Below are 57,671 nucleotides of genomic sequence, written 5' to 3'. Positions count from 1 at the left end.
TTTTAATCTGAAGTCCATATTTCTTTATCAACCCTACTTAGGATCCAATTATTATTTACTCTGTCAAAGAAGTAATAATTCTTTTCTCCGGAGCCAGATGTAATATCCAGGTCTATTCGTAAAAATGCTCTGTTATGTTGCTTATTGAAGCCGACCCTTGATAATGTAATAATACCGTATGATTTTGGGTGACTTGAATAAAACTATTCCCAGAAATTATCTTTCATTTTCTTTAAACTATCGCTACTGAGGACATGATAGTATTTCTGGTTTCCTTCCAGATCCTTAATAAAGCTGCTAGAAGAGTTCTTATTCAGAAAATCTCTGTAAATATCATTGCTGATTTTATTTCTTTCTCCGAAACTGGATTTAACCAAGTTTGAATCGGTGTAACCGATGGTATATTCCTTAATAATTACCGGCCATTTATCTCTTCCGTAGCGTGCAGCCCACGTTGGAAAGAGACTATCAACGGCAGGTGGCTTTAATAGTATTCTGTATATCATATACTCTTCCTCCAGGATCCCGGATAATCCCGGAGATCTGTCATCGGAACAAGAAAACATGACAATGCAGAAAACGAATAGAATCCAAAGTAGTGATTTCAATGAAAATGCTCCGCTAATATTGTATTGATTATTTAACATTCTTCATCGTTTTCATTCAAGTCAGCAAACTCCTCCTGAATAAAGTTCAACAGGTCTTCACTTATAGTGTTTCTTTTTAGATCAATATCTACCCACTTGGAATGTTTACTGCCGCTTTCACTGTTAGGAATGAGTGACAAAGTTATTTCTGGTTTGCTAAAGTTAATAATACGTGAGGATTCAGTAATGCAGTATCCTAAAATATTCTGATATAGCACCGTGCGGGTCTTGAAGACTCCTATTTGTACAACTTTATTTTTGTCAAATAGAAATTTTGCCTTAAATGCAGAGACCAATGAGTAATTAAAACTCAGTACGAGTAAAAATCCCAGCGAAGAGAAAGTTATAATCCCCCTTGCATTAATTTCACCATAGAACAGAACAGGAGATAGCATCATAATTGCAGATACAGTTATCAGAGGTATCAGCAAAAGGCATTGAAGTACTTTTGACTTTGTTGAAAGTTCTACTATTTCGTTATTAGGATAACTATGATGCTTCATGTTTCTAATTATGTTTTATTCTATAATCACCAGACCGGAATGGAAGTCTTTTATTTATTTTTCTCATTGCCTTTACCCGCTCCCGCCATCGATTATGTATGTCCTATTTTACTTTTCATAATATCCATCCTGCAGGATTACTTTCACTCCACACTCCTTCAGTCCATCAACAATTTTATTAAGTAAATCCAGATCTTTGGATAAAAACCAGATTGTACCATGGTATGAAAATACAATTAAGAGGTCACACTTCTTTGCAAAGACTAAAATATCCTGATAACTGAATTTATTCGGATAATCTAAGAACAGACCCATAAATTCCTTGAGATCAGGTATTTTGATCTTTCCCACATACTTCTTTTTCCACTCAAATCTTTCAAGATACTTCCTTATTGAATCATCCTCCAGTTCTTCTTCAATAAATGATGGGAGCCAGGAAAATCTCGAATACTCCAGCCTTGCAACGAATTCCCCTTTGACATATTTGGAAATAACGGTATTAATAAATTCAGAAAACGAATTTTTATCTGTCATGGGACTGTCTAGGTCAAAAGATGTATTGTCTTTATACTGTTCTATTTCAAGCCCATACCATGTAAATATCGCCTTTAGAGAAGACACTTCCTCTGGATCATTCCAGGTTCGGTATTCAGTTATAGTTAACATTGTATTCTCTGATAATTTGCGATTTGTTCTTCCGCTCCCGCCGTCAGTAACGGGACCAGGCGAAAGAAAATCATTTAAGTTTTGTGCTAATTTATGGCCGGTGCAGTATATATCTGTCATTAGGCTCTTCACCTTCAAAGTAGGCTAACTTATTGTCAATACATATGAGAATTGCAGCCATACCTCTTCCTATTATTTGATTCAATGCTTCAGATAATGACAGCACATGACCGTCTATTTCACTCAACTCAGAAATAACGTAGCATTCTTTTCCTGCACCTTTCGACTTAAGCTTCTCATAAATATCTTTAGAACTGCCATTTACTCCTTTAACATACTTTGGATCCAGTTCATTGGAAATACTATGAGGAAGATCCTGGAGAAACTTGTTTCTTCCCTTCTTAGATGTTACGAGTGAAAGATACCGCTCCTGCCGGTCTTTAATTATGAACGTTTTTATAAACAATTCTTCTCTGTTAAACATGTTTTCATATATAATAAAAAATGAGTGAGTATTTTGATATTTTCTTCCGCTTCCGCAATCCGAATGGAGTATGCAAAATATTAGATGTACTAGTCCTGAAGATAGCCCAGAAATATTTCCTTTACTTTTCCTTTCTCAGTAGTAATCCTGATTACGTGTTGATCCTCATTTTCGTCCATGTAGTCATAATGGCCAAGATAGGAATTATTATTCTCACCATACAATTTAATCATTTTGGAGACAGGATCCCCAATGGTTAAACTCCGTTTTGTAGAATACTTGTTGCTTTTGATAAAAAAACCCAGGCAGGTTGAATCATCATAGAATGAAAAATCGATATCTTTATAGTGCCATGTGCTGATTTTGATTTCAGTATCAATTGGGTGTTCCGAAATGGAAATTGAGTCTGGTTTACCCAAACGCGTCATTAAAGTTTTTTCATTTATTTCTGTAGAAAAACCGTTAACAATGAAATCAGTGGAATCTAAAGGCTGGTCTTTGCCTTTGTAAATTATGAGCTCTACTTTATTATTCCATTGCCCAACAATAGATCTAGCTTGAGATCTAGCTTGGCTAAACTTTTCTTTGTCGGAATTTGGACAGGTGTTATCAAGAGATAAAATGATGAGCAGCAATAAAAGTGAAAATTTCATTTTCTAATTCCCTGTAACTATTTAAAAGGATCTATTATGTAGATAATTAACTATTACTAAACTAAATTAATATTCCATCCCTTCCGCTCCCGCCATCGGGAACATAACAAAAGGACTACAAAACTTCGAATATTTCCTTTGTCACATTATCCAGATCAAGCGAATGCTCCGGGATATCATCCATAAAAGTGAGACCCATTTGATCCACTATTATTCTTTTCAGTTCAGATCTTATTCTATTGAAATCCTTCCCCTGAGAAACAATTCCTTGAACATAATCCTTGTACTCATCACTGGCAATAAAGTGTGGGACATCAAGCGGGTTCCATCGGGTTAGTATATTGTTGATTTTATTAAACAAGTTTTTACTCATATTTAACTCTTGCTTGGAAATGTGATCACTTATAGATGGGCCAACTAAAGAAAGTTATTTTGCTTTAATATTAAAGGTAGATATTCCTTTTGTAAAATTAGCTCTTGAATTAATAAGCTTTCTGTTTATTGGAAATGAGATAAAATTAATTTTTAATAAAGAATGCATAAAGAAAATAAAGTGTTAATAGAAAAATACTAATAGAATATACTATGTCTCCTCTATGCTTTGCACCTTTTTGCCCATGCTTTTGGTTAAATCTAAAGTGAATAAACAGATTGATCCAAATCATTATTAAGACGAGTATTATTATTGCCTTATTCAATTTATATATCTCCAGAATTTTAGAAATCAGTTAAAAATATGATACAGTATGTTAATCCTTTCTTCCGCTCAGGCCATCGGAATAAGGTTCTAATAATCTTTGGTTGCGAAATTGAAATAGTTCATTATCCCTTTGAGGTAATAAATCTGCGTTTTGGAAGGAATATTTCATCCTCTAATTATCTAACTAATCACTATTATTCCTTAAAGCAACTAATTTGGGAAAGGGGATTTCTGCCAAAATTTGTTAGTCACCAAAAGTCCCATAATAATTGTACATGTAAAGAAAAATAGCACATTGAAAATTGTATCTTGCCAGATTCCTTTTTCCCAATGCTCATCCAAAAAGTATCTTTAGGTTCCCGATTAAATGCTTTCTTAAACAATCCTCTTGCTATTCTATAAAATAGCAGCGTTATAATGGGGAGCTTAAATACATTCACGGGTGTGTTTTGGAATGCTTCGAATTGTGGTAGTATATAAGCCAATACCAAGGTTATCAGGCTTGATATGAGAAAAATCCTGAAAGTTTTCGGTTTGATAAATAGTTCACGGTTAAACATGAATATAAGCATCCCAAATATTCCTATAGCAACAACTGTATAACCTAAAAACATATTCTTTACTCTTCAGTATTACTTTTAATGATTTCTATTATACATCCCCTTAAATTGTAGGCCATGCAGGGAAATAATAATACCAGTGAAAATTGTCAAAATCAGCATTATTGTCAAGCATTTATTCTCTTATGTATATATATGGTGACGAGGGGCGTTTTCGGAAAAATTGCTGAAGAATTTTCATTTTTTTGTAACATCTATGGTGTATTTGGATTTTTCATCAAATTCACGTATACGAAAACGTGGCGCGGCTGACCGCGGCGCGGGGGGATTTTGGGGGATTTCCGGTTCCCGGGGTTCTCGCATTCGCCGCGGCGAATTTGGTCACCCTGGGCTATCAATACCATGCCGCTGACCGCGGCATTTGAAGAGAATTATAAAAGATTATTTTATGTTGTCCCCAAGAGCTCAGGCGGAAATTCTATTCTGCTTCGGAGATCAGGGCGGGAATTTCCCCGGGTTCCTCTGGCTTGGCGTTTCCTGTGATATTATTTATTAATCTGTGGAAGGCATCTTTGTATTTGTCCGAGAGGGTCCGGTCCCCTGATTTCAGCTTTTCATGCAGACGCTCTGCCTGAAGCATAAATATTTCAATTTTTGACTGAATTATCTGCGGGAATATGTTGCCGTCGGTTTCAATTGCAAGGAAGGGCAGGTCGTCGTTTTCATCTGTCCGGACTTTTCTTTTCTCCGCTGCCAGTTTTCCTATGGTGTTCATTTCAACGTTCAGTATCGATTCGGCCAGGCGCGAAGGCATGCACCCGAAAGGTCCTAATGATATTACGCCCGATACGTGATCCATTATCTCACGCATTGCCGAGCCGATCGTAAGAATTGCCTCTCCTGCAAGCTCGGGACTCACCAGGTGCTCCGCTTTTTTTAGAACGTCTTTAACGTCCGGCATATCGAACTCTATGAAGCCCGACTTTTCAAGTATCTTCCTGATCTTACGCTCAACATGCTTCTGCACGTAATCGCGTATTGTAAACTTCAGCCTGTCTCCGACCGGGCTCTTTCCGCCATTGTCTTCCTTTGCCGCAAGGTAATTGGAGTAGTAAACATATTCCCCTATCGGCACAATCCTTACAACAAAACCTTTTTCAATTAGCCTGTCCAGCAGGTCCATCCTTGAGAATTCCTCGTGGCGGACAAATATCTCACCTACTATTACAACTTTCTTTGCTTCGTGAATGGATTCTTTTTTTTCAATTGCGTTAAGTTTGAGGGCCGAAAGTTCAATCTGGCGGTAAAGATCATCGAAGGCGCCATGCTCAAGCGTATCTAATATTTTATCATATTCCTGACGGAAAATTTTTGAGGCTGCCTTCCTGTCGGCCGCAAGCGCCTGGATGGAGTTATAGACTTCCGTCATCAGGTTGCCGATTGTTATGGCCGCCCAGCCCCTTAAAACAAACCTGTTTCCAAGTCCCTCGTAGGAGTTCTCATCTGAAAGCGTGTAAACCCCGATGTTACGCATTTTCCTTTTCTTTATTATGTCTTCAAGGTAAACGTGGTACTGCCCCAGGCGGCAGGGGCCGTCGCCTTTAGCCATAAATAAAAGTGTCTTCTCGTCCTTATTTTTACGCGAGTTATAGTATTCAATCAATGAGCCCGCGTTAAGTATCAGGGGCAGGCACTCCTTGCATGTCGTGCTGCCGCGTCCTGTTGTAAGCGTATCCATGTTGTATTCCGGGAGGGGAAAAGAATTTATGCCCTCATGGCGGAATGCCGCGGCAAAGGCCTCGGTTGCAAGCCTTCCCATGTTAGGGACACCGACATTAACGGATGGATCTGTAATTGACAGCTCACGGCCGTCGGAATCCACAATTTTTGTCTCGCTTAATACTTTAAGAGGCATGAAGCCGTTTGACTTTTCCGCAGAAATTTTCTCGTGGCGGTTGAGCTCGCGGAAGCTTTTAATGATGTCGAGCGCGGCTTCAATTCTTGTATTAACCCCGGCATCAGCCGAATGGCTGTCGAGCTCCAGTGTCAGGGAAGGCTTACGTCCCATTATATTCCTGAAGTACGGGATAATAAAAGAATCGGGTCCGCAGCTGAAGTTTGTAATGTAGGAAGCAAAAAGCTGCGGGTGGCCGTAGACATAGCGCGCGCCTCTTAAGATCTGCTGCCCCAGGCCCCAGTACATGTGCTTGTAGCTTTCAAGGCCGTCGTAAGGCAGGAAGTCGTGAGGAATTACAGTAATTCCACGCGAGGAGAATTTCTGCGGGACGCCCAGGTTGGCATTTCGGGCAAAAGCGTTATAGCTTCTTCCAAAAATTACAACCGCAAACTTCTCAGGGTCTTCTTCAAGAGACTTCAGCACTTCATTTCCAGTCTTTTTGAACTCACTGAACATTTTATTCAGTTCTCCGCATGCAAAGCGGTAGGCATCCGAAGCCTCTTTTTTGTTTTTACCCAGTCCCAGGGCAAGCTTTACAAACTCTTTTTCCGCCTTCTCATAGCCATCCGAGAAATCAAGCACCGGATCCAGGAGACGGGTGTTTTTAAGTTCATCCTTAAAGGCAGCTTTAAGGTAGTAGTTTTCAGACTGCATTAAGACGCACGTTTTCTTTGGAAGGTTATCCTCTCCGGGGTTATATATCTCTTTTATGTGGGGGAGGAATACATAGTCCGGATTTTTATCCAGCAGGTCCTGCAGAAATCCGTGAGCGAGTTCAACGGGATAGCAGAAGGCCGCCTCCCTTTTATCCACGCCCGCGGTTTTGGATTCCTGAGCCAGTATTACCCTGAAGCCCATGCGCGTGAAGAAATTATAGTAAAGCGGGTAAAGAGTATTTGTAAGGAAAGATCTGGAGATGCCGACGGCAGGGGCATTCACGTCCAGCACAGGCGCGCAGAGGTATTTTTCAAATACCAGCTTTTCCCTCAGCTTTACAAGGTCCAATCCCCTGTCCGATTCCTTAATATTCATCTGTACGTTATAGTACTTATTGCACGCGCCTCCGAAGGGGTACTTTTTGCCGTCAATGCTGATCATGGATATGGGGCATTTCCTGTCGCACTTTTCGGCTCCTCCGGCACAGATAAAAGTCCTGCCGTATTCGACTGTCCTTTGTATGAGCTCATCGAGGGAAAACTCTTCTTCCTTTAGGAGTCCCAGCTCCAGGCGGTGCTTAATTTCAAGCGCCACGCCGAAGGCACCCATAAGTCCCGGCTCCGGGGGCACAATAATCTCTTTTCCTGTAAGGGCCGCCATGGCAACGGGTACGGCCTTATTATAGCAGACGCCCCCCTGCATAAAGACTTTTTTACCCACCGGGCGGTTGCCCTTAACGCGGTTATTGTAGTTCATGCAGATGGAGTATACGAGTCCCGTTACAATATCCTCTTTAGAAAGCCCCTCGTGGAGGGCGTTCTTAACGTCGCTGCTGATGAAGGCGGCGCACTGGTCGTTGAAGTTTGGGGGATTCTGGGCTTTAAGGGCAATTTCGCCGATTTCCTTATAATCTATATCGAGCGATTCCTTTGCGGCCTCCTCGAGGAAAGAACCCGTTCCGGCCGAGCAGGCCTCGTTCATCGCATAGTCCGAGGCCACGCCTGAGGTGATATAGGTATACTTTGCGTCCTGCCCGCCGATCTCAAATATGGTATCCACTTCGTGGTCGAAGTAAATGGTTGCAGCGGCGTGGGCGATAATTTCGTTAATAATGCCTTTGGTAAGAGCGTGCAGCCCCGCGATGTGGCGGCCCGAACCGGTAACGCCGAGTCCCGTAATTTTAACGGGCGCGGTCAACTGGTTTTTAATGCTTTCATAGCATTCAACCGAAGCCTTTACGGGGTCGCCGTTTGTGCGGAGGTACTCGCCTGCAACAATAGCGTTATCGCTTTTTCTTAAGAGCACGGCTTTGGTTGTAGTTGAGCCGACGTCAAGTCCCAGGATGCAGTCGTCGTCAGCCTGAAGAATGCCTTTATTAAATTCCTTAAAGTGCACGAGGTGGGTAAATTCGCTTAAAGGCCTGTGGAAAGTAAAGGGAGAATGCTTTTCCGAGAAGAGGTCATTTCTCTTAAATTCCAGCGTTTCATTTTTCATGGCGTAGACCGCGGCGCCGAGGGCTTCGAAGTACGGGGCTTCTTCGGGAACGGTTACGTTATTAAAATAATCTTTAAGGAAGCGCATTACGGCTTTATTCCTGGAGACGCCGCCTATCATAATTGCACTTTCATGGGGCACTCTGGAAGTAAGCTCTATAATTTTCTGGGACATCATTTTAGCAAGGCCTGAGACGACATTTTCCTTTGCCACGCCTTTATTGAGGGCGTGCGTGCAGTCGGACTTGCAGAATACGCTGCAGCGCCCGGAGATATTGTAGGGGTCGCCCTTAGCGCCAAGGCTTATGGCGTCTTCAACATCGAGGTCCATTCTTTTAATCTGCTGCAGGAAGAACTCCCCCGTTCCGGAGGCGCACTTATTGCCCGTGCAGACTTTAGATATCCTGTTATTTTTGTCGAGCACATAGACTATGAAGCTTTCGCCGCCGGCGCTGATGATGACGTCGCCGGAGAGGCCCAGGTAAGCCGCGGCTGTTTCAATTGCCTCGGCTTCAGAGATGGAAGTGAGGTTTAGGAACTTTCTGAATTTTTTTCCTGTAACCGCAATTTTTGCGGGAATGGAATTTTTCTCAAACAAACCGGAGATAACTTTTCTGGGGTTCCCGTTGTGTGCAATTGTACGGGCCTCAACAATACTTATTTCACCGTGATCACTGCCAAGATAAACAGCCGAAACTGTAGAAGCACCGACGCAAACACCTAATGATTTTTGAACAGACATTAAAACTTTTATTTCCTTTTTGCTTTCAGATCTTTTGCAAGCTTATCAACCTGCGGTTTAAAATCCTTGAATTCAGGGTCATTTTTACCCAGCTGTCTGGATTTATCTATATAGCTCAGAGCCTCCTTCGCATTATTCTTATTGGCAAGGAGCTTGGCCTTAACGAAATAGTTATAGTAAGTAGGCTTAATTGAAATAGATTTATCCACCCACTGCATGGCCTCATCCTGGTGGACCATATTGTCGGCGGCGTAGTTAGCCGAGGCGGCGTAGACCACCCAGTCGTCCTTATCGGCGTTATCGATTGCTTTTTTGATGTTGGATAAAGCCTTGGCGTCTATGTCGAACTTAAGGTTAAAAGTAACCTTAACCTTTTCCCATTCAATATTCAGATTAGCCGAGCTTGTAGTGACGTCGGAGAAGCAGAAGCCCATGCTTTCGGTAAACGGGGTTTCAGAAGGTTTAACCTTAAAGCGCACTAAGTCCTTTGTGGAGTCGTAGTTAAAGGCGCCCCATTGTTTCCAGGTTTTGTTTATAATTATGGTCCATTCATCTTTTCCTGGTATAGTAAAGAGAGCGTATTTGCCGGCGGGGACCATATTGCCGTTAAGTTCAACGTCGTCGCTGAAGAAAATAGTTGTAGCCTCATCGGCGCCTGTTCTCCAGACCTGGTTATAGGGGACGAGGTCGCCCCAGATAGTTCTGCCCTTAACGTTAGGGCGGCTGTAGTTTATAGTGACGTCGAGGAGTCCGACTCTCTGCATAAGGGAAGCCTTCTGGCTGATGCGCGGGAGCTCCAGCTGGGCCCAAAGGGGTGAAGCCAAAAGGAGCAGGGCGAGACAAATAAAAGCTGAAAACTTTTTCATTTAAGACCTGAGATTTGAAATTATTTTGAAATAAATTTATGAAATTTATGCAGAAATCAAAAGTTAAAAGAGGGCTACCTGAAGAAAAGGGGCACCGGGCACCTTCCGGAAGGATAAGAAAAATTGATTTGGCGGTTTGCGGACTTTATTTAAAAAGATTATCTTACCTTCATGAATCAGACCAGATTAAATATTACGGGCTATTCGTTCAATATTCACCTGGAATCCTTAGATCCCGATTCCGGGCAGATTGAGTTTGATATTCTACTCAGGGTATTCAGCAAGCTGAAATCCTCTTTCCGTTCTTTTATTGAAATTGAATTTCTGAAGAATGAAACTTTCCGCGACTTATACTGCCGCAAGCCCTCAATACTGGAAAGCTTCAAAAAGGAAACAGAACTAATGGTTCTTTCCATGGATATAGACTCCCTGCAGGCTTCAATTGCACCCGACCTCACCGAACGTGAAGCCTCTTTGTTTGAGCACGAAGTGTTGTGCTGGAAGAGGGAAAAATTTAACGACTATAAAGAAGACGTAATTTACTTAAATTATCATGATGCTTCTTCTGTAAGAAGAATTGTGAGTAAATACAATACCGCAGAAAGGATAAAGATATATAAACCGGTTTTTGACGTTATAGCATACGACAAGAATTACAGAATAAGCCTGCTGGACACCTCCGGCAAGTGCTGCGGCATGATTGTTCCGCCTCCTGACATTGTAAAAAAACAGATCATTCAGCCGGCTGAAAGCCTGGGAGTTTAATACCCGGCCTTCTTGCGTAACGGCTTTTTAACTGACAAGGCTTCTGCGAATGAAAGCCTGACAGCATATATATCTTTTCCTTCCGGTTTACTCTCTGCTGAATAAACAATTATAAACAGAGCATTGTATGAAATTTTCATCTTCCACCGAAAAACAGCTTAAACTGGGGCCGCTGGCAATGAGCCTCAGCTACGGCGTTATCAGCGCGGCATGGATAATTGTAACCGATTACATCCTGGCCGATAAAATACAGGACCCGGTTATCCTCACGCATTACCAGACGTATAAGGGGTGGTTCTTTATTCTCATTACAGCGGTGCTTCTTTATTATTTTATAAGGCGCGGCGTGAAAGAGATCCGCACTTCAACTGACGCGCTCTATTTAAGTGAAAACAAGTACAGGACACTCCTGGAACAGGCCTCCGACGGCATTTTGCTGATGGATAAGGAGGGCAATCTGATTGAGGCAAATTCCACGGCTTCCGAACTCCTGGGATATGAGAAAAATGAAATCATAAACCGTAACATCACGGATTTCCTGCAGGAAGAGAACGTTGAAGCCTCACCGCTTAAATTTAAGGAGCTTCAAACAGGCGAGAAGATCCTCACAGAAAGGAAGCTCATTCATAAAAGCGGGAAGATAGTCTATATTGAAGCAAGCGCAAAACTGCTCATGGGAGGAATAATACAGGCCATTGTACGCGACATTTCGGAAAGGAAGGAAATGGAAGACAGGCTCCGGAAGTCTGAGGAGCAGTACAGGCTTTTGTTCAGGGAAAACCCGCACCCCATGTGGGTTTTTGACAAAAAAACGCTACGTTTCCTTGCCGTCAATAACGCCGCACTGGAGCAGTACGGCTACTCACGGGAGGAATTTCTTTCCATGACAATAAAAGATATCCGTCCAAAGGAGGATATTATTGAACTGGATAAAAATTTAGAAGAAACAATCTCCGAAGACTACCAGCACTCAGGCCCCTGGCGCCACATGAGGAAAAACGGCGAGGTAATCTTTGTTGAGATTACGTCCAGCAATATTACATTTGAGGGCGTGGAGGCACGCCTGGCTCTGGCAACTGATATTACGGAAAAGAAACTTGCCCTGGATGCCCTGCAGGAAAGCGAGAAACGCTATAAAAGCCTGTTCGAGTACTCCCCCATCTCAATATGGGAGGAGGACTTCTCGGTAATTAAAAGCCATATCGACCTTTTGAAGACAACGGGAATTACGGACTTCCAGGATTATCTGGAAAGATACCCGGAGGAAGTTACACAAAGCGCCGTAATGGTGCGCATACTGGATGTAAATGAGGCAACGCTTGAGCTTTTTGAGGCGGAAAGCAAGGAAGATATGATTAACGCCTTCCCCCAGATTGCCGAGCGGGAAGACTACAGGGTTCAGAGGGAATCAATTCTTGCAATTTCCGAAGGGAAAAGGAAGTTTGAAATCAGCACTAAGCGCAGGACCATGAAGGGAAAGGAAATCCAGGTATATATAAGGTGGAACGTTGCAGAAGGGTTTGAGGATACCTACGGCAAGGTGCTGGTCTCAATTGTGGACATAACAGACCTTAAGAAAACTGAAGAGGCCTTAAAGGTAAGCAATGAGGAATTGAACAAACTAAACACTGAGCTGGAAGACCGCGTAAAAAAACGCACGGCGCAGCTGGAGGCGGCAAATAAGGAGCTGGAGGCTTTCAGCTATTCAGTTTCGCACGACCTGAAGGCGCCTTTAAGGGCAATTGACGGATTCTCACAGATCCTTCTGGATGATTATTCCCCGCAGTTTGATCCCGAGGCCAAGAAATTCCTTAATATCATATCGAAAAACGCCGGACAGATGGAGCAGCTGATAGAAGACCTCTTATCGTTTGCCAAGATCTATAACAGGGAGAAAAATGAGGTGCTGATTAATACTAAAGCCATGGTAAGGTCAATTACAGATCAGGCATTAAAGGATAACCAGGAGCGCAGGATAGTTTTTACAATAAATGACCTTCCGGAAGTTATAGGCGACCGCCCGATGCTGCAGCAGGTATGGATAAACCTCGTTTCGAATGCCGTAAAGTTTACAAAGGACAGGGAGACCGCACTTATTGAGATTGGGGGGGAGAAAAAGGAGAAGGAAGTAATTTATTACATTAAGGATAACGGCGCAGGCTTCAATATGGAATATGCCGACAAGCTATTCGGGGTATTTCAGAGGCTGCACGCCGCATCTGAGTTTGAAGGCACGGGAGTGGGGCTTGCCATTGTGCAGAGGATATTAAGGCGCCATGAGGGGAACATATGGGCTGAGGCTGAAGTGAACAGGGGGGCAACATTTTTCTTTTCACTTCCTCTTAAGCATCAGGGGCAGGAGCATCTTAATTAGCATTTAGAATAATTTGATTTTTGCCCGATTTTTGTTTCAATTATTTTAGATGGCAATTAAATCACTCTGGAGGGAAACAAAAATGGCGATTAAATTTAACAGTCCGGCATTTAAGCACGGCGAACCGATTCCAGCCAAATACACCTGCGACGGACAGAATGTATCTCCTGCTCTTCAGTGGGAGGGACTTCCGGACGGGACGAAGACGGTGGCTATTATCCTGGAGGATCCTGATGCCCCAAGCGGGACATTTATTCACTGGATAATTTATGACATACCGGTTAATATAACCAGTCTGCAGGAAGGGGTTACATCCTCAATGAATCTGCCTGACGGAGCGGCAATGGGTACAAATGACGCCCGCAGGATAGGGTATTACGGTCCCTGTCCCCCCTCGGGAGTTCATCATTATCATTTCAGGCTTTACGCCTTAAAAAATTATCTCAGGCTAGACGCCGGGGCAACGCGGAAGGAGCTGGATCTGGAGATGAAGGATCACATTTTAGGCCAGGCCGAGGTGATGGGGACGTATAAGAGGGAGAGGTAGGAGGGGAGGTTCAACGTTCGACGTTCGACGGGAAGAGCGGGATATGAATGGCCAGGGTTCTCTGCGGAGAGCGGTGGCCATTCAATGATATTTTTTAGAATTCCACCTGAAGTTTATCTATTCCTTGTTCATGCGTGAGGGGGATTCTTATTTTATAGATGCCGCCTTGGTCTTCTGCCTGCCATTTGTTTTGGGGCTCTTTGCCATTTATGAGGACACGTTTGGGTTTCAGGGGTGAAATAACTACGGTTTCGTTTTTGTGGCCTGAAAAGGCGCTGATCTGTGCTGTAAGAATGTTTTTATTGTAACTGCACGATAAAACCCTGGCATCTGTTGCTTCAAGATACGGCGTGGCGGGACTGCCAAGTGTAACTGATATTTTGCCCGGCTTTATGTCTTCAGGAATTACAAGGGATGGATATTCACGTCCATTGTAGCTGATAGATTTTACATTGTCCCCTTTTCCGCTTATTGTAACGTTAAATGATCTGCCCAGTGCGTTCAGTGAAAATGCAATGGACTTTTGGCCTCCGGCATAGGGATTAAAGCTCACGTTCCATTCATTCTCATTTATTCCGAAGAGGTTGTAAAGGCTGTAGATGTACCATCCGGCGGCCCACATGAACTGCGGCTTATCGACTTTGCCGTAAACCGCTGCGTCATTAAAATTGCCGTTTCTGTATTCGTACATTGCGGGCTGCCCATTGGGTCCCGCCATTATGCCGTCCACTGTCATTATGCGCCGTACAAAGTCCAGTGCATCCTGCCTTCTTCCGGCGGACTTAAGCGCCAGGGCGTAGAATGCGTTGCCCTGCGACCAGATGCCGCCGTTGATATAAAGAAAAGGATCACCCGCTTCGTTGCCAGCAAACTTCAGGTATTCAATCAGTTTGTTGAAATCCATCGGGTAGACGGTATAGATTCCAAGCTTTTTATCCAGCAGCTTTTCTTCAGCCGTTTTAACCATTTCTTTTTTTCTTGTGTCGCTGATAAGGTTAAAATCCGCCGCAGGAAGTGACCCGATGTAGTAATGCTTGTCCTCCGATCCATCCTCAAAATAGTTAATGAGGTATTTCAGCGCGTCGTCCCAGAGCTTAGAGTTTAATTTTTCTTTCATCCTTTCAGATTCATTTTCCAGTCCGGGAAATCTCCCAGCGTCCTCACCAAGCCTTGATGAAATATAGAGGTAGTCCTTCATCGATTTTACCGCCATAATTGTCATAAAGGCGCGGGGGCCGTAGTTATGGCCTATATCCCACCAGTCGGGGCGGTAGGCCCACATGATGTCTTCCTTCCTGTTCTGCATTGTTTCGGAGAGGCTTTTGGTGAGGTACGGGTAAAGCTTTCTTAAAAGAACGGTATCCGATGAATGCCTTAAGTAGCTTGCCGAAAGGACAATAAACCAGAAGTGGTTCCAGTTATCGGGAGTCGCAAATTCAGTTACGTAGGCGCTGTCCTTCCAGTAGTAGGCGTGAGGAATAATAAGGTCCTTATTAGCCAGGCTAATTGTATACTCAAGGTCTTTCTTTACCCTTTCGGGGTCGAAGTTCACGCATGCAAGGTCAGTTAAGAATACGTCGTGTGAAAAATAGAAGTTATACTCGGCAGGGCAAGGCATAGGGCGGACACTACCGTTTATATAATGCTGGTTAACGGCAAGAATAGCCTTGGCCCAGTCGTATCCGTGGTCGAAGTAGCTGTCGCCTGTTCTGAAGCTCCCGATTTTACTTACGTAGTCCAGCACGCTTTTTTCAAATAAGCTTATCTCCCTTTTATAATTTAACAGCATATAGCTTACAGTTGACTTTCCCTCGCTTTGAGGGCACGAGCCGATGATCTGGATAACGGTCATTTTCTCATTCGGGCGGAGGGTTTTCCGGTACAAGTATTTTGATGCCGGGCGCCCGGGGTTACTTTTAGGGATCAGTTTATCTTTTGTATCGACGCCCGCGATAAACCAGAGCTCATTTTCAAAGGCCCTTGTGCTTCCTTTTGTAAAGTAGCTTACAGGCACTTCACCTGCGTTAGCGGTAAAAACCTGCGCCTTCTGAGTCTCCGGGTCGTCGAAGTTTGTATAGATTGCCGAGCCCTCCTTATCAAAATTGGTCCAGGCCGAGTCCTTAAGCTTAAAGGTGTGGCTTGTGCGAAGAGAGGTCTCCAGGTGCGTATCGAACTCAAATGCCTGCGCGGAGGAAGTCCTGTTTGTAATAGTGTAAGTTACAATCATCGCGGGCTTTGTTGCGGCAAACTGGTAAGAGACTTCGACCGATTTATCCTTGTCACTCTTGCTGTATGTTATGCTGTAAGGATTCTGGCGGAAGGAGTATGGCCCCCGGCCGACTTCCTCCCTTTTGCCGGAGCCTATTTTAAGTCCCAGCGACATGATAAATGATGTGTCGCGCCTCCAGTAATCGGTTGAAAGATCGATGCTGTTGGCTACAGGGTAGTAGAAGCTGATGCGTTCAAGGGAGGGCGAGGAGTGGTGGCTTTCGATTCCCACGAACTGGCTTCCCACTTCTATCTGCGCGTCCCCTTTATAATTAAGCGACATATCCTTTCCCTGCGGGAAGATACAGCTGCCCGCAAGGAGTATAAACAAAATTAAGGAGCATTGCTTCATCTGAAATCTCCTTCTAGAGATAGTCATTTAAAGAATAGCATGATATTTTCTTTTTCGAACCGTTTGTTCCCGTAAAGGAGATCGTCAGTTCCTCATCCGGCAGGAGAATAAAGCCGTTATCGGCAAAAGTAATGTCCGGGTGGCTGAGGCGCACAAAAAATGCCGGCTTGTCTGAGGTTATAACGGCATGGTTGGAAAAGTTTTCGTTTATGGTGATTCCGGCCGGAGGAAGTTTAATGTGCTTCCACTCCCCTTCCATGAAAAAATTCCTGTGAATGAGTTTTTTATCTCGGTCATATAAAGACGCAAGCATGATGCTTTCCTTACGGGAGCTCTTTTCATATTCAGGGATACTGAAGGCCCCGTTTGAATTCTCCTCAACCTCTACGTCCAGCCTTCCAATGTCCTGAACTTTGCCCTTAGGGACATAAATTTCGTGCAGGCGGATTGTTCCTGTAAAGCTGTCGGGGCTGCTGTTCATAACTGTGAGTTCCTGAGTTTCCCTTGTAAAAGCCACAGCCTGTCTTTGGAATACATGCTTAACGAAGTAGTATGCAAGTTTCGGTCTCAGCTCCGAATCAATTAAAGCCCAGCTTGCAACGGGCCAGCAGTCGTTAAGCTGCCAGATAATGGATCCGTTTGTCTCAGAGTATCTTCCTCTCCAGTGTTCTAGGCATTCCTTTAATGCAAGCGCCTGGTTAAGCTGTGTAAGATAGATAAAATCCTTTATGTCCTCTCTTACCGGCAGGTGTCCGGAGAGGAACCTGTAGAGCCTTTCGGGGCCTTCGACCTGTTTGTTGTGGAATTCAAAGCTGCGGCTCTGTGGGTGTCTTTCTTTTTTAGGGAGGACTTCTTTAAGCGTCTCATAATTTGCCGGGGCCTGGAAGCCGAACTCAGTAACGAATAGGCTGGTGTCACTTTTTACGCTTTTGTAATCGATCCAGCGGCTCCATATATCCCACTGGTGGCGGTTGCCGCTCTGCATTGAATTGGGGTCTTCCCCTTTACCAAAGGGAGTTGAAGGCCAGTAGGGTCTTGTTGTATCTAATTTTTTTAAGAGTCCCGGAATAACCGAGTGATAGATCTTATAGCCCGGCATCTTCTCGTACGAGGCATGCTGATCCTGGTACCATATCCACTCGTTTTCGTTGTTGCCGCACCAGAGGACAATAGACGGGTGGTGCCTCAGGAGTTCGACGTTCTGTTTTACTTCTTCTTTTACACTTTCTAAGAACTCATCTGTTTCAGGGTAAGAGGCGCAGGCGAACATAAAATCCTGCCATACCATAAGTCCAAGCTCGTCGCATATATTATAGAAAGTATCCATCTCATATATTCCGCCGCCCCAAACGCGGATGATGTTCATATTGGCTTCCTTTGCTTTATTGAGGAGGCTCTGATAAATGTCGTCGCCCACGCGGGGAAGGAATGAGTCCGAAGGTATCCAGCAGGCGCCCATTGCGTATATGGGACGTCCGTTAATTATAAAGCGGAATGTTTCTTTGCCATTGTCATTTTGCTGAAGCTCAACGGTACGTATACCCACCTTCTTTACTTTTTCGTCCACCACTTCGTAGGCGTCGTTCAGGAGTCTTACGCTTAAGGTATAAAGGTCCGGGCGCCCGAAGTTATTAGGCCACCAGAGTTTAGGGTTAATAATTCTGAAGGTGACTTTAGCCTGATTTTTTTCTTCCGGTGTTAATGCCTTTTCAAACTTCTGCCCGTTGGATTCAAGCCTGACTTCAAGCCTGGTGTCCTGAAGCATGTTTCCGCTGGTATTAACTTTAATTCTCACCTGTGCTGAATTGTCCTCAATGGAAAGGGTTTCAAAAGTAACCTCATCAATTTGGGCTTCATCGGGCTGCAGGAGGTAGACCGGTTTCCAGATACCCATTGTAATAAAAGCAGGTCCCCAGTCCCAGCCGAATGAGTACTGGGTTTTTCTTACGTACACGCGTTCAGATCTTAAGGCGACGGGGAGTTTTCCATGTTTTGATTCCTTCTCGCGCGCCCACCGGACAGCCGAGGTAAAGAGCACTTCAAGAGTATTTTTCTCCCTTTTCAGTTTTCCCGTTACGTCAAACTTATATGCAAGGAACATATTTGAGACCGTACCAATACTGCTCCCGTTTAAGAATATGTCGGCCACGGTATCAAGCCCTTCAAAGACAAGGAAGGAGGATCTGTCGAGGCTGAAGCCTTCCGGGAGGTCGAAGGTGGTTTTATAGAGCCAGTTAACGTCGCCAATCCACTGGAGGCCGTTTTCATTATCAGCGTAGAAGGGCTCATCTATGAGTTTATTTGCAAGGAGGTCCGTATGCACCGTTCCCGGCACCTGAGCCTTAAACCACTCGTCGGGTTTAATTACGTTCTGCTTTAAGGGAGCGTTTTCCTGGAGGGTAAACTTCCAGCCTTTATTAAGAAAAAATTTCGTTTCCAAGAGTCACCTGAATTTTGTTAAGATATATTTCTACTTAAGAATAACCATTTTGCGTGTTTCAGTAAACCCTGAGGCCTGAAGGGAGTAAAAGTAGACTCCGCTTGTAAGATGATAAGCACCTGCTGAAAACCTGTATTTATAAATGCCTGCCGGTCTGTACTCGTCCATTAAAACGGCAATGCGGCGCCCCAGCATGTCGAACAAAGAAAGATTTACCTGTCCTGATGCAGGCAGATGAAATTCTATTACGGTTTCGGGATTAAAGGGATTCGGGTAGTTCTGCATGAGGGAATATTCCTTTGGGATAATTCCCTTTTCTTCCTCCACTGAAACAGGGATTGTGTAGAGCTTCTGGATTTCACTTATGGGTAGTGCGTAATTATAAAGCCTTATATCGTCCAGCACGCCCTGGTAGTTATAGAAATTGTTATCAGGAAGCATCTGCCCGATAGTCAGGCCGTAGGAAGTTTTAAGGAGAGTGCCCGAGAAAAAAGAGAAGTTATCGAGGCTGCCGTTAATGTAAAGCTCAAAGTCGGAGCCGTTATAGAGTCCTGCAACAAAATACAAAGAGTCCGCATAGAGGGTTGTTTTAGAATCCAAATCCTTTACGCCCGCGGTTGTTTTTATCGTCCATCTTACTTTTTTATTTGTAATTGAAAGTTTCCAGCGGTTCTGCCAGCTTCCGTGTGAGACAAGGAAAGCCTCCTCATTTAATATAGCAGAAGGTTTCATCCAGAAGCACACACTTATTCCATTTACAAAGTTAAGCGATGTATCATTCGGGACAAGTATGTAGCTGTTTGGACCCGTAAAGCGGTAGGCACTGTTTACGTTTCCCGCGCGGTCGCTTGTAAGGGCAGCGCCATGAACAGCGCCGTTATGCCCGTAGCCGCTTGCGTCATTTGCATTGCCGTTAAAGGGAAGATAGAGCACCATCTGTCCCACGGGAGTTAAAGAAAAATCCCTTACCGGGATTAAGATGCTGTCACTGGCCGTACCTCCCATGGTATCTTTGACCGTGCATGTCACGTAGTAATTACCTGCCAGTCCCGGCGCCTTCCAGACGGCTTTTTGTCCTGAAGCGCTCAGTGTTCCGGAACGGGCAGTCCAGGAATAAATAAGTGAATCCTTATCCGGGTCCGAGGCCACGCATGTAATTGTGGTACTTGCATTAAGATCCACCTTCCCGGGATCTGCTTTAATGGATAAAATTACCGGAGGATTATTAAGGCGCAATACCACCCGGATTGTAAGGCTTGCAGTGTCGCTTAAAGCTTTTGTATCTGTCACAGTGCATGAAATTTTGTATGTCCCGGGGGAGTCAGGAGGTGTCCATTTAACTAAAGGACCTGTGCCGGAGATAGTTCCGCCGGAGGAAGACCATTTATACGTAAGTGTGTCACCGGTATTTTTATCCTCAGCCGTGGAGTATATGTTCAGGCTTGTACCCAAGGCTATTTCCGATGAGCCGGAAGAAAGGCTTTTTATACGGGGAGGATATTGCCCCATGAGGCGGCCCGACTGATAGTCAACGGTGATGCCGTTAACCATCATTTTGTCGCCATCATAAGTAACCGTTCCGCCTGCGGGGGTGAGGACTGCAATTACAGCCCCCCGGGCAGGGATAGATATTTCAGCCTGGCCGCTTGCACCTTTTTTAATAAAGCTCCCGGAAACGGCGTCATAAATGTCATGGCTCCCTGTTCCAAGATCCATTAAAACAGATCTATCCGTGTCGTAAGGATTAAAATAGAGATATGACGGATAGGCATCCTTATGGAAATAATCCGTTTTCAGGAGGTCCAGCCTCAGAATTTTTTCCACATTTGTTGTATCTATAATTCCGGCGAATATTCCGACGTGAGAAGAGCTGTAAAGTGACAGAGTGGTTTTGCCCCAGCCGCCCGAGATGGCGTCACCCGTAGCAAAAGGAGTTTTAGTGTTTACAGTTTGCCTTATAGCCTCGTGGCCGATGTATGAATTGGGGTCGTACTTTTGGGACCAGGTGTAGCTGTCCTGATTTTCAGGAGGCAGGTATTTGGGATAGAATAGCCTTGCGGCGTTTGCGACGTTAAGCATCCACTTGCCTATTGCGCGCGCAAAGCGCTTGTCGTATCTGACCATTGGGACCAGGGCGCCTGCCTGCTCGAAGCAGTTCATTAAGAATGCGTAGTAGTAGCCCGGCTGGTAAACCTCACCAATAAGTCCCGATACATCGTAGCCTCCCCAGTTACCCACAATGGAGCCCCAGCTTCTTAGAGGCCCCACGTCAAAGCACCAGTTCACAATTTTCTGCATGTCGTATTTTGTACCGAGCTCGGCGTTCATACGGGCGGCAATATAGGCTCCGTATGATAACTGAAGTTCATAGGCGGGGTTTGATGAAAGGCTGTTCAGGAATTCCAACGACTGTTCGGCGCCAATCCTGTACTTTTCATCTCCCGTTTTAATGTACGCCATATAAAGGATCCAACCTATTGCGCCCGCGGCTTCAGGCTCAATTACGCCCTGAGGGTTAGGCTTCATGGTGGAAAGGCTGAATGCGCGGTAGTTCATGTTAGGGATATGCCATGGGGTTTGGCTCCCCCCCATTGCCTGAACCGCCTGAAGCCACCTATCGGCAACAGTTGTAAACTGGTTCTTAAAGTCGCCTGTATTCGGGTACATGCTATAGAGCTGGTAGAAGAAAATGTTAGGCATTGTTTCATACCACCAGTCGTCTCCGCTCGAGGAATTGGGACTGTTAAGGTAGACATTTTCCTGAGGGCGGCGGTTAAAATACTCCTCGCACATCAGGACCCAGTTATAGCCGTTCTGGCTGCTTTTATCAATTCCGGCAAGGGAGGCCCCAACTACAGCAGGAAGGACATTTATTGCCTCGCCGTTATTAGGGTAAGGCGTTCCAACAACCGTATGCAGCCCGAAGCTCGGGTGGCCGGGGTAGTTAACCGTGTTGTTATTTATGAATATGAGCGGGAGGTAATCCCCCTGTGCATTCAGGTTAAAGACAAGGGAGTCGTAGCCCAGGGCCACTTGCTTCCAGTTACGCATTTCGTATGGCGCGGGGATATCCGGCATCAGTTCTATTCTGTTTACATTTATCTGCTGCGAAAACATAGCTCTGCCCGGTAATATGGATATAATAATTAAGAGCCACCAGTATATCAGTTTCTTAGTCACATGCTCACCTGCACAAGAAGTCTTTTTCATTTACTCTTTCTTTTTTCCGGTCCGGCTGAAATATTCCATCATTACCTGCCTGGCCTGTGGGTTTGCCTCAACTGCAAGTATTGCCAGCAGGGCTTCAATTGTGGATTCGGCGCCGGAGTTATAGTTTACCTTGTCAGCCGAAACTATTCCATCGAAGCATCTGCCTGTTTTTGCCTCGTACATTGTTATTCCCGCGGCGTTATTGCCTAAAAACCAGGATGCAATTTTAGCTCCCTTCTCCGAATAAGAGGGATCGTTAAACACCTTTGCCGCCTGGAGGCAGGAGGTTACCATGGGACCTATGCCATAGGCGATCTGCGGGAACCGGGAGAGGTTCTCAGCCGAGTCGTTAACGACGCTGAACTCATTGAGGTAATTTTCCTTCATCAGGTAGCCATAGAAATAATCGAGTGCGAGCTTTACGTCTTTTTCATAAGTCTTGCTTTTCAGAGCATCCCCTGAGACAAGAAGTGCCTCCGGCTGATTAGATCCCCAGGCGTGCCAGATGTTCTCCCAGCTTAAGAAAGCGCCGTATGGGAATTTCAGAGAGTCCCCTGCCTGCATAACCATTATTCCAGATGCCAGGTGTTCTATATAGCGTTTAACCAGAGTATCCTTGCTCACCTGATAAAAAGGTGCAAGGGCCAGTATGAGTACCGAGGCCTGGTCGGAAGCGTACTGATACGGGAGCCATGTAGGAAGGCGGCGCCCCTGGACATCGGTTTTCTTTGGGTAGCGGTTTATAAACTCCTTTATGGATTCGAAGCCTTTAATAAGGCTATTCTGGAGGCGCATTGAAAGGTCCTTATCCTTTTCATAAAAATATCTGTAAGCCTCGCCCATTGCCCATAGCGCACGCCAGCTCCACCAGTCGGCAAGAGGCTTGCTGTTAGCACCTTCTTTATTAATTGAGTGGTCGCTGTTGATGAAGTTATAGAAGAGTCCGTTTTCGGCCTGCATATAGAAAAGGAATTCCAGCAGGAGTTTTGTTCTTATCAGGTGTGCGGCATTATGTGTAACGTTAAAATACCTGAGGTAAAAAATTGCAGCACGCGCCACATCGTCGACACATGCAATGCCCTCTCCTTTGGCTTCAGTCCAGTTATAGTCCGGTGCCTCGGCGTATATATGGACAATTGCCATATCCCTGCCGTCCAGATTTATCTTTTCATAAAGGCGGTCCAGGTGCGACGAGTTAACGATGCTGGTATCCACCTCATCCTGGGCATTAAGGCACGGGGCGAAGGAGGAGGAAAAAATAAGCACAAGTGCTGCAGTAATTCTTAAAAGCATATTATAATCCTTAAAAAAAGGAGAATTTATTTTCAAAGACTAATTTCAGGATGCGGCCCGAGATTTCATTTGCATAATGAAATTAAATAATCCACGCTTGTAGTAGCAAGGCAGATATTGGAGTCGGCCCCCGAATAATAGATCTTCACTTCCCCGCTATCCTCAAGGACCCAGCCGTTTGTAAAGACCACGTTCTGAACGTCGCCCACTCTTTCATAGTCATTCTCCGGCATGAGTATGGGTTCGGGGCTTTTGCCAATAATCCTCCACGGTTCCTTAAGGTCAAGCATCATTACGCTTATCTTGTAAATGTTGCTTATTCCAAAGCCGCGCACGCCGTGATATAATAAAAGCCACCCCTTCTTTGTTCTTACCGGCGGGGTTGAGCCTCCGACCTTATCGGCCTGCCAGGTTCCGGGTGTGGGGCCCATGAGGAATTTGTATCCTCCCCAGTGTTCCATGTCAGGGCTTTTGCTGAGCCATATATAGTTCCTCGATTCATTTGAAGGGCGGTCCATTTTCCAGTAATCGCCATGAATTTTTTCCGGGAAAAGTGTGCAGTCCTTGTTTGAGGGTTCCGTTATGGGTCCCAGAATGTCAAAATCCTTAAAGTCATCTGTAACCGCGAGCATGACAAGGGGCATATAGTTGGAGTAACCTGTATAAGTGATATAGTATTTATCTTTTATCTTTGTAATTCTGGGGTCTTCAATTCCCCACTCAACAAACTCATAGAACTCACCGTGTTCTTCGGGACTAAGGCAGGGGGCAGCGTCCACCTTAAAGTTTTTGCCGTCAATGCTTCTTGCAAGTACAAAAGACGACCTGCCGTTAGGCATCTCCACGCGGCAGAGCAGGAGGTACTGGTCCTTAAATTTTACCGCCCCGGCGTTAAAAATACTGTTTACGCGGAAAGGAACATTTTCCTTTGTAAGTATAGGGTTTAAGCCGCTTTTTAATATTCCCATCTTTTCCACCTCTGTTTCATTAAGCTATTTATATTTACATAGTTCTTACAAAACGGTTTAAGAGTTCATTTACATCTACGACTGCGATGCCCGAAGCCGAGTCGGCCATGGCGTAAGGTATAATAAGTTTTCCCATGTGGATCATTGAGCCGCAGGAATAGACGACGTTCGGCACATAGCCTTCGCGGGTTTTTTCCGTCGGCGAAATAAGCACTTCAGGAAGGTAGCCTGTTACCTTTGAAGGGTCGTTAAGGTCGAGTAAGACTGCCGAGATGAAGTATGATCTCAAAGCCCCCACGCTGTGAGTCATAAGGAGCCAGCCGGCTTCAGTTTCAAGGGGTGAGCCGCAGTTACCCACCTGAACGAACTCCCATTCAAAGACCGGCACCTTGAGGAGGCTTTTTTTATTCCACGTACCGACACTGTCGGAATCCATGATGTAAAGGTTTTCCCCATCCTGGCGGGAGATCATCATAAAGCGCCCTCCCACTTTCTTTGGGAAGAGTGCCATCCCCTTATCTTTGACTTCACTGCCCTGAAGGCGGCTTATTTTGAAGTCCCTGAAGTCACTTGTTTCAATGAGACCGATAGAAGTCCTGTGGCCGTTATAAGCCGTATAAGTTGCATAATAGACGGGGCTTTCATTGTCACTAATAAATCTTACAAAGCGCGCGTCTTCCATTCCGTTGGATTCAGAAGGACTATAGGGGAAAAGGACTTTTTCTGAAAGCGGCACCTCATCCCGGAATTTTATCTCATAGGAATCTTCACTTTCACTTACTGCCTCACCTGCGTCAAGAAACTTTGAATAAGGGTCCAGAGTGACTTTGCCGCCGTCTATTGTGCCCTCCCTGAATTCTATTGAAGAGATGTGTCCTTCACCCGTGGCTCTTAAGCTCATTATAAACCTGCCCGAGGCGGGATCCCGAAAGTGCGGGACAATTGAAGGGTTGAACAGCGCGGCCGATTCAATTGAATACTCCTTTGAGAAGTACGCTCCTATCAAAAGGCGTCTATGAGGCGTAACGGGCCGGGGCAAGTATTTTTCAATGATCTTAAAATTATTCTCAAACGTTTCAGAAGTGTTCCTGTGCCTTCCGGAAAAATTAGCCATGACGTTCTCAAAGAGCTCCCCGGCTTTCTTTTCATCCAGGCTCATTATTCTTTCCAGCACCCTTTTAACCCTTTCTTCACTGCCGGGATAAAATGGCTGCATCAAGACCCGGGAAGGATCGGGGGTGAGTTTTATGTCGGTAAAGTTTATCAGGTCTTTCATAAATGTTGAATGCTTAATGTTGAATTATGAATTATGAATTATGAATTTTAAGTTTTGAGTTTTAAGTTCTTATACTTTTTAATTTTTAATTTTTAATTGACTTCACTCTTTCATTCCTGAAGATGCCATGCTCTGGATGAAATATTTCTGGAAGAATGCATAGGCTACAACAATGGGGACTGCGAGCATTACAGCCGCGGCAAGCTTGACGCCAAGCTGAGATTCTGCTCTTCCTCCAACGGCAAAAAGCGTTATGAGCTGGGGCATTGTCATCAGGTCCTGGTTTCTTATTACTATTATAGGCCAGAGGACTTCATTCCAGGCTCCCATAAACGTTATTATTCCCACTGTAATAATTGCGGGGATTGAGTTAGGCCAGAGGATCTGGAAAAGGATCCTGAACTCCCCGCACCCATCGATGCGTGCCGCGTCTATCATATCCTTAGGTATGGATTTGAAGTACTGCTGGAACATTATAATGGAAAGTCCGTTTACGGCATAAGGCACAATAAGCGCGAGGTATGTGTCAACCCAGTGGAACCTGACCATAAGTATGTACTGCGGTATGAGTGTTATCTGGAACGGGAGCGTCATGGTAAAAATAATTACATAGAAGATGAGGCTCTTGCCCTTAAAGTCGAGGTGCGTTAAAGCGTAGCCGACCATTGAGCCGAAAAGGATGACGGCAAATGTAATTGAGAGCGCAACAAAAAGGGAGTTTACAAGTGATCTTGTAACGGGGATCTTATCCAGCACCTGCGTATAGCTCGTTGTAGTAAACGTGTCAGGCATAAAGACCAGGCTTCCGATCTCGCGCTCCGGGGCAAAGGAGGCTGAGAGCATCCATATAAAGGGATATATAAATATTACGGCCCCTAGTGTTAAGGCCAGGTATACAAGAGCTTTTTTCATCCTGTCTCCTTTTCAATATATCTTCTCTGCAGAACAATAACCAGGAGGATAATGGCAGCAAAAAAGAACCCGAGCGCCGCAGCGTAGCCCATATGGTAGTAATAGAATCCCTGGCGGTATATGTAAAGCACGGCCGAGAGTGTGGCATTTAAGGGGCCGCCGTCGGTCATTACATAAGGCTCGATAAAAAGAGAAAACCCTCCTATAGTTGAAAGCACGAGGACCAGGAAAACCGTAGGATTAATCATAGGAAAAGTAACGTATCGGAACTTCTGCCACGCTCCTGCCCCTTCAAGTTCCGCTGCTTCATAGAGCTGCGGCGGCACGGTCTGGAGGCCGACTAAGAAAAGCACGATATAAAGCCCCACATTTTTCCATGTTGCCATAATTGCAATTGAAGGCATTGCAACGTTAGGGTTTACAAGCCATCCCACTTTTGAAAGCCCGATGGATGAAAGGAGGCGGTTAAAAAGACCGCTTTCAAACGCGTAGAGCTGCTGCCACAAAATTGTAACCACCACGCCCGAGACGATGACGGGGAGAAAATATGCCGCACGGAAAAACCCTATAAACCTGACTTTCTGGTTTAATAAAACGGCAAAGAAGAGTGCTGTTATTATCTGCAGAGGAATATGGATTACAAGAAAAACGAGCGTGTTAAGTATGGCCCTGAAAAACTGCGCGTCCTGGAAAAGTTTGTAGAAATTCTGAAGCCCTACAAATTTCATTGGGGAGATAATATTCCACTGGTTAAACATCAGTATAAAGGAAAAGACCACGGGGAAGGACACGAAAATAAGGAAATGCAGGACGTAGGGTGCAATCATAAGGTACGGTACTATTTTCTTTTCCTTTTTCATCAGATAGAAGTATTATTGTAAAATAATGAGACTTGCAGCCTTTGCCGCATCGTTAATTGCCTCTTCGGGCGTTTTCTTTCCGTAAACAACGCAGGCTTCGTACTGCTGGGAAATGGCGTCAAAAATTTCCTTCAGGACTGGGGAAGAGTCCGTGCCACGCACATACTTTGACTGTCTTGCAAAGGTCATCATCCGGGGATTGTCCTTAAAGTAGCCGAGGAACCCGGCGTTTTCTGTCAGGTCCTTACGCCTTGGAAGCTGTGTTGTTGTCTTAAGCATTAAAAGGTCGTTTTCAGGTGTAATCATGAGTTTAATAAATTCCCAAGCCCTTGCGGGGTCTTTGCACGTATTAAAGATCACTATATTTTTGGGATCGCCGTAAGTGTAAGCGCGTCCAATTAGTGAGTCCGCGGGAACAGGGAGCCCTGAAAACCCGTACTCAAAGCCCTCGGGCTTAAAGCGCTCCGCGTGCACAATTTCCCACGGCCCCGTAAAGCGTGTTGCAATGTCGCCCCCTAAGAAGGGGTCGCGCCGGGCAGAAAGTCTTTCCCTCGGGAAGAAACCGTTGTCGTACAATGTTTTTAAGAACCTGAAGACTTCAACGGCGTATTTATTATTAAAGACCACCTTGTTATTCTTTACCAATGGGGCGCCTCCTGAGGCTGCAAGGTAAAGGGGGTAAAAGTCGAAGAATCTCTGCCACCACGTTACTAGCACTTCACTGTATCCGATCCACCTGTTTACGTAGCCCCCTTCGGGGTCGAATCTTTTAATTTTTTTTGCCGCGTCAAAAAACTGGCGGTATGTTGAAGGGGGATTATTCATACCGATGGATTCAAACATTTTTTTGTTATAGATGAGCATGATTGGGTTAATCTTCCACGGGACCTGATATATGTGTCCGTCGGTAGAAGTGATTTCCTTAACAACGGCAGTGTCGCACCTTTGGTATAAAAATTCCAGGAAGCCCGGAATTTTGTCCAAGGCAATGAGCTTGCCCGAGCGGGCGTAGAGCTCAACGTCCCCCTGCCACATATTGGAATAGATGTCGGGCGTTGTTCCGCCAACGACAGCTGCAAGCACGACCTCTTCGCTTGACTGCCCTTCAGGCACGGGCTGGAACCTGAGGGGTTTATCTGGATTAAGGCGGTTCCACTGCTCAACAACGAGTCTTGCAAAAGTAATTTCGTCTGAGTTGTTGGAGCTCCAGTAGAGCATTCCTTTTCCTGAAGTCTCCCCTCTTTTACTGCATGAGACACCAGACAGAGCCAATATTGCCATTAGCAGGATTGTAATATGTCTAAAAGGAAAAGTTATTTTAATCCTCTTATTATTTAGTTTTGATTTTTATTAATTCCAGTACTGCCATTCATAGTCTATTACAGGGTATGCCTGGCGCATGAAAGTTCCGCCGTTTTTAACGCTGTAGACGTCAATTGCACCGGGATCCTCTTTATCCGTAACAGGGAGCTTATTTAAGACGTCTTCGTTTATATTAACGGGGATTTTCTCCTTTAGTCCCAGGACCCTGTTAACAACTTTCTTTACGTACTCATATGAATAAAGGTCACGCTTAACCTCGTCTTTTACCTCGTCATATGGCTTCGGATTCCCCTTCTCATCTTTATAGCGGTGGAGGTAGCTGCTGTAGAATTCTTTTACCTTGTCTTCATCTATTTTTATTGAAGAGGCGATATCGAGCTTCATCTTTGAGTAGACGAGTTTATCCTTCCACCACTTTTTCTGCAATATGACATCACCTGACTTCCGGAAGCCATGGCTGAAGGCAAGGCGTGTCAGGACGTTGTCGCGCACCATGCGCCAGACTATGTTCTGCAGGAACATAAAGAATGCCTGGTGAGAAGATTTATTGAAGTTGATATAAGGCTCACGCGTTGTATACCACTTCATAAAATCCCGGATGGTGAGGCTTTGATCTTTTTTCTCCACAAGTATAAGTTTTTCATATGGAGTTATATCGGATGAGTCAAAGTCCGGGTAATCCTTAAGTATGTTTTTCTCCGGATTCCACTCTTTGTATTTTTCAGGCGGAAGGAACTTATTTATAAGGTAAGCCTTAATGATATTAAAGGCCTCTCTTTTAATTACGGGGTTTTCCTTCATCATCAGGCTCTGCACGTATTTGTCTGAGGCCGAGTCGGCCTTCTCTTTCAATATGGCGCGGTCAACCTCGTACTTCAGCTTTTCCATTTCACTTTCTGTAGTTATCATGCTATGCCACTCGTTCTGAAACTTAAGTATGTAGCACCCATCAGGCGTTTTAACGGGAGGGGTTACGCTTCCGGGCTTCATGGTATCAACTATTGCCGAAAGGATGGGGTTTTTCTTCTGAAGGCTGAAGGCTGTAGATGAAAGATACCTGTCTTCGTATTTAACTCCCATGCGGAACTGATCATTAAAGAGTGTGTCGAAAGGGGTTCCGCTAAGTATTTTTTCATAGTCTTTTTTTATCTCTTCAAAGGAAGGTTTATAGATCCACTTTAACTCAAGCTGAACGAGCTCTTTTTTAACGCCTTCCTCAATTTCCTTTTGGCTTACGCTGATATTATTCCAGATATCTTTTTTATACATTTCTTCGGCTGCAAGGTCACCCTCGATATCGGAGAGCATCATTCTGACGTCATCCGACTTATCCAGCCCTTTAGAGTATCCGTCCAGTGCCAGGAGCTTTTCATAGATCATAAAATCGAGGTAGCGCCTGAGGGAGTTCTTTTCCCTTTTGAGGAAAGCAGGCCCGAACTCATAGCTCGTTAAAAACTCCTGTGCGGTTATCTTAATCGTTCCAACCTTTGCCACGACGAGGGACTTGTAGTTATTATTATCCAGGTCAAACTTTTTAAAGTCATTCTCATTCTGGGCATTTATAACGGAAAAAGATAAGAAGAGAGTTATAGCGATGCTTATCTTAATAGTTTTATGGCATCCTAACGGCATAATTTCCTTTATCTTAGACAGTATGACAGATTATTTAATTTTCATAGTTGATTTACGTCCTTTAGAACCTCAGGTCGACCGAGAAGACGTGTATATTTTCCAGGCGGCCGAAATTCCTGTATGCATAGTCGAAACGGATACCGGTCTGCCCGAAGAAATTTCCCGAGCTGACGCCAATGCCAAGCGACAGGCCGCCTTCTTTCTGCTTGAGGAAAAGCGAGTTAAAGCCTCCTCTTAAGAAAACCATATCGTGATAAGAGATTTCGCTTCCCACGTTGACGCTTTCATAGTTATCGTTCGGGTGCAGTGCGTCGACGGCGACAATCCATTTGAGTTCCTCAGTCCTCACGACGTTTGTTGAAATTCCGAGCTGCATAAAAAGCGGCAGGTCCCAGGAATCCATTTCAATGTCAAAAGGAATCCTTTCATTGGATCCCTGTTTTGTAGGGTCCACGCGTCCGAATGTACGTGTATCCCTTCCTGCGAGCTGCATTGAAGTGCCGAAGTTTGAAATAGCAGCGCCTATTATGAGACCGTTCAGGAGGTCCGTCCTGAAGAGTGTGCTGAAGTCGACCGCAAAGCCTGATGCTGTTTCATGCCAGATTTTCTGCTGAATGTATTTGGCATTAAACCCTATGGAAAAGCGGTCTGTAAGGCTCATTGCATAGGAGACGCCGACAGCCATATCGCCGGCGGAGAAGAATTCGCCCGTACCCTGCGGCATATCGACCGTAGTAACCTTCATATCGGGCATATTGAGCGAGGTAAAGCTGAAGCCGAAGGTTCCGATTCCGCTCAAGGGGAGGATAAGGGCGGCATAGTCGAAGCCGGTACCAGCCAGCCAGTTAGTATGCTGGGCCATGAATTCCATCTGCTGCATTGATGCTATACCGGCAGCATTCCAGTACAGGGCTGAAGCGTCGGCGGCGACGCTTACAAATGCGCCGCCCATTCCGATTGCCGAGGCCCCGACGGGGATTTCGAGGAATGTTGCCGCAACGGTACCTGTTTTGGAAACATTTCTGTTAAATATCTGCGCCTCCAGTACAGCCGGGTATATTAAGAATAACAGTATCAATATTTTCTTCATAACTACCTCATACTCACAAATATTTTTAATTATTAAGGCCGCCTCTCTGATAACACTCCGCAATTTTTGAGTTACTTAATATCAGTTACTTAATAATTGCAAAGCGGCCTATTTTAGTGCCCACGCCGGGAGCCTCCACGTGATAGACATAGACCCCGTAGGCAATATCCATTCCGTCGCGCGAGACCAGGTTCCAGGCTTCCTGCCCGTTATCCGATGAGCCTGTATGTGTAATTGACTGCACAAGTCTTCCGCTGATTGTATAAATTCTGATAGTGCATGAAGCAGGAAGATTAACAAATGTAATTCTCCTTTCGCCGCGCCCGACGTTTGTAGTAAGGGGCTCCCAGGAGGCAGCGCCGGTATAAGGGTTAGGCACGACGTCGATCTGGCTTAAGTCGTTTTTAGCCTTTGAGGGATCGAGGTAAGGAGCCTTTGTTGTAAAGTCAACGTACTCGCCCGTCCTGAAGGGTTTTGTAGTTACAATTCTGTAGACGTCGCCTGGCTGCGGGGGTTTTGGAGGTTCTTTTAATGTAGTATCCACCTGCAGTGTTACAGACCAGGTAGCCCTGTAGTCAGTACGCCCTGTGGCTCTTTTTCCTGCCGAGTCACCCACGACAACAAAGACGGCGTCGCCGGCATCGAACATAGAGTCAGCGCCTGCAGGCTGTTCAAAGATAAACTGGACATGATTGCGGTCATCAGTAATATCCCTGATTGTGATATTGGAAGCCTCGGGCTGGCTGAAAGATTTGGCTACAAAGGAGGAGTCGCCCTTCCCTTTTTCAGTAAAAGTAATTTCGAAATCGGCGGGGTAGTCAACTCTTTTGTTGCCATATGTCGGTATATATCTGGGGTCGAAGCCGACTGTAACGACGTAGTTGCTATTGCCCTTGCTCCAGCCGGTTTTGGCAGGGTTGACTGCTACAATTGTATCGTTTCCCATATTAACTGAAAAGCCGTCTGTAACCAGGGTCTGCTCATTTGCACCTTTAATCTTTGTCAGTTTGATTAAAGTATCTTTAGATGTTGTATTGAGCAGCCTGTAGTATGGATGGCGGTTATTGTGATATCGGGAGGAGTCTACAAACTCAAGTCTATAGCTGTTATTGTTTACAAGTGCGCCGGGGTCGATTATGTCTATGCCCACAGATCCCGATGAGGGGCCGCTGGGCAGGTAGTTTGCAATCTGGGGCGGAACGTATCCGGCAGCAGGGGCGTGAGGGGTTGCAACGGCAGTATTGACGTCAGGCTTAACGTTTCCGTTTATGTCCTGTTTTATAATGCTCGTTGTCTCGGAAGGCGGTATACCGAGGAATTCCCCCTGTACGGTAGTAGTGGTAAACCCCTTGTCGTAGGCGACAACGGCATAATAGTAAGTCTGTCCGTTCTGGACCGTTGAATCGACATAGCTGTGCTGGAGTCCCGAATCGTCGCCCAGGTAGAACTGAGCCCCGTTGACGCTGATCGGGTGGAGGCCCGTAACCCCGTCAACAATATCGAACTGAGCCAGTGGGAGCCTGAATGTGGCTTTTCCGTAGGCATCAGTAATTATCTTATCTTCCAGGAAGTTTGGCTCAGTGCTCCTGTAGATCCTGTAGCCTTCAAAGTTATATCTCTGGTAGAAGGCATCGAAAGTCTGCTCGGCGCGGTTATCCCAGTAGAGTGTGACCTTTTTGTCCCCTGCTATCGCCTTGACTAAAGGTTTATCGGGCGGTTTGGCAAAGCGGTAGTTTGCGTTATAGATCTGCTGGACGGTTCTTTTTCTGCGGAAGAGGTCGTTTTTATCTATGGCAAAAATAAGGCCCATTGAAAATCTTTCAGTTTCACCCGTTTGCTGTGTCTGCGCGGTCTGGGTGCTATAGGTATTGCGTCCAAAGAGGTGAATGAAGTAGGACGAGAAATAGTTTGCCAGGTTGACTCCAATAAGCGTCTGTCCGTGCGGTGGCGGGAGAGCAGAAAGGCCTAACCAGTTATGCTCGTCGTTATTTAAGTCGTATGTATGCACCGAGGCAATTAAGAAGCCTGTAAGACCCAGCTGGTCGGATTCATCCTTGTCAAGGATTCCGAAGTTTGGTTCTCCCTGGTCGGGCCTGCCGTTGCCCTCAGTTCCGTTGGGATCAGGCCCCGTATAGCCCTCGTCGTATGGACCGATGCCGTCGGTGCCGACGTCGTCGTTAAGCGGTTCTCCCGGGTCAAATTTTCCGTTTCCATTTAAGTCGCGGAAACTCCTCCAGTTTCCGTTCTCGTCGGCATCCCAGTGAGGTTTCCAGGAGAAACCGTAGAACTGGCTGAAGAGCAAAGTATCCTGCGCGGGGTTTTTAAGGAAGGGGTCCTCCGCGGGGGTATTAATAAAGGTCTGAGCAATATTATCCCTTTTCTCGTCTGTAAGGCCATCGCGGTCGTTATCAATATTGTCATTGGGTATGCCGGGGCTTTCTAAGAATGCGTAGCCTGCAATACCCACGGGGCTCCAGTGACCGGGGCTGCCGAAAGGCACGACTGAATATGCATAAGAGATATCGAGCACGGCATCATAGTCGCCGGCGTTATTAGAGGAGTTATCGTGCCCGCCTATACCCCAGTCGACGTACTGTGCAAAGAGCACCTTATTGTAATCGTAGGTGCCCATGTTTGTAATTTCATAGTACCAGAATATAACGTCTTCGGCCAGGACCTGCGACCACTGGAAGCCTCTGGCGTGGACCTGCATAGCGAGGCCGCCGCGTGTGGGGTCATCAGAATCGGGGTGGAAGTTATTTTTCTGTATATATTCCTTGTCCTCGTTGTCGTCGAAGACGAAATAGGTTTCAAGGTCGGCATTTCTGACATTATTGCCGAAGAATCCGTTCCATTTGCCGTCCCAGTCGCCAGGGCGGTCGGGCCAGTGCAAGGGCCATGTATTAGGGTCGTCGCTTCTGGCGGGAAACGGCTGATAGGGATTAGCGTAGCCCGGAAGGGGCCACCAGCCGTATGTGACGCCCGTAGCGACGTCGTGCCTGGTATATTCATAATAGTTAGTCTCGAGGGGGTGAATTGTTCTTCCCTGAGGGTCCTTGACCTCGGCCTGTACGATTACGGCAACTCCGTCTACGTATGTATGACCGCTTCCTTTAGGCCACACTCCGCTTAAGGTCGGGTCGTTCAGCCAGTCGGCAACTTCTCCAAAGTTGTAGTATGCAGTCTGCACCAGGTTGCCGTCCATGTATCCTTTCTTGCTGTTAAAGTGGCTTCCCTTGTTTTTATCAATAACTCTTTGCGCCACCGATGGTGCGGGGTTCAAGAGAAAAACCAGGCCCAGAAGAAGGATTAAATTTTTAGTAAAATATTTAATTAAGTACACAGCTAACCTCCATAACTTTCAGAGAACTAATAGTTAAGAGAAGCGCCCAGAATAATCTGGCGCGGGGCGGAATAAAAGTCCGGTCTTGTATAATATTCCTGGAGCGTATTTACGCCGCGGGGCTGAGCCTGGTTGCGCGTAAGGTCCAGAGTATAGCCCGCCCTGCCGGTATCGGTAAAGACATTCATTTCGTTTGCAGTATCGAACAGGTTATAGACTTTAAGGAACAGGGAAATTCCCCTGTTGAATACGTTGAAATACTTTGTAAGGTAGAGGTCCACATTAAAGATTGACGGGCGCGTATCGCTGTTCTCGAGGCCGGTTCTCTGGTTCTGCAAAGCCGGTGTATAAGGCAGACCCGTTCCCAGGCGGCCTATAAGGCTGCCGATAAAATTATCGGGGATGCCGGCCGTTACGGTAAAGTTGAGAGAGTGCCTGCGGTCCCAGTCGAGGAATACGAGCTGTTTATTGACTTCAACGGGGGGGCTGGACTGTGCCTTATTGAAAGCCTCATTAGGATCGCTTGCGTTGCCCTTAGCCGTCTGGTAGGTATAGTCGACGCTTGCCGAGAAGCCCTGGCTGAAGCGTTTGTCGAAGGAGACTATAAAGCCGCTGACGGAGCCGTAATCGGTATTTATATATTTAGCAAATTTTTTGAATTCATTTTTGATATGGATTTCTGTACCCAGGAGGTTACGTATATCCTTATAATATGCCGTAAGTGTCAGTCCGATGTCGGCAGTAAGCCCCTGCTGAAGGCCGATCTCATAGATTGTGGTGCGCTGGGGCTGGAGGTCGGGATTACCGATCATATTGCCCACAAAATCGGGGAAGTCGCCCACGAGGGGGATTCTGTAGTTCGGGTTTCTGTAGAGGAAGTCAAAAGGCGGTATCTGGAAAAAGTGCCCGTAAGAGATGTGAATTGCTCCCCTGTCGGAAATAGGATATGAAATGCCGAGGCGGGGGCTCACCTGTGATTTTGCGCTGGCCTTCTTAAAGTACTGAGAAGGGAACGGGGGCACCAGTGTATCGAGTTCCGCAACCTGGTCGGGGTTAATGAGGTACGAGGCGTCGGGCTGGAAGTAGTCGAATCTCACCCCCAGGTTTACGATCAGGTATTCGAGTTCAATTTTACCCTGCAGGTAGTATGCCAGCTGATACGGGTGCACGAGATAAGTATTATAGTCAAAGTTACCGGGCTGAGGCAGAGCGGGTTTATAGCCTGTTGTAGCGTCTACATGTATCTGGAAATCCTTATAGCTCAGCCTGTGGAAATTAGTTTCAATACCGGTTTTGATCTGCAGGACCCTGAGGACCTGGGAAGTGACGTCCAGTTTTCCAGTACTGGTTGTTGTAGTGTGCTGGAGGTGCCAGTTTTCAGTTCCTCCCGTTAGAAAAGAGTTTGCCCCGGCATCTCTTAGCCTCTCGGGGTTAACGTAGCGCGGGTCCAGAGGGTTTTCATAAACATATTGTTTGGCAACGGTTGAGAAGACGGAGCCAATGAGGTCAATAAAAGTGCTCTGGCCGAAAACGTGGTTATAAGAAACGCTGCCCAGGTAGCTGTTCTGGAACCTCTGATAATCCCCGTTTGGGTTCAGGGCATAAGCATGGTTATACTCCCTGTATTTCCTGTCCTGCGTCATTCCTTCAAAAATGAGTCCCTTGCCGTTTCCGATGTCGAAGGAGATTTTCCCCTGGAGGCTAAGGCGCCTGCTGTAGTTCATTGAGACGTACTTCCTGTCCCCTGTTGCCCCGACGTACCAGTCCTGAGGGTTATTTGCCGTAAAGTTGGAGGAATCGGAGGGGTTAAAGATTCTCTGTCCGTAGAGGTATCCGTCGTCATTAAGATATCTTCCGGAGAAGAAGTATCTTATAAAGCTTTTAGTAAAGGGCACCGGGCCGCTGATACTTCCCTGGATGTTATAGACGTTACGCGGGTCAATTTTGTTTAGGTTATTATAGAGCCTGGTTCCGAACTGAGTGCGTCTTGTAGTAAAGTAGTCGCCTGAATAGACCTGGATTTCTCCTGATATGGAGTCGCCGGGGAGTTTTGTAACCTGGTTTACGACGCCCGAGAGTGCCTCGCCGTATTCGGCGTTAAAGGTGCCGGTTATGACCTGTACCTCGGCCACGCTGTTGACCTCGGCAAGCATGGAGTAGTCGCCCGAGAAGGCGTCGTTTACAGAGACGCCGTCCAGCATATATTTAACCTCATTGGCGCGGCCGCCTCTTACGTGTCCTTCAACGACGCCGGCCTGGAGGTTTATTACCGACTGCACGTCTTCCAGAGGGAGCATTGAGATCTGCTGGCCGGTTACGCTGGCCTCAGTTGAAGTAAGGTCCTTCTGCACGAGGGGGCGGCTTGCAGTAACGACCACGTTACTGAGTTCAATTGCCTGCTCACCCATGAGGACGTCCATCTTTGTGGTTACGTCGACGGATACCTTGACGTTTGTAATAGTAGTAGAGGCATAGCCTACAGCCGTAGCCTTCAGTGTATATGTGCCGGGCGGGATATTAAGTATAAAATAGTTTCCATCCGCGTCTGTTGCAGCCCCCATCTTTGTTCCCACGAGCACGACTGTAGCACCGATTAAAGGCTCCTTTGTCTTTGTGTCCAGGACGCGGCCCGAGATTTTGCCGGTTGTACCGGCATGCAGCTGCACCGTTAAGAGTGCAGTCAGCATAAGCGTATATATAAAGGCTTTGTAAATAACTTTAGTGAACATTAAATTCACCTGTAGTTTATTGAGTAACAAATAAAATTAGTTTCCATGAACACTGTTTTTTAAGGCCAGTGCCCCGGTGCATTTAACTGCCCCGGGGCGCCGGCTGGAATATATCCTCAAATGAATAACAAACCGGAGAAAATACCCTCACGGCTTTTTACTACAGGTTATTACTTCAGGAGTACCATTTTCTTAACCTGGTTAAACCTTCCAGCTTCCACTCTGTAGATATAAATTCCGCTGGAAACCTTTGTACCGTAATTATTTTCTCCATTCCATGTAACTTCATAGACTCCCTGGTTCTGTTCAGTGCTAATGAGAGTTTTCACCTCGCGTCCCAGCATGTCATAGATCTTAAGTGTTACAACCGAGCGTTCAGGAATTGAGTAGCGGATTGTAGTTGTCGGGTTAAAAGGATTAGGATAGTTCTGCTCGAGACTGTAGTTGTCGGCTATAATACTCTTCTTTTGGACCGCAGTAACTGTACTTGTCTGAACAGTAAGGTCGTCAAAGTAAACCGTTCCTTCAAATAATGAATAGACGTGCAGTCTGACTGAAATTGCCTTTGCAGGAGGATTATTATCCGGCACAGGCACGTCAACAACATACTGCCTCCAGTCGAAAGAAGTATCCTTTGCAGGGAACGTGAAGGTTAAATCCGGAGCGCCCGATATGTCAGAAAATCCTGCATTATTGGTGTATGCTGTATGGAACATTGGTGTAATGCCGACAGCCCACTGGCCCGGGAATGCGTTAGCTGAATCGGGGAAAAGGTCCTTGGCTTTAACCCAGACACCTATTGTCACCTTGTCTCCCGCCTTAATGTTCTGAGGCAGCGGGTATCTGATAGTACTTACAAATGCGTCATGATTAGGAGTATTCTTTGGAATAGAGAACCTCAAGGAGTGGGTACCGGAGTGAGCGGTATCTGAGACGATCTTTGTATTTTCAAAGCCGTTTGAGAGTCTTGCATCATTGCCTCCGATGGGCGGCAGCCAGTAGTACCAGCCTGTCGGCACTCCGACAGAGGTGTTCCAGTCCTGTCCTGCCCAGGCTCCTGCTCTTCCTGTAAAGAGGAAGTCATCTGCCCAGACCGTTCCTGTTGCATTCTTGCCTGCTACGAACATTATGATCATCTTCCAGGCATCTTTCGGCAGTGTTGTCTCACCCACGGCATTCGTGTCTGCAACCCAGCTTCCGGATGAGGCTTTGCTCTGGTCTATAGGAAGCTTTGTCTCTCCGATAAATGCTCCCGTGCTGTCATAGAACAGGTAAGAGACCCACCACTTTGCATCGTCATTGGCAGGATTGACGTTCACGTTCTCTGTCCTGATGTATGCTCCTAAGAGTATATCCACGTTCTTCAGCAGCTTTGGTGACCACAGGTCTGCCATGTTCTGGCTGATCCAGTATACTGAATCGGTTGTTGCCGCACTCTTTGTGATCTTCAGCGAGCGTCCCATTGATCTTGACTGGTCAGTTGCCCAGTCCAGTGTTGCTCCTGTTGACTTGCCTTTCATCCAGTAGCTCGGTAGTGTACCTTCGAAGCCTCCGATAGCATTTATGCCTGCTATAGTTGTATCGAGCTTTTCCACAGTGAGGTCGTCGTAGTATACTGTTCCTTCAAATAATGAATAGACGTGCAGTCTGACCGAGAGGGCAGTTGCAGGAGGATTATTCTCCGGGACCTTATATATACCTGTAAATTCTGTCCAGTCGAAAGAAGTATCTTTAGCAGGGAAAGTAAATGCTATGTCAGGCGCACCCGATATGTCAGAAAATCCTGCATTATTGGTGTATCCTGTATGGAACATTGGTGTAATGCCGACAGCCCACTGTCCCGGGAATGCGTTAGCTGAATCGGGGAAGAGGTCCTTGGCTTTTATCCATACGCTGATCTTAAGCATATCGCCTGCTTTTACATCTGTTCCCAGAGGGATTCTGGTTGTGCTTACGAAAGCGTCATGATTAGGAGTATTCTTTGGAATAGAGAACCTCAAGGAGTGGGTACCGGAGTGAGCGGTATCTGAGACGATCTTTGTATTTTCAAAGCCGTTTGAGAGTCTTGCATCATTGCCTCCGATGGGCGGCAGCCAGTAGTACCAGCCTGTCGGCACTCCGACAGAGGTGTTCCAGTCCTGTCCTGCCCAGGCTCCTGCTCTTCCTGTAAAGAGGAAGTCATCTGCCCAGACCGTTCCTGTTGCATTCTTGCCTGCTACGAACATTATGATCATCTTCCAGGCATCTTTCGGCAGTGTTGTCTCACCCACGGCATTCGTGTCTGCAACCCAGCTTCCGGATGAGGCTTTGCTCTGGTCTATAGGAAGCTTTGTCTCTCCGATAAATGCTCCCGTGCTGTCATAGAACAGGTAAGAGACCCACCACTTTGCATCGTCATTGGCAGGATTGACGTTCACGTTCTCTGTCCTGATGTATGCTCCTAAGAGTATATCCACGTTCTTCAGCAGCTTTGGTGACCACAGGTCTGCCATGTTCTGGCTGATCCAGTATACTGAATCGGTTGTTGCCGCACTCTTTGTGATCTTCAGCGAGCGTCCCATTGATCTTGACTGGTCAGTTGCCCAGTCCAGTGTTGCTCCTGTTGACTTGCCTTTCATCCAGTAGCTCGGTAGTGAGTCTTCAAAGCTGCCAATAGCCTTAAATTTGCTTAGCTGAGCATGGACATCCAGAAAAGCACTTAAAAAGATTATGAGAACAGAAAAGCCAATTACATAACGTCTACGTTTGATCATATGAACCTCCTTTAATATAAATGAACGTATCTTATCATTAGTCATTTAACTTTCAGGCATTACCATATATTTAATAATGGCACTGTCTCTTGGATCGTTGAAAAGAGCGCTTATTTCATCATTCTTCAAATTTACCGCATGAGGATTAAGGAGATCTGTTCTAATTTTACCTGTAACGAGAAGGTCAACTGCCCTTTGGAAAGTATCAGGATTGAGTATAGAGCTTTTAATTGTAAGTTCCTTGTGGAAGAAAGCCTGGAGGTAGAGGTTTATAAAAGCCTTCGGGTCCGCGAGGCCGAAAATTACAAGCGTACCCCCTTTTTTAACCTGTTTAAGGGCAAATTCAGCTGCATTCCGGCTGCCGACGCATTCAATTACAATGTCAGTTCCGCCGGGGATGCGTTCCCGCATGAGTTCAAGTGAATTTTCGTCCGACGGGTTAAAGGCCTCATCGGCTCCAAGTTTAAGAGAGATGTCTCTTTTTTCTTCCGAGATGTCGAAGACGAATGTTCCTCTGGCGCCCTGAAGTTGTGAGAGCTGCTGCATGAGGAGGCCAATTGTACCGGCGCCAACAATAGAAACCGTGTCGCCTGTTTTAATTTGTGCCTGGTCGATTCCGTGCACGCAGCAGGAGAGGGGTTCCGAGAGTGCTGCAATCCTGTAGGGAAAGTTTTCAGGGAGTATGTGTGCCTGTGTTCTGGGGACGAGAGAGTATTCCGAAAAGCCTCCGTTTACCGTAACGCCGAGCGCTTTAAGGTTAAGGCACAAGTTAATTTTGCCTTTGCGGCAGAATTCGCAGTAGCCGCAGTGTATGTTAGGGTTTATGGCAACCCTCTGGCCGATTTTCATGTCACGTATATTTTCCCCCTTATCGACTATTTCGCCTGTATATTCATGGCCCAGAATGACCGGGGCTTTAGCCGGAGCATTGCCTTCGAAGATGTGGAAATCCGTACCGCAGACGCCGCAGGCGCCTACCCTGATTAAAAGTTCATCAGGCCCCGGGCGGGGCGTCTGGCAGTCTGTTACGCTGATTTTGTGAGGACTTGTAAATACTGCTGCCTGCATAGTTATTGCCTTTCATTATTGGTTTTTCCTAGCAGCTCCTGTTGATCTTCTTTTGACCAGTTCAACAGGGACTAAAACTTTTTTTGGACTTTTGACCTTTTGGTTCAGAATATCTGCCATAAGGCGCATGACCTCTCCCCCGAGTTCAATTTTTGGAACCCCTACTGTACTTAAAGGCGGGTCCAGCAAGTGGCTGGCCTCCACGTCGTCGAAGCCGATAAGAGAAATATCCTCTGGTATCCTCAGGCCCGACTCCTTCAGGTACTGCATGACGCCAATAGCCATGGCGTCATTGCAGGAAAATATGGCGGTTACACTTTTATTTTCCTTCAGCAGTTTTTTTGCGGCGTTGTAGCCGTTTTCCCTGGCCGGGTAAGGCTCATCGATAACGCTCATTTTAGAATTATAGATAAGGTCCGCACTTTCAAGTGCGACCTTATAGCCCTGGAAGCGGTCGCGTATGCTGGGGTGCTGAATATCGCCGGCCACAAAAGCTATGTGCTTATGGCCAAGTTCAACTAAGTGCTGGACGGCCTGCATTCCCCCGGAGAAGTTATCAATGAGGACTACAGGATAGTTTTCAGCCGGGGGGTAATAGTCTACAAAGGCCAGCGGGAGCTCATATTTTTCGAGGCACGTAATTACGTCTTCGGGCACTTTTCCTGCAATAATCACCCCGTCTACATTTCTTTCCAGTACGCAGCGCGGCAGGCGGTCCCCTCTCTTAAAGTCGGATTTTATGATGGTAAGGAGTATATAATATTCGTTCTGGCGTGCTTCGAATTCGGTGCCCAGGAAAATGTGCGTATAGAAAGGTTCCGAACGGAGGAAGTGGTCTTCGGTAACAATAAAGGCAAGGTTGCCGGTTTTGCGCGATACAAGCCCCCGGGCAGACCTGAAAGGGTGGTAATTCAGGTCCTTAATGGCCTTGTTTACGCGCACGCGGGTTTCTTCTGAGATCTTTTCATGTTTATGGATCACTAGAGAAACCGTTGCAATTGAAACCCTGGCCTTCTTTGCAACATCTTTGATTGTAGGAGCCATAATGAGTCAGTTAAACGTTTTAATAGAAACAAATATTTTCCCGCCACCTTGTCAATGCCTTAAAAAGGAGAAACCTGGCTTTGGGCTGAGGCTTTTAAGGCAGGGCATTTTTTTCTACTTTTTTCCTGAAAAAACCGGAATTTTTGCGTTATCTTTAATAGTTGCAGGAATGAGGAGAAAAATTTCTACACTGGTTAAACATGGGGCTGTTTTATTAAAACCGGGCACTTCCCGCACCTTTTTGAGAATACAATCTAAATGCTTATTTTTGGACATTTTTCAAATAAACAAAGGCCGGTAAAATGAACACAGTAGAGCTTATAAGAAAGAAAAGAAACGGAGAAGAGCTCTCCGAAGTTGAAATCGGGTTTTTGATCAAGTCATACATAAAAAATAAAATACCCGACTATCAGTTCTCAGCACTCTTAATGGCAATATTTTTTAACGGGATGACAACCGGTGAGACCGCAGCGCTTACAAAGGCCATGCTCTACAGCGGCAAGGTAATAGACCTGAAGCCGATTCCGGGTGTTAAAATTGACAAGCACTCCACGGGCGGCGTGGGAGACAAGACCTCTCTTATTCTGGCGCCTATTGCAGCAGCAGCCGGGATAAAGGTTCCCATGATCTCCGGGCGCGGCCTGGGCCATACGGGAGGGACACTGGATAAGCTGGAGGCAATACCGGGCTTCAGGACAGATCTTTCATTAAGCCAGTACAAATCTGTAATTAAAAAGTGCGGCACCGTTCTAATAGGGCAGACCAAAGACATAGCACCCGCAGACAAGCTGATCTACGCATTAAGGGACGTAACGGCTACGGTTGAATCTATTCCTTTAATTACCTCAAGCATTATGAGCAAGAAGCTGGCCGAAGGAATTGACGGGCTTGTGCTGGATATTAAGACTGGATCGGGCGCCTTCATGCGCGAGCAGAAAGAGGCCAGGAAGCTTGCCGAGGCTTTAATTAACACGGCCAAGGCATTTGACAAAAAAGTAATAGGCTTTATAACCGATATGAACCAGCCCCTGGGCCGCTACATAGGCAACTGGCTGGAAGTATATGAATCGATCAGGGTGCTGCAGGGTGAAAAGTCGGACGACCTGATGGAAGTAACGCACTCACTTACTGGCGCCATGATTTATTTAGGCGGCAAAGCCTCATCAATTGAAGAAGGTGTTGAGGTATCGCGTGAGATGATCACCTCAGGCAAGGCATTTGAAAAGCTTATTGAAATTGTAAAGCTTCAGGGAGGGGACATAAACCTGGTCAAGAACCCTGGAAAGTATCCGAAGCCGCGCATAGTTGAAACCGTAACAGCCCCAAAGTCGGGGTACTTTAACGCAATTGACAACTTCGCTCTTGGAATGGTATCCCTTGAACTTGGCGCCGGAAGAATGACAAAAGAAGATGTAATTGATCCCAAGGCCGGAATTGTATTTTATCCCAAGCTTGGCGACAGGATTAACAAGGGGGACGTGATTGCAGAATTCCACACCGACAGGAAAAATAAAATTGAAGATATGAAAAATAAACTCTATAATATTATTAGTATTGATGAGAAAAAGAAGGCAAAGCCGAAACTAATTAAAGAGATACTTATGTAATAATTTAAGGAGGCAGAGATGGCTGGAACTAATGATCTTATTACAGAGCTTACAAATGCGTACTGGGCAGAGCTGGAAACAGTAATAAACTATCTTTCCAGTTCAGTTAACCTGGACGGCGTAAGGGCCGAGGAAATAAAGAAGTCGCTTGCTGCAGATGTAACCGAAGAGTTAGGGCATGCGCAGATGCTGGCAAAAAGGATAAAGGAGCTGGGGGGAACGATCCCAGGCTCAATGGACTTCAAAAGGGAGCAGAGATCTCTTCAGCCCGGAAAGGATACAACTGACGTTGTAAATGTGATAAAGGGCGTTCTGGAGGCCGAGGAATCTGCAATTGCACAGTATAGAAAGATCATCAAAATGTGCGAGGGAGAGGATTACGTGACACAGGATCTGTGCATAGATATATTATCCAATGAAGAGACCCACCGTTCACTTTTCCACGGTTTCAGTCTGGAGTATTCTAAGAAATAATCCTGCTCTGCGTTTATTTGACATAAAGCCCCGGAAGGAATATCCCTTTCCGGGGCTTTATTTTTTTACAGCAGAGCCGGTTTTTAATAAAAACTTCATTTTTCTTCAATTGGCGGTTGCCTATTTGCCGAAAAATTATATTTTTCGTTTAGTTATAAATAGCTTAATTCTTGCAGCTTTTTTTTCTTTGGGAGAATTGTCATAATGGTTTTCTTAATTTCCTTACTTGCCGCTGCCGTTGCTTTCGCAGTTCACGTTACAGCCAAGAAAAGATACAGTAAGTCAGAGGCAACATTTGCCGGTGCTGGTGCGGTAATAGCGCTTATTATTGCCCTGCTTCAGGTTTTCACCGTTATTCCGGCAGGATCCGTGGGAGTTGTGGATTTTCTGGGAATGGTTAGTGACAACACGCTAAAAGCGGGCGTCAATCTTGTAAATCCTTTGGCAAATGTAGTTAAATTCAGCGTTAAAACGCAGGAAATCAAAGAAAGCATGACTGTACCTTCCAAAGAAGGGCTGACCGTTCAGCTTGAGATCAGCGTTCTCTACAGCCTGAATCCAGAAAACGCTTCAAGAGTTTATAAAACCCTCGGTGAAAACTACGCCGAGATCATACTGGAGCCGCAGTTCCGTTCTGTTGTAAGAGGCGTTACATCGGGCTATGAGGCAAAAGCGCTTTATACTTCACAGAGGGAGGAGCTGGCAAGCAGGATTGAAAAAGAGCTCTCAAAGCTTGTTAACCGCAGAGGCATTACAATTGAAGCCGCACCTCTCAGGCAGATCATTCTGCCGGCAGGGCTTACCGCTTCAATTGAAGAAAAGCTGAAGGCCGAGCAGGAAAGCCAGAGGATGGAGTTTGTGCTCAGGAAAGAGACCCAGGAAGCAGAGCGCAAAAGAATTGAAGCCAAAGGTATTGCAGATTTTCAGGATATAGTATCCAAAGGGATATCGACGCAGCTTCTAAAGTGGAAAGGCATTGAGGCCACAGAAAAGCTTGCAAACTCGCAGAATTCAAAGGTAATTGTAATTGGCTCAGGGAAAGAGGGGCTTCCGGTCATCCTTGGAAATGACAAATAATAAGCTTAAATTAGCCTGAACTGCGGAGTTAAGGAGGAGTAGTTTTACTTATCCAGATTAGTTTTAACATTAAAATTTTTAACATAGATATGCTATTTCCCAAACAGATAAAATTAAACGGACAGACTTCCATGTCCATTACATGGAACAATGACAAAGTTCACACATACCCTTTGAAGTTCCTGCGCGATGAGTCGCCTGACGCCGGCAATAAAGGAGAAACCATACTGTGGAAGCACTACGATGCCATGCCGCAGGGGCCCGATAAGCCGGGTAAATATGAAGTTGCTTCAATTGAGATGGTAGGCCAGTACGCAATTAACATCAAGTGGAAAGACGGCTACAGCTACGGAATTTACTCCTGGGACCTGCTCTGGAGGCTGGGTGAATATCTGGATGTTAAGGATAATCTTCATCAGGATTTTGAACATGATCACGATCATGAACATCACAACAAGAAGAGGAATGAAGGGGACAAATAAAGTCCCCTTTTTCTTTATTTAAGCTTCTTTTCTACGGTTTCTTTGTTTAAGACTCCCCGAGCGCTTTCTTTATATCCTTCACAAAGTTGGATTTTTCAGTAAGTCCCATATAGCTTGAAACCACCCTTCCGGTCTTATCGAGTATGAATGAAGTCGGGATCGATTCAACCGTACCGAAGGAGGCCAGTGCAGTAGGGTCGTAGTAAACGACAGGATAATTTATGCCGTACTGCTGGATAAAAGGGACGACGTCGTTAATTGTATTCTCCTGGTCGAGGGAAACACCGATTATTTCAAAATCCTTCCCCTTAAATTCATTTTTCAGTGAGACGAGGTCCGGAATCCCCTTTCTGCAAGGCGGGCACCAGGTGGCCCAGAAGTCCAGGAGGACTACTTTTCCCTTATAGTCGGAAAGTTTAATTTTCTGTCCTGAAGTTGTAGTCAGTTCAGAGGTTGTGCCGCCGCCCTTGTAGTTCGGGGGATATGGCCCCTGAGAGGGTTCATTTCTTGAGTTATTAACAATAAAAAAGATTGCAATAACAACAATCAGCACACCCGTAAAAATCAGGTTTTTATATTTTGGATCGATCAAAGGTTTATTAACCGGCTGTTTAGTGCCGATTTTCCTTTCTTTTGGCTTATTCTGACTCATTTTGTCTCCCGATACCCTTTTATACATTAAACTAAATAGTATTTATTTTGTTCCTGAATTTTCAAACACAGCTCTTTTCCGCAGAATCGTAAGGCGGAATAAAATTACGGTAATCCCTCATTTAAATTAAAGAAAAACCGCAGCTTATTAAACAGAAATATTAGCTGATAATTTGATGCATGAAATTTAATTCGGTTACATTTGCCTTTTAGTTAAACCTGCCTATTAGTTAAATTTGCTTTTCTTTGCCGGGTATGGCAAAGATGCCTCCGGCCAGGGCGCCGTAGAGTGTTGAGATGTAGGGATTGCCCTGAATGGGGCAGCTGCCCGATTTGCATCCGATAAAATAGTAATAAGCGTAGCCCGCCAGAGCGCCAAGCATGACCGGCAGGACTTTTTTAAGCAGGATTTTTTTGTCTATAGTCATTATATCTGTTTTACCTCTTCCGGGTTCTTAAAGATTTTTATCCGGGGCACCATTCTCCGTAACTTTAATTAATATGATGACTTGCGGGCAAAAAAGATTCAGAGGGCTTCTTGCTCTTAATAATATCATTTAATACCTTTAAACAATCAATAAAGTTGAAACAAGGAGCGTTCTATGCCGGAATACCAAAAACATCTGTACATGATAGTTTTTCCTATAAATGCTCTTGTAGCATCTCAGCTGGAACCTGAAAAGTTTGGTGAACACTACACAATGCTCAGCGCGAAGCATTTCAGCGGCAAGGTTATCTTTGCCGAACTGGATATAAACTTCAGGAACGATTATTTTGAGATTGAAAGGTATCTTTCCCTTACCGTAGCACACGAAGACGGGACCCCAAAAAGGACAAAGTTTATCAGCTCCTACAATGTTCTGGAGAATGTGGATCTTTCGGCGATTAAGGAACTGTTTCTTGTTACAACAAACGGCAAGGTGCTTCCGGTATCTCCTGCCGAGTATACTGCCGTCAATGAGCCGGGACTAATAAGGATTTATCAGGAAATATGCCCACTTGAAACGCTCGTTGCCTCAACAAAGGACCAGAGGGATTTCGGGAAGTTTATTACAACACAAACCAGAAGCAAAGGCGCTCCGAAGATTTGTTTTACACAGATTGAATTTAACCTGGATGAATTCTACAGGGAAAACAAGAACAGGGATATTATTACAGTTGAACTGCCGGGGGTGAATGCATACCGTTTTTACGATTGCATCATGGAGCTTAAGAGCAATCCGGAGAAACTTACCAAGACCATCAGCCTGGGGAGCATATTAAGGGACATTTCATACAAGTTCCTGCGCCACGGGTTCTGGTTTGCAAAGGATGATGAGATGAGGTTTTTCCCTATGCCTTCACTCTCAGAGCTCGAGAACAAGTACTTCTACTGGTGGAAGTACGTGAGATAAGAGACAGTTAAAATTAAATATAAAAAAAGCCCTGCAGGACTTAAAAACCGTGCAGGGCTTTTATTTTAATAGTGTGATCTTTTTATTTTTCCAACGCCCCGATTTCTTCCATCATTGCGCCGGATTCCGTTTTTTCCCTGGGGGCTCCTCCCCACTCGAGGACAACAATTTCGCCCTTTACCACTCCGTGTCCAATCATTCCAAGCTCTTTTGCAGCCTTGTATGAAACATCTATAATACGGCGGCTGCCCTTGGGAAGCCTGTCGTTGATCTTCAGTATTACCGATTTGTTATTTGAAAGATTTGTCACCTTTACCTTTGTACCGAAAGGAAAATTTCTATGAGAAGCGGTAAACTCATTCATATCGTAGAGTTCCCCGCTCGCAGTTTTTCTGCCGTTATGCTTCTTACCGTAATAAGAGATCTTACCTGATTGCAGCTCAACAAGGCTATCTTTGCTTACAGCCACAGTGTCAATGTGAAGAACTCTTTTTACGGTATGCGCCGTATGGTTTATTTTCTTTTTTATTTTAGGTATAGGTCCTGAATTCAGCATCATCAGCGGAATCAAAATATAATGGTATAAACTCACATGCATCTCCGTAATTTCTTACACATAAATTTTTACAAAGATACATTAAAATAAATAAAATTGAAAATTTACTTATTTTTGCTGGAAGCGGCTTACTGATTTTAGGAAGCTGAGGGGAGTTAACTTTGCTTTACTCAATTTTTATATACCGGACGAAATATGACTGAAGACATTTTATCAAATTACCTGGGCCCAAAAGCTGAAGGCATTGAGGTCCTGAAAGAATTATTAAACACAGTGCTTGACCACCAGGCCCAATGGCGCCGGAGCTATTATGATGGCGACGCATCTCTTTACAAGGAAAAGCCCACGGTAAGCGCGAAGCTTGAAAAAGAGCTGAAAGAATTCTTAGAAAGAAGCAGCAGGAGCCTTCCCTACTTTCATCCGCGCTATGTAGCCCAAATGGTGAAAGACCCTTCTATTCCTACGGTGCTCGGCTACATCGCCTTTATGCTCTCCAACCCCAATAACCACGCCTACGAGGGCGGGCCGGTTACAACGGAGATGGAAATGGAAGTTGTAGATTTAATGCTCAGGATGACGGGGCTTCAAGGCGGATGGGGGCACCTTTCCAGCGGCGGCTCGCTTGCAAACATGGAGGCATTATGGGCTGCGCGCGACTTTTACAAAGAAGGCCACGTTTACTTTTCAGAAGTATCGCACTACTCGTGGAAAAGGATCTGTCAGATACTGGCGATAAAGGACTACAAGGAAATTCCGGCAGATAATAATTTCAGAATGAATACGGATATACTGGAAAGCGAGCTGAAGAAAAATAAAGCTATGCTTGTAATGGCAAACCTGGGATCCACGGGCACCGGGAGCATCGATAATATTGAGGCCCTATTAGAGCTCAGGAAGAAATATAATTTCCACCTGCACGTAGATGCAGCATACGGTGGCTTTGTAAAAAGCGTGATACTAAACGAGAGCTTTAACGTGCTTCCCTACAGCAAAGAAAAGATGAATTTAAGCGAATACACATACAGGCAGCTTTCGCTCCTGAGGGAGGCCGACAGCATCACCGTTGATCCGCACAAGCACGGACTCATCTCCTACGGTGCTGGTGCCGTACTCTATAAAAACGAGGAGTTAAGGCGCGTTCTTCTTAACACCGCGCCATACACATATCACAAGCAGGATAAGCCTAACATCGGGATGTTCTCTCTTGAGGGTTCGCGTCCGGGCGCCATGGCAGCAGCGTGTTATTTAACCTACAAGGTATTGCCGCCCGTTCAGCCGGGCATGGGAGAGCTGATAATAAATTCACTTTCGGCAAGCAGGAAGTTCTATGAATTAGTTGAAAATTCCGCATCTCTTAAGAACCTGAACCACCCGGATCTGGATATTAACTGCTTTTACCTTAAAACCGACAAAAAAGATATTTCGGAATTAAACAAAAAGACGCTTGAAGTTTACAGAAGGCTTTCAGTTGAAGCTGAGGCTCCGGAATTCATTATATCCAAGTTTGTAATTCCGCCGCACCTGGCCAAGGCAGTACTTCCTGAATACACGAACAGGAACAATGAAAATTTCTCAGCCTTAAGGGCAGTTTTTATGAAGCACTGGCCGGCTCTTGATGACTTTTATTACATTAAAGAGCTTGTAAGGCAGCTTGAGAATAAATAAAAAAAGCATCCTTTGGCACTAAAGCCAAAGGATGCTTACATTAAAACAAACACTTATAATTCAGGCCGTTAAATGTAGTAGTTTCCCGCGGCTTCCGGCTGATAAAGGATCTCCTCGACCCTGATCCTTCTTTTCCCCTGAGGCATTTCCCACTCCAGTTCATCTCCAATTCTTGAACCGATTACAGCAACGCCAATGGGAGCCAGTATGGAAAGCTTCCCCTGTTTTATATCTGCATCAAAGGGAAAAACCAGCGTAAACGTAGCCTCTTCATCAGTGTCGAGATATTTAATCCTGACCTTTGAACTCATCGTGACCACGTCTGATGGAATATCAGGCGGCTGCACTACAACTGCATGTACGAGTTCGGTCTTTAATTCCAGGAGGTATTTATTGTCAATATTGCTAAAACGGTAAGAATTCGAAATTAACCAGTTAAATCTCTTCATGTCGAAATCTGTTATAAATATGTTCTTACTCATTATCCTCTCATTAGTTGTATAACGAATGTTTACATATAGTAAAACATATTTCATGTAAAATACAAGGCATCTATTGAGCTTTGTACCTCAGGTCACGTTATGTTCAAAATCGGGTTCTTGGGCAGCAGGTGCTAACATTTTAAGCTTTGAGGCGTCAAATTAATTAAAACCAGGGGTAAGTCCCCTTTTATAAAATTTTCAAAAATTTTTTAAGCCGGGTACAATATTTTTTCGGGTGATGCGTTTACATAAATAGAAAGTATCTGATTATGGAGAATATTCTGGAAGATTTACTAATTGAAAAGTGCCGCCGGGGCGAAGAGGATGCCTTCAGGGAGCTTGTTAAGATTTACCGCAGACAGCTTTATTCGTACCTGTGGCGTTTAACGGGTGACAAAATGCAGGCCGAGGATGCATTCCAGGAAACGCTCATTAAGGTCTGGAAGGCTATAGGGAAATACGACCACAGGGACCGTTTCTCCTCATGGCTTTTTTCCATCGCCCACAATGCGGCCATGGATTCAATCAGGAAAAACAGGGCGAGAATAAATCTCTTTCAGGCAGATGAAGTCGAGATGCATAGTTCGGGAAGCAATCCTTACTCCGAGTGCGTTGGTAATGAGCTGAAAGAAATAATGGAGAAGATAATCGGCGGCCTGCCTGAAAAGCAGAGGCAGGTATTCCTCTTAAGGGAACACGGCGGAATGAGTTTTAAGGAGATTTCGGAGGCTACGGGGGAGCCCCTGAACACTGTTTTAGGGCATATGCATTACGCAGTAGAAAAAATAAAAAGGGCGTTGAGGAAGAAAAATGCAATCTAAACTTGTTTGCGAAGAATTTGAAAGAAAGATGTGGCTTTTTATTGATAAGAGCCTGACAGAAGAGGAAATGCGATACTGGGAAAGGCATACCCGTGAGTGCGCTCTTTGCAGCAGCCGGCTTTTGGAGGCCAAGGACACTCTTTCGCTTTATGAGAGTATTCCAATGGATGATATTGAAGAGGAAACTTTTAATGTAATGATAAAAAAGGCCGCAAGGGAAAGCCTGTTCAGCCGTTTAAGATCCGGATTCCCTCGTACTCTTAATGAATATCTTTTTGATGGATTTTTCAGAAAGTTTGCCTTTGGGGGCATGGCTTTATCTGCAGTACTGGTAATCCTTTTCTTCATGTATAAGCCTGAAAGCCTTCCGGAATTAAAGAAGTATTCCGCCCCAAGGCCTGAGAGAGCGCCTCTTGTAAGTCAGAATATTGCAGACAAGAAGGAAACGCCCGCAGGCCAAATGAGAAAGACTGAAGTCACGCCTGCAAAATATGAGTGGAAAGACAGGCGTACGGCACTTACCATAAGGCACGTAAGCGCTTCTCTGGCAAGGCTAAAGATTAAAAAGGAAAATTACGAAAGGCTTGATGACTGGGCGCTTCAGGCAATGGCGTTAAAACAGAAAATGGAATTTATGAAGACGGAACTTACAAAGTCAGCCATGTAGGTAGACGGCACAAAAGCTATTTTAACAGAAATTTTAATTATTTATCACCGGAGTTAATATGAAATCGATCAATGTATTATTAATAGCAGCCCTTATGTTTATGGGTTCATGCCTTCTGGCGCAGGAGAATACCAAGTCTCCGAAGCACCCCAAGCAGCCCAAGAAAATCCACGTTGTTCAGGATGCGGATTCTAGCGACACTATAGTTGAGATTCCAGATATTGATATACCGGAGATACATATTCCGGAAATAAAGGTTTCTATAGAGAAGGAAAAAAAGATTTTAGATGAGCTGGGGCCAAGGCTTAAAAAAGAGATGGAAAAGATTAAGAAGCTGAATAAAATGAAATACAACAAGCTTCTCATGGATAACCAGTTCAGAAGCTTTGAGTTTCCTTTATTCGGCAAAAGGAGCAAAGAGGACAGTGAGCGTCTGAAGAAGATTACAGAGCTGGAAATAGAGACTGAAGGTCTGGGGCTTGAGTACCAGAAGGCCGAAAAGGCTGAACGCGGAAAAATAAAGTCGGACCTGCAGGCAAAGCTAAGCGATCTTTTTGAGCTGAGGGAAGATAACCGGAAAGAAGAGGTAAAGGATCTGGAGGACAGGCTTTCGGAGCTTAAGCAGACTCTGGATGAAAGAAGAAAGAATAAGGATAAAATAATCAGCAACAGGCTTGATGACCTGACAGGAGAAGACGATAATACAGAGTGGTAAAAAGCGCAGGATGGTTATAGGTCGGAATGGTGAGAAGACAGAATGACAACCTGAACAAAGAGGCGGGCTCAGCTGAAAAGGGCCCGCCTCTTTTTTTATCTCACAACAGCTTAGCCGGAAATTTCATATCTTTTACCTATCTATAAACAAAGCTTTTTTCTTTAAGAATGCTTTCAAGGATTCAGGATGATAATATTACGTCCAGGAGCGCTGATTACACGATTTCAGGCAGCGTAAAGCTGCACACGGAAATCTTATGCACACAGGGCACCGGTAAGCGCCGTGCACTTTTCCTACATGGCGGGGGCGTTACGGGTAATCACACTATAGTAAGACGCCCTTCGATGTGGCTTTTGAGCAAAGGGGTTTTTGACGAGATAATTATGCCCGACAGGCGGGGATGCGGTGGGAGCTCCCCTTATACCGGACTTACTTCCACAGGCGAACTGGCCTGCGACATGAAAATCCTACTAGATGAAATGAAGATAAGTGAGCCTTTAACCGTTATAGCTTCTTCATACGGGGGCCCGATTGCACTAATTCTTGCATCCATCGGCAAAAGAATTGAGAAAGTAATTCTCCTGGGCTCCTCCCCTATGCTTACGCTTACAAAAGGAATACTTGAAATGCCCTACAGTCTGGGGCTTATTGTGCCAACTATTAAACTTATAATCAGGCTTTTTACAGGGCGGGCAGGCACTAAAGGTTATCCAGATCTCGACTTTGTCTATGATATTACTTCTATATCAGGCTATATAGGGGCGCAGATTGACATATTAAAGAAAATAAAGAGAAGCCGCATCTCCTCTATGTTTCTGCAGGCTGAATCTGTTTTTCATAAAGAGAATATGAGTCTACCCTTAGATATAAAAATTGAGGTGCCCGTTATACAGGTAATCGGTGAGCGTGACAGCGTATGGGAGCGCAACATTCCGGCAAAGTATCTGAAGAATATGCCTTTTTTTCATCAGGTCATAATTAAGGATGCTTCTCACAAGGATATTTTCCTGAAGGCGGATGAATTTCTTAAAGGGGCCTTAGAAGCTCTAAGCGCTGAGGAATAAAAAACCGCCGCCTTTATTTTTCAAAAAAGACAGCGGTATTTAATCAGAGGTTATAGAAAAAAAATTTTGACAAACTATCTGCCTTAGTGAACTACTACTGAAAGCCCTCTTACAACTGAAGCCAGTCTTATGGCGTCAAATACCCTTGCCTGCGAGGTGCCGAGGTTTCTTACTGAGGCCTCGTGTGAACTGACGCAGCTCTCGCAGCCGTTAACGGCTGAAACGGCCAGGCTTACAAGTTCAAAGAATTCCTTACCCAGCACGGGGTTCATCATAACGTTCATCTTAATGCCTGCCGGCATGTTGTTATAAGTTTCATGCTTTGCAAAGTGCCTGAACCTGTAGAGGACGTTGTTTACAGAAAGCATTGAAGCGCATGCGTGGATTTCTGCAATTTCAGCGTCCGTTGCCCCTTCATTCTTTGCGTAATCTGTAAATGAGCACGTGAGGATCTCATTTCTTTCATTTGAGGCAACAGCCAGGGCTAAAAGGTATGCCTCTTTAAGCGAAATATTCTCTGAATTAAGCGTATTTTTCAGGTTAATTCTCAAATCCCTCAGATAGCGCGTATCCCCGGCTACCATGGCCTCAAGTGAAGTAAACTTCCGGCCTTCATCAATTCTTAAATCCTTAAGAAGATCTGTTTTTGTTTCCTGTAATGACATTTTTATTCTTATTGTTTATTGGTAATGCGTGTGTAAAAGAATTAAATTACTTCAAGAAGTCAGGGGCAGCCCCTCAAACGCCGCCCCTTATTCTCTTTTTCCATGGCCTTAATTATCCTTTAAGGGTTTCCTGCCCCTTCTGCCAGTTGCACGGGCAGAGCTCGTCAGTCTGAAGGGCGTCAAGAACTCTCAAGACTTCCTTAACATTACGTCCGACGCTCAGGTCGTTGACCGATACAAACCTTATGATTCCCTCGGGATCGACTATGAAAGTTGCCCTGTAGGCGATTTTTTCGTTTGCCTCAAGAATCCCCAGTTCCTCGGCAAGCGACTTGGACGTATCTGCCAGGAGCGGGAACTTAAGATCGCTTAAGTCGTCGTGGTGTTTTCTCCAGGCGAGGTGTACATACTCAGAATCAGTTGAGGCGCCAACAAGCAAGGCATCCCTATCACGGAACTCCTCATAATTTTTATTAAACTCTGCAATTTCAGTCGGGCATACAAATGTAAAATCTTTCGGATACCAGAACATTACCATCCACTGGTTCTGTTTTTTATGGTCTTCGGAAGTGACTTCCTGAAACTCTTTACCGTTTTCGATTGAGACTACACTTTTCTTTTTGAATTCCGGGAATTTTTGACCAACAGTTAACATTTTTTCCTCCATTTGGGTTTTAATGACAAATTAATTTTTAATAACGTTTATATAAATTTCTTTGTTGTGGTACTAATATATTGCCCTGTACTTGATAAATCAAATTGATTATTTTTATATTTGTATAGATTTTATCTATAATTTAAGTTTAAACTGATTTTTGCCTTTAAGGGGCATAATTACTTTAAGTTAAAATAAAAGGCTGAATTTTCAACAATTTTCAAAATAATTTATAAGCGTTATGGTATCATTAATACAGTTATCCTATATAGTTGCCGTAGATAACTACAGGCACTTTGCAACGGCTGCAAAACACTGTTATGTTACGCAGCCGACGTTAAGCATGCAGATTCAGAAGCTGGAAGAAGAGCTGGGCATATTGATCTTTGACCGCAGCAAGCAGCCGGTGGCCCCGACAGACATAGGGCGTTCTATTATAGAGCAGGCCAGGCGGACACTGCAGGAGGCGGCAAGGATACAGGACATTATTGAGCTCCAGTCGACGGAGGTTTCAGGAACTCTCCGCCTTGGGGTAATACCGACGGTTGCGCCATATCTGCTGCCGCTTTTTCTGGACTCTTTCCTTAAGAATTATCCCAAGGTCAATATGATAATTGACGAGATACAGACTGAGCAGATACTGGAGAAGCTGAGGAAAGAGGAAATTGACTTAGGGCTTATGGCCACGCCTTTGTATCAGAGCGACCTGATAGAAAAGCCTTTGTTCTATGAGCCCTTTGTAGCCTACGTATCCAAGGACCACAGGCTTTTCCAGAAGAAAAAGATTACGCCTGAGGATCTTTCTTCAAAGGATATGCTTTTACTGAAGGAAGGGCACTGTTTCAGGGGGCATGCCCTGCAGCTTTGCAAGGACGAGAAAAGCCGCGACGGCAAGGAATTGTCGCCTAACCTCTTAAGGTTTGAGGGCGGGAACCTGGATACGTTAAAAAAGCTGGTGGAGAAGAATTTCGGCATGACGCTTCTTCCCTTTCTTGCCGCAAGGGATATTGATAAGGCAAAAAGGCAGCTGCATGTGCGTGAATTCAACTCTCCCGTGCCCAAAAGGGAAATAAGCCTTGTATACTTAAGGGCATATCTGAAAAAGCATATTATCAATGTGCTTGAAGAAGAGATATTAAGGTCAATCCCCGAGGAGCTGTTGTCGAAGGAGAAAAGTCTCATTGTGGGCTGAAAAAGGAGCTTAAAATACAGCTTTGAAGGCTTTATTATTCTGTAGCAAAGAATAATTTTTCTAAATATTTTTGTAGCGTAAAATAAAGGGATAATAATTTGATCGATTTACAGAAAATTATAGTTGTAGGTGACCGCGTACTGATTAAGCCGGAAGAAAACCTGGAGAAGACCTCGAGCGGGCTTTACCTGCCGGCCGGAGTGCTTGAAAGGGAAAAGGTGCAGAGCGGATATGTAATAAAGGCCGGTCCAGGATACCCCGCAGGCGCACCCGCCGATGACGAGGAGCCGTGGAAGGAAGCAAAAGCCTCGGCCAAGTACATACCGCTTCAGGCAAAAGAGGGTGATCTGGCCATATTCTTAAGAAAAGAAGCCATAGAAATAGAAATTGAGAAAGAGAAGTATCTTATTGTTCCGCAGGGGGCAATACTTCTGCTTTTCAGGGACGACCTGCTGAATTTTTAAGCTTCCTGCAAGGCGGGACGGGTAAAATCAGGCAGGAGTATAAGTGAAAGCCCAGTAATGGGCTTTTGCTATTTTAGCCATTGATCCCAATCCCCATTATTCACTCCATATTGAAAAAGTATATTTTTTAGGCTATTTTGAGGTATGATTTCAAATGAAGATAAAATAAAGCTGCTTAAAATAGCTGAAAAGTATAAGGTTTCAAAAATCTATCTTTTCGGCTCAAACCTTGATTCATCCAGCGAATCAAATGACATTGATCTTGGTGTAGAAGGCCTTCCGGATAATGTGTTTTTCAGGTTTTACAGCGAGCTCATCTTCAGCCTCTCCAAGCCTGTCGATCTGATTGATCTGAAGAAAAAAAGCCTGCTTACCAATATGGTTAAATCTGATGGCATGCTGATCTATGGATAAATTGTCCCTGAAGATAAAGGCCGAACTGGAAAATATTGAAGATGGCGCTATTGTAGGCTTAAAGGTGGCAGAAATAAACAATGCTATAATACTGAGCATTATCAACGAAAAGAATGAAGTGACAGAAAGAATTTTTAATTTGTAAGTGCAGAAAATATTAACGGGCATTTATCCAGGCTGCAGTATTTTCTGCTTATCATAAGTATCAATTTTCTTTACCGACATCTTCTATCGACCGCCATTTATCCTGTTCCCTAAAAGGAAACATATGGAAATTATAAACATTAACGCCTAATTTTGGCTTTATTTGTTGATTTTTGTTCCCTTTTTTAATGTATTCCCTAATATTAAACACTGATTCAGGAATTGCGCAATGCTGGAAACTGATATTCTGACTAAAGCACTTCAAGAGTTTAAAAATGCTACCAAATGGGAATTTCAGCCCTTGCTG

49 protein-coding genes (1 of these 49 running past the window's edge) are annotated in these 57,671 nt (G+C 45.0%); 18 read left to right on the top strand and 31 right to left on the bottom strand.

Features of this window, described 5'->3' with window-relative positions; genetic code table 11:
• From HF312_15305 to HF312_15265, 9 genes are all read right to left on the bottom strand, one after another.
• Positions 1 to 18: the start of a hypothetical protein gene (locus tag HF312_15305; GenBank protein MCU7521585.1), read on the bottom strand. Its footprint begins 1,068 nt before the window's first position; 18 of the gene's 1,086 nt are visible here — the first part of the coding sequence; the start codon lies at positions 16 to 18; its stop codon lies off the left edge, out of view.
• A gap of 185 nt (positions 19 to 203) precedes the next feature.
• The gene (locus HF312_15300; protein ID MCU7521584.1) at positions 204 to 608 is read right to left on the bottom strand and encodes a hypothetical protein; all 405 of its coding nucleotides are present in this window, start codon (positions 606 to 608) and stop codon (positions 204 to 206) included.
• Between the two features lie 32 nt (positions 609 to 640).
• On the bottom strand, positions 641 to 1,150 hold the full coding sequence (locus HF312_15295; GenBank protein ID MCU7521583.1) for a hypothetical protein: 510 nt from the start codon (positions 1,148 to 1,150) through the stop codon (positions 641 to 643).
• A 108-nt stretch (positions 1,151 to 1,258) separates the two neighbouring features.
• Positions 1,259 to 1,936, bottom strand: coding sequence for a hypothetical protein (locus HF312_15290; GenBank protein ID MCU7521582.1), 678 nt, complete (start codon positions 1,934 to 1,936; stop codon positions 1,259 to 1,261).
• Positions 1,908 to 2,300, bottom strand: coding sequence for a hypothetical protein (locus tag HF312_15285; GenBank protein MCU7521581.1), 393 nt, complete (start codon positions 2,298 to 2,300; stop codon positions 1,908 to 1,910). Before HF312_15285 ends, HF312_15290 begins: the two co-directional genes overlap by 29 nt.
• 89 nt (positions 2,301 to 2,389) lie before the next feature.
• Complete coding sequence (locus HF312_15280; protein MCU7521580.1) at positions 2,390 to 2,953, bottom strand: hypothetical protein; 564 nt, start codon at positions 2,951 to 2,953, stop codon at positions 2,390 to 2,392.
• A gap of 115 nt (positions 2,954 to 3,068) precedes the next feature.
• Positions 3,069 to 3,326: a hypothetical protein gene (locus tag HF312_15275; GenBank protein ID MCU7521579.1), complete on the bottom strand. Its 258-nt coding sequence runs from the start codon at positions 3,324 to 3,326 to the stop codon at positions 3,069 to 3,071.
• A gap of 1,365 nt (positions 3,327 to 4,691) precedes the next feature.
• On the bottom strand, positions 4,692 to 9,062 hold the full coding sequence (locus HF312_15270; protein MCU7521578.1) for an activase: 4,371 nt from the start codon (positions 9,060 to 9,062) through the stop codon (positions 4,692 to 4,694).
• Positions 9,063 to 9,070: 8 nt separating this feature from the next.
• The gene (locus HF312_15265) at positions 9,071 to 9,928 is read right to left on the bottom strand and encodes a DUF2911 domain-containing protein (GenBank protein ID MCU7521577.1); all 858 of its coding nucleotides are present in this window, start codon (positions 9,926 to 9,928) and stop codon (positions 9,071 to 9,073) included.
• 171 nt (positions 9,929 to 10,099) lie between these two features.
• On the opposite strand from HF312_15265, the gene HF312_15260 reads away from it, so the two are divergent.
• The 3 genes from HF312_15260 to HF312_15250 all read left to right on the top strand — a co-directional run bounded on the left by HF312_15260 (position 10,100) and on the right by HF312_15250 (position 13,614).
• Positions 10,100 to 10,693, top strand: a complete 594-nt coding sequence (locus HF312_15260) for a hypothetical protein (GenBank protein ID MCU7521576.1) — start codon at positions 10,100 to 10,102, stop codon at positions 10,691 to 10,693.
• Between the two features lie 127 nt (positions 10,694 to 10,820).
• Positions 10,821 to 13,067 carry a PAS domain S-box protein gene (locus tag HF312_15255; protein MCU7521575.1) on the top strand — a complete coding sequence of 749 codons (2,247 nt, stop codon included), beginning with the start codon at positions 10,821 to 10,823 and terminating at the stop codon, positions 13,065 to 13,067.
• 49 nt (positions 13,068 to 13,116) lie between these two features.
• A complete protein-coding gene (locus HF312_15250; GenBank protein MCU7521574.1) occupies positions 13,117 to 13,614 on the top strand; it encodes a YbhB/YbcL family Raf kinase inhibitor-like protein in 498 nt (165 codons plus the stop codon).
• Between the two features lie 94 nt (positions 13,615 to 13,708).
• Here HF312_15250 and HF312_15245 read toward each other — a convergent pair whose 3' ends face one another.
• The 16 genes from HF312_15245 to HF312_15170 all read right to left on the bottom strand — a co-directional run bounded on the left by HF312_15245 (position 13,709) and on the right by HF312_15170 (position 42,175).
• Positions 13,709 to 16,234, bottom strand: coding sequence for a hypothetical protein (locus tag HF312_15245; protein MCU7521573.1), 2,526 nt, complete (start codon positions 16,232 to 16,234; stop codon positions 13,709 to 13,711).
• A gap of 13 nt (positions 16,235 to 16,247) precedes the next feature.
• Positions 16,248 to 18,674 (bottom strand): glycoside hydrolase family 2 protein, encoded by a 2,427-nt coding sequence (locus HF312_15240; protein MCU7521572.1) that lies wholly within the window; start codon positions 18,672 to 18,674, stop codon positions 16,248 to 16,250.
• 30 nt (positions 18,675 to 18,704) lie between these two features.
• Entirely contained in the window at positions 18,705 to 21,884 is a 3,180-nt protein-coding gene (locus HF312_15235; protein ID MCU7521571.1) for a T9SS type A sorting domain-containing protein, read from the bottom strand.
• Positions 21,885 to 23,177: a hypothetical protein gene (locus tag HF312_15230; protein MCU7521570.1), complete on the bottom strand. Its 1,293-nt coding sequence runs from the start codon at positions 23,175 to 23,177 to the stop codon at positions 21,885 to 21,887.
• Between the two features lie 65 nt (positions 23,178 to 23,242).
• Positions 23,243 to 24,145 (bottom strand): glycosidase, encoded by a 903-nt coding sequence (locus HF312_15225; GenBank protein MCU7521569.1) that lies wholly within the window; start codon positions 24,143 to 24,145, stop codon positions 23,243 to 23,245.
• Positions 24,146 to 24,179: 34 nt separating this feature from the next.
• Positions 24,180 to 25,421, bottom strand: a complete 1,242-nt coding sequence (locus tag HF312_15220) for a glycosidase (protein MCU7521568.1) — start codon at positions 25,419 to 25,421, stop codon at positions 24,180 to 24,182.
• A gap of 102 nt (positions 25,422 to 25,523) precedes the next feature.
• Positions 25,524 to 26,333: a carbohydrate ABC transporter permease gene (locus HF312_15215; protein ID MCU7521567.1), complete on the bottom strand. Its 810-nt coding sequence runs from the start codon at positions 26,331 to 26,333 to the stop codon at positions 25,524 to 25,526.
• Positions 26,330 to 27,193, bottom strand: a complete 864-nt coding sequence (locus tag HF312_15210; GenBank protein MCU7521566.1) for a sugar ABC transporter permease — start codon at positions 27,191 to 27,193, stop codon at positions 26,330 to 26,332. The genes HF312_15215 and HF312_15210 overlap by 4 nt, the downstream gene beginning before the upstream one ends.
• Positions 27,194 to 27,205: 12 nt before the next feature.
• Positions 27,206 to 28,474 carry an extracellular solute-binding protein gene (locus tag HF312_15205; protein ID MCU7521565.1) on the bottom strand — a complete coding sequence of 423 codons (1,269 nt, stop codon included), beginning with the start codon at positions 28,472 to 28,474 and terminating at the stop codon, positions 27,206 to 27,208.
• Positions 28,475 to 28,543: 69 nt separating this feature from the next.
• Complete coding sequence (locus HF312_15200) at positions 28,544 to 30,148, bottom strand: hypothetical protein (protein MCU7521564.1); 1,605 nt, start codon at positions 30,146 to 30,148, stop codon at positions 28,544 to 28,546.
• A 61-nt stretch (positions 30,149 to 30,209) separates the two neighbouring features.
• On the bottom strand, positions 30,210 to 31,238 hold the full coding sequence (locus HF312_15195; GenBank protein ID MCU7521563.1) for a PorV/PorQ family protein: 1,029 nt from the start codon (positions 31,236 to 31,238) through the stop codon (positions 30,210 to 30,212).
• A gap of 85 nt (positions 31,239 to 31,323) precedes the next feature.
• Positions 31,324 to 34,581, bottom strand: a complete 3,258-nt coding sequence (locus HF312_15190; GenBank protein ID MCU7521562.1) for a hypothetical protein — start codon at positions 34,579 to 34,581, stop codon at positions 31,324 to 31,326.
• A 26-nt stretch (positions 34,582 to 34,607) separates the two neighbouring features.
• The gene (locus HF312_15185) at positions 34,608 to 37,310 is read right to left on the bottom strand and encodes a TonB-dependent receptor (protein MCU7521561.1); all 2,703 of its coding nucleotides are present in this window, start codon (positions 37,308 to 37,310) and stop codon (positions 34,608 to 34,610) included.
• 170 nt (positions 37,311 to 37,480) lie between these two features.
• Positions 37,481 to 40,063, bottom strand: coding sequence for a T9SS type A sorting domain-containing protein (locus HF312_15180; protein MCU7521560.1), 2,583 nt, complete (start codon positions 40,061 to 40,063; stop codon positions 37,481 to 37,483).
• A 45-nt stretch (positions 40,064 to 40,108) separates the two neighbouring features.
• Positions 40,109 to 41,131, bottom strand: a complete 1,023-nt coding sequence (locus HF312_15175) for a zinc-dependent alcohol dehydrogenase family protein (protein MCU7521559.1) — start codon at positions 41,129 to 41,131, stop codon at positions 40,109 to 40,111.
• A gap of 15 nt (positions 41,132 to 41,146) precedes the next feature.
• Complete coding sequence (locus tag HF312_15170; GenBank protein MCU7521558.1) at positions 41,147 to 42,175, bottom strand: LacI family transcriptional regulator; 1,029 nt, start codon at positions 42,173 to 42,175, stop codon at positions 41,147 to 41,149.
• A gap of 1 nt (position 42,176) precedes the next feature.
• Here HF312_15170 and HF312_15165 point away from each other — a divergent pair, with 1 nt between their 5' ends.
• The 5 genes from HF312_15165 (at position 42,177) to HF312_15145 (ending at position 45,815) form a co-directional block, all read left to right on the top strand.
• Positions 42,177 to 42,476 (top strand): hypothetical protein, encoded by a 300-nt coding sequence (locus HF312_15165; protein MCU7521557.1) that lies wholly within the window; start codon positions 42,177 to 42,179, stop codon positions 42,474 to 42,476.
• Position 42,477: 1 nt separating this feature from the next.
• Positions 42,478 to 43,782: a thymidine phosphorylase gene (locus tag HF312_15160; protein MCU7521556.1), complete on the top strand. Its 1,305-nt coding sequence runs from the start codon at positions 42,478 to 42,480 to the stop codon at positions 43,780 to 43,782.
• A gap of 18 nt (positions 43,783 to 43,800) precedes the next feature.
• Positions 43,801 to 44,256, top strand: a complete 456-nt coding sequence (locus tag HF312_15155; GenBank protein MCU7521555.1) for a rubrerythrin — start codon at positions 43,801 to 43,803, stop codon at positions 44,254 to 44,256.
• 204 nt (positions 44,257 to 44,460) lie between these two features.
• Positions 44,461 to 45,333, top strand: coding sequence for a prohibitin family protein (locus HF312_15150; GenBank protein ID MCU7521554.1), 873 nt, complete (start codon positions 44,461 to 44,463; stop codon positions 45,331 to 45,333).
• Between the two features lie 131 nt (positions 45,334 to 45,464).
• Positions 45,465 to 45,815 carry a DUF971 domain-containing protein gene (locus HF312_15145; GenBank protein ID MCU7521553.1) on the top strand — a complete coding sequence of 117 codons (351 nt, stop codon included), beginning with the start codon at positions 45,465 to 45,467 and terminating at the stop codon, positions 45,813 to 45,815.
• 46 nt (positions 45,816 to 45,861) lie between these two features.
• Here HF312_15145 and HF312_15140 read toward each other — a convergent pair whose 3' ends face one another.
• Complete coding sequence (locus tag HF312_15140) at positions 45,862 to 46,467, bottom strand: TlpA family protein disulfide reductase (GenBank protein ID MCU7521552.1); 606 nt, start codon at positions 46,465 to 46,467, stop codon at positions 45,862 to 45,864.
• Positions 46,468 to 46,696: 229 nt separating this feature from the next.
• Entirely contained in the window at positions 46,697 to 46,894 is a 198-nt protein-coding gene (locus tag HF312_15135; protein MCU7521551.1) for a hypothetical protein, read from the bottom strand.
• A gap of 174 nt (positions 46,895 to 47,068) precedes the next feature.
• Here HF312_15135 and HF312_15130 point away from each other — a divergent pair, with 174 nt between their 5' ends.
• Positions 47,069 to 47,860: a hypothetical protein gene (locus HF312_15130; protein ID MCU7521550.1), complete on the top strand. Its 792-nt coding sequence runs from the start codon at positions 47,069 to 47,071 to the stop codon at positions 47,858 to 47,860.
• 82 nt (positions 47,861 to 47,942) lie between these two features.
• On the opposite strand, the gene HF312_15125 is transcribed toward HF312_15130, so the two are convergent.
• A complete protein-coding gene (locus tag HF312_15125; protein MCU7521549.1) occupies positions 47,943 to 48,416 on the bottom strand; it encodes a septal ring lytic transglycosylase RlpA family protein in 474 nt (157 codons plus the stop codon).
• Between the two features lie 195 nt (positions 48,417 to 48,611).
• Between HF312_15125 and HF312_15120 the strand changes: the two genes are divergently transcribed.
• Entirely contained in the window at positions 48,612 to 50,081 is a 1,470-nt protein-coding gene (locus tag HF312_15120; GenBank protein ID MCU7521548.1) for an aminotransferase class I/II-fold pyridoxal phosphate-dependent enzyme, read from the top strand.
• Positions 50,082 to 50,149: 68 nt separating this feature from the next.
• Here the strand turns inward: HF312_15120 and rnk are convergent, their stop codons facing one another.
• Positions 50,150 to 50,563: a nucleoside diphosphate kinase regulator gene (gene rnk, locus HF312_15115; GenBank protein ID MCU7521547.1), complete on the bottom strand. Its 414-nt coding sequence runs from the start codon at positions 50,561 to 50,563 to the stop codon at positions 50,150 to 50,152.
• A gap of 269 nt (positions 50,564 to 50,832) precedes the next feature.
• Here rnk and HF312_15110 point away from each other — a divergent pair, with 269 nt between their 5' ends.
• The 4 genes from HF312_15110 to HF312_15095 all read left to right on the top strand — a co-directional run bounded on the left by HF312_15110 (position 50,833) and on the right by HF312_15095 (position 53,830).
• Positions 50,833 to 51,384, top strand: coding sequence for a sigma-70 family RNA polymerase sigma factor (locus HF312_15110; GenBank protein MCU7521546.1), 552 nt, complete (start codon positions 50,833 to 50,835; stop codon positions 51,382 to 51,384).
• A complete protein-coding gene (locus tag HF312_15105; GenBank protein ID MCU7521545.1) occupies positions 51,374 to 52,051 on the top strand; it encodes a zf-HC2 domain-containing protein in 678 nt (225 codons plus the stop codon). The genes HF312_15110 and HF312_15105 overlap by 11 nt, the downstream gene beginning before the upstream one ends.
• Positions 52,052 to 52,109: 58 nt before the next feature.
• Positions 52,110 to 52,766 carry a hypothetical protein gene (locus HF312_15100; protein MCU7521544.1) on the top strand — a complete coding sequence of 219 codons (657 nt, stop codon included), beginning with the start codon at positions 52,110 to 52,112 and terminating at the stop codon, positions 52,764 to 52,766.
• 167 nt (positions 52,767 to 52,933) lie between these two features.
• Complete coding sequence (locus HF312_15095) at positions 52,934 to 53,830, top strand: alpha/beta hydrolase (GenBank protein MCU7521543.1); 897 nt, start codon at positions 52,934 to 52,936, stop codon at positions 53,828 to 53,830.
• Positions 53,831 to 53,913: 83 nt separating this feature from the next.
• Here the strand turns inward: HF312_15095 and HF312_15090 are convergent, their stop codons facing one another.
• Both HF312_15090 and HF312_15085 read right to left on the bottom strand, forming a co-directional pair.
• Positions 53,914 to 54,495 (bottom strand): alkylhydroperoxidase, encoded by a 582-nt coding sequence (locus HF312_15090; GenBank protein MCU7521542.1) that lies wholly within the window; start codon positions 54,493 to 54,495, stop codon positions 53,914 to 53,916.
• Between the two features lie 112 nt (positions 54,496 to 54,607).
• Positions 54,608 to 55,162: a peroxiredoxin gene (locus tag HF312_15085; GenBank protein MCU7521541.1), complete on the bottom strand. Its 555-nt coding sequence runs from the start codon at positions 55,160 to 55,162 to the stop codon at positions 54,608 to 54,610.
• 229 nt (positions 55,163 to 55,391) lie between these two features.
• Between HF312_15085 and HF312_15080 the strand changes: the two genes are divergently transcribed.
• From HF312_15080 to HF312_15065, 4 genes are all read left to right on the top strand, one after another.
• Positions 55,392 to 56,342, top strand: a complete 951-nt coding sequence (locus HF312_15080; GenBank protein MCU7521540.1) for a hydrogen peroxide-inducible genes activator — start codon at positions 55,392 to 55,394, stop codon at positions 56,340 to 56,342.
• 98 nt (positions 56,343 to 56,440) lie between these two features.
• Positions 56,441 to 56,806 carry a co-chaperone GroES gene (locus HF312_15075; GenBank protein ID MCU7521539.1) on the top strand — a complete coding sequence of 122 codons (366 nt, stop codon included), beginning with the start codon at positions 56,441 to 56,443 and terminating at the stop codon, positions 56,804 to 56,806.
• Between the two features lie 144 nt (positions 56,807 to 56,950).
• Positions 56,951 to 57,220 (top strand): hypothetical protein, encoded by a 270-nt coding sequence (locus HF312_15070; GenBank protein MCU7521538.1) that lies wholly within the window; start codon positions 56,951 to 56,953, stop codon positions 57,218 to 57,220.
• Entirely contained in the window at positions 57,213 to 57,365 is a 153-nt protein-coding gene (locus HF312_15065) for a hypothetical protein (protein MCU7521537.1), read from the top strand. The genes HF312_15070 and HF312_15065 overlap by 8 nt, the downstream gene beginning before the upstream one ends.
• Positions 57,366 to 57,671: the final 306 nt, after the last annotated feature.

This window comes from Ignavibacteria bacterium (assembly GCA_025612375.1).
Lineage (GTDB): Bacteria > Bacteroidota > Ignavibacteria > Ignavibacteriales > SURF-24 > JAAXKN01.
The sequence above is the reverse complement of the archived record's forward strand: the minus strand, read 5'-3'. Positions and strand labels throughout refer to the sequence as shown.

Coding starts and splice junctions, on each gene's coding strand:
- HF312_15295 (MCU7521583.1), bottom strand. CDS start 1,150: ATGAAGCATCATAGTTATCCTAATAACGAAATAGTAGAACTTTCAACA.
- HF312_15290 (MCU7521582.1), bottom strand. CDS start 1,936: ATGACAGATATATACTGCACCGGCCATAAATTAGCACAAAACTTAAAT.
- HF312_15285 (MCU7521581.1), bottom strand. CDS start 2,300: ATGTTTAACAGAGAAGAATTGTTTATAAAAACGTTCATAATTAAAGAC.
- HF312_15280 (MCU7521580.1), bottom strand. CDS start 2,953: ATGAAATTTTCACTTTTATTGCTGCTCATCATTTTATCTCTTGATAAC.
- HF312_15275 (MCU7521579.1), bottom strand. CDS start 3,326: ATGAGTAAAAACTTGTTTAATAAAATCAACAATATACTAACCCGATGG.
- HF312_15270 (MCU7521578.1), bottom strand. CDS start 9,062: ATGTCTGTTCAAAAATCATTAGGTGTTTGCGTCGGTGCTTCTACAGTT.
- HF312_15265 (MCU7521577.1), bottom strand. CDS start 9,928: ATGAAAAAGTTTTCAGCTTTTATTTGTCTCGCCCTGCTCCTTTTGGCT.
- HF312_15260 (MCU7521576.1), top strand. CDS start 10,100: ATGAATCAGACCAGATTAAATATTACGGGCTATTCGTTCAATATTCAC.
- HF312_15255 (MCU7521575.1), top strand. CDS start 10,821: ATGAAATTTTCATCTTCCACCGAAAAACAGCTTAAACTGGGGCCGCTG.
- HF312_15250 (MCU7521574.1), top strand. CDS start 13,117: ATGGCAATTAAATCACTCTGGAGGGAAACAAAAATGGCGATTAAATTT.
- HF312_15245 (MCU7521573.1), bottom strand. CDS start 16,234: ATGAAGCAATGCTCCTTAATTTTGTTTATACTCCTTGCGGGCAGCTGT.
- HF312_15235 (MCU7521571.1), bottom strand. CDS start 21,884: ATGAAAAAGACTTCTTGTGCAGGTGAGCATGTGACTAAGAAACTGATA.
- HF312_15230 (MCU7521570.1), bottom strand. CDS start 23,177: ATGCTTTTAAGAATTACTGCAGCACTTGTGCTTATTTTTTCCTCCTCC.
- HF312_15225 (MCU7521569.1), bottom strand. CDS start 24,145: ATGGGAATATTAAAAAGCGGCTTAAACCCTATACTTACAAAGGAAAAT.
- HF312_15220 (MCU7521568.1), bottom strand. CDS start 25,421: ATGAAAGACCTGATAAACTTTACCGACATAAAACTCACCCCCGATCCT.
- HF312_15215 (MCU7521567.1), bottom strand. CDS start 26,333: ATGAAAAAAGCTCTTGTATACCTGGCCTTAACACTAGGGGCCGTAATA.
- HF312_15210 (MCU7521566.1), bottom strand. CDS start 27,193: ATGAAAAAGGAAAAGAAAATAGTACCGTACCTTATGATTGCACCCTAC.
- HF312_15205 (MCU7521565.1), bottom strand. CDS start 28,474: ATGGCAATATTGGCTCTGTCTGGTGTCTCATGCAGTAAAAGAGGGGAG.
- HF312_15200 (MCU7521564.1), bottom strand. CDS start 30,148: ATGCCGTTAGGATGCCATAAAACTATTAAGATAAGCATCGCTATAACT.
- HF312_15195 (MCU7521563.1), bottom strand. CDS start 31,238: ATGAAGAAAATATTGATACTGTTATTCTTAATATACCCGGCTGTACTG.
- HF312_15185 (MCU7521561.1), bottom strand. CDS start 37,310: ATGTTCACTAAAGTTATTTACAAAGCCTTTATATATACGCTTATGCTG.
- HF312_15180 (MCU7521560.1), bottom strand. CDS start 40,063: ATGATCAAACGTAGACGTTATGTAATTGGCTTTTCTGTTCTCATAATC.
- HF312_15175 (MCU7521559.1), bottom strand. CDS start 41,131: ATGCAGGCAGCAGTATTTACAAGTCCTCACAAAATCAGCGTAACAGAC.
- HF312_15170 (MCU7521558.1), bottom strand. CDS start 42,175: ATGGCTCCTACAATCAAAGATGTTGCAAAGAAGGCCAGGGTTTCAATT.
- HF312_15165 (MCU7521557.1), top strand. CDS start 42,177: ATGAGTCAGTTAAACGTTTTAATAGAAACAAATATTTTCCCGCCACCT.
- HF312_15160 (MCU7521556.1), top strand. CDS start 42,478: ATGAACACAGTAGAGCTTATAAGAAAGAAAAGAAACGGAGAAGAGCTC.
- HF312_15155 (MCU7521555.1), top strand. CDS start 43,801: ATGGCTGGAACTAATGATCTTATTACAGAGCTTACAAATGCGTACTGG.
- HF312_15150 (MCU7521554.1), top strand. CDS start 44,461: ATGGTTTTCTTAATTTCCTTACTTGCCGCTGCCGTTGCTTTCGCAGTT.
- HF312_15145 (MCU7521553.1), top strand. CDS start 45,465: ATGTCCATTACATGGAACAATGACAAAGTTCACACATACCCTTTGAAG.
- HF312_15140 (MCU7521552.1), bottom strand. CDS start 46,467: ATGAGTCAGAATAAGCCAAAAGAAAGGAAAATCGGCACTAAACAGCCG.
- HF312_15135 (MCU7521551.1), bottom strand. CDS start 46,894: ATGACTATAGACAAAAAAATCCTGCTTAAAAAAGTCCTGCCGGTCATG.
- HF312_15130 (MCU7521550.1), top strand. CDS start 47,069: ATGCCGGAATACCAAAAACATCTGTACATGATAGTTTTTCCTATAAAT.
- HF312_15125 (MCU7521549.1), bottom strand. CDS start 48,416: ATGCTGAATTCAGGACCTATACCTAAAATAAAAAAGAAAATAAACCAT.
- HF312_15120 (MCU7521548.1), top strand. CDS start 48,612: ATGACTGAAGACATTTTATCAAATTACCTGGGCCCAAAAGCTGAAGGC.
- rnk (MCU7521547.1), bottom strand. CDS start 50,563: ATGAGTAAGAACATATTTATAACAGATTTCGACATGAAGAGATTTAAC.
- HF312_15110 (MCU7521546.1), top strand. CDS start 50,833: ATGGAGAATATTCTGGAAGATTTACTAATTGAAAAGTGCCGCCGGGGC.
- HF312_15105 (MCU7521545.1), top strand. CDS start 51,374: ATGCAATCTAAACTTGTTTGCGAAGAATTTGAAAGAAAGATGTGGCTT.
- HF312_15100 (MCU7521544.1), top strand. CDS start 52,110: ATGAAATCGATCAATGTATTATTAATAGCAGCCCTTATGTTTATGGGT.
- HF312_15095 (MCU7521543.1), top strand. CDS start 52,934: ATGCTTTCAAGGATTCAGGATGATAATATTACGTCCAGGAGCGCTGAT.
- HF312_15090 (MCU7521542.1), bottom strand. CDS start 54,495: ATGTCATTACAGGAAACAAAAACAGATCTTCTTAAGGATTTAAGAATT.
- HF312_15085 (MCU7521541.1), bottom strand. CDS start 55,162: ATGGAGGAAAAAATGTTAACTGTTGGTCAAAAATTCCCGGAATTCAAA.
- HF312_15080 (MCU7521540.1), top strand. CDS start 55,392: ATGGTATCATTAATACAGTTATCCTATATAGTTGCCGTAGATAACTAC.
- HF312_15070 (MCU7521538.1), top strand. CDS start 56,951: ATGATTTCAAATGAAGATAAAATAAAGCTGCTTAAAATAGCTGAAAAG.
- HF312_15065 (MCU7521537.1), top strand. CDS start 57,213: ATGGATAAATTGTCCCTGAAGATAAAGGCCGAACTGGAAAATATTGAA.